Origin of the sequence: Streptacidiphilus cavernicola (assembly GCF_042510955.1) — a bacterium.
Taxonomy (GTDB): domain Bacteria; phylum Actinomycetota; class Actinomycetes; order Streptomycetales; family Streptomycetaceae; genus Streptacidiphilus; species Streptacidiphilus cavernicola.
In genome coordinates this window covers 1-57,671 of record NZ_JBHFAB010000016.1, presented here as the reverse complement: position 1 = coordinate 57,671, position 57,671 = coordinate 1, and the positions used below count along the sequence as shown (strand labels likewise).

At 73.2% G+C, this 57,671-nt stretch carries 45 protein-coding genes (1 of these 45 running past the window's edge); 31 read left to right on the top strand and 14 right to left on the bottom strand.

Annotated elements, in window-relative coordinates; all coding sequences use genetic code 11:
* Nucleotides 1–420 carry the 3' portion of a beta-galactosidase gene (locus ACEZDE_RS21280; RefSeq protein WP_380538155.1) on the top strand. Its footprint begins 1,710 nt before the window's first position, so 420 of the gene's 2,130 nt are visible here — the last part of the coding sequence; the start codon falls outside the window, past its left edge; it ends in the stop codon at nt 418–420.
* A 64-nt stretch (nt 421–484) separates the two neighbouring features.
* Nucleotides 485–1,426: an SGNH/GDSL hydrolase family protein gene (locus ACEZDE_RS21275; RefSeq protein ID WP_380538153.1), complete on the top strand. Its 942-nt coding sequence runs from the start codon at nt 485–487 to the stop codon at nt 1,424–1,426.
* 35 nt (nt 1,427–1,461) lie between these two features.
* Here ACEZDE_RS21275 and ACEZDE_RS21270 read toward each other — a convergent pair whose 3' ends face one another.
* The gene (locus tag ACEZDE_RS21270; RefSeq protein ID WP_380538151.1) at nt 1,462–2,013 is read right to left on the bottom strand and encodes a hypothetical protein; all 552 of its coding nucleotides are present in this window, start codon (nt 2,011–2,013) and stop codon (nt 1,462–1,464) included.
* A 173-nt stretch (nt 2,014–2,186) separates the two neighbouring features.
* Between ACEZDE_RS21270 and ACEZDE_RS21265 the strand changes: the two genes are divergently transcribed.
* On the top strand, nt 2,187–2,927 hold the full coding sequence (locus tag ACEZDE_RS21265; RefSeq protein WP_380538150.1) for a Crp/Fnr family transcriptional regulator: 741 nt from the start codon (nt 2,187–2,189) through the stop codon (nt 2,925–2,927).
* Here ACEZDE_RS21265 and ACEZDE_RS21260 read toward each other — a convergent pair.
* Genes ACEZDE_RS21260 through ACEZDE_RS21250 form a run of 3 tightly spaced genes read right to left on the bottom strand, consistent with a single transcriptional unit; the run spans nt 2,912 to nt 9,646 of the window.
* Complete coding sequence (locus ACEZDE_RS21260) at nt 2,912–3,673, bottom strand: hypothetical protein (RefSeq protein ID WP_380538149.1); 762 nt, start codon at nt 3,671–3,673, stop codon at nt 2,912–2,914. The genes ACEZDE_RS21265 and ACEZDE_RS21260 overlap by 16 nt on opposite strands.
* Nucleotides 3,670–8,163, bottom strand: a complete 4,494-nt coding sequence (locus ACEZDE_RS21255) for a tetratricopeptide repeat protein (protein WP_380538147.1) — start codon at nt 8,161–8,163, stop codon at nt 3,670–3,672. Before ACEZDE_RS21255 ends, ACEZDE_RS21260 begins: the two co-directional genes overlap by 4 nt.
* Nucleotides 8,156–9,646: a hypothetical protein gene (locus ACEZDE_RS21250; RefSeq protein WP_380538145.1), complete on the bottom strand. Its 1,491-nt coding sequence runs from the start codon at nt 9,644–9,646 to the stop codon at nt 8,156–8,158. The genes ACEZDE_RS21255 and ACEZDE_RS21250 overlap by 8 nt, the downstream gene beginning before the upstream one ends.
* A 368-nt stretch (nt 9,647–10,014) precedes the next feature.
* Here ACEZDE_RS21250 and ACEZDE_RS21245 point away from each other — a divergent pair, with 368 nt between their 5' ends.
* From ACEZDE_RS21245 to ACEZDE_RS21230, 4 genes are all read left to right on the top strand, one after another.
* Entirely contained in the window at nt 10,015–12,357 is a 2,343-nt protein-coding gene (locus tag ACEZDE_RS21245; RefSeq protein ID WP_380538143.1) for an outer membrane protein assembly factor BamB family protein, read from the top strand.
* Nucleotides 12,350–14,359: a dynamin family protein gene (locus tag ACEZDE_RS21240; protein ID WP_380538141.1), complete on the top strand. Its 2,010-nt coding sequence runs from the start codon at nt 12,350–12,352 to the stop codon at nt 14,357–14,359. Before ACEZDE_RS21245 ends, ACEZDE_RS21240 begins: the two co-directional genes overlap by 8 nt.
* 47 nt (nt 14,360–14,406) lie before the next feature.
* Nucleotides 14,407–15,963: a dynamin family protein gene (locus ACEZDE_RS21235; protein ID WP_380538139.1), complete on the top strand. Its 1,557-nt coding sequence runs from the start codon at nt 14,407–14,409 to the stop codon at nt 15,961–15,963.
* A gap of 201 nt (nt 15,964–16,164) precedes the next feature.
* Nucleotides 16,165–16,602: an SPW repeat protein gene (locus ACEZDE_RS21230; RefSeq protein WP_380538354.1), complete on the top strand. Its 438-nt coding sequence runs from the start codon at nt 16,165–16,167 to the stop codon at nt 16,600–16,602.
* A gap of 108 nt (nt 16,603–16,710) precedes the next feature.
* On the opposite strand, the gene ACEZDE_RS21225 is transcribed toward ACEZDE_RS21230, so the two are convergent.
* Nucleotides 16,711–17,940: a saccharopine dehydrogenase family protein gene (locus ACEZDE_RS21225; protein ID WP_380538137.1), complete on the bottom strand. Its 1,230-nt coding sequence runs from the start codon at nt 17,938–17,940 to the stop codon at nt 16,711–16,713.
* A 112-nt stretch (nt 17,941–18,052) separates the two neighbouring features.
* On the opposite strand from ACEZDE_RS21225, the gene ACEZDE_RS21220 reads away from it, so the two are divergent.
* Nucleotides 18,053–18,784, top strand: a complete 732-nt coding sequence (locus ACEZDE_RS21220) for a TetR/AcrR family transcriptional regulator (protein WP_380538135.1) — start codon at nt 18,053–18,055, stop codon at nt 18,782–18,784.
* Here the strand turns inward: ACEZDE_RS21220 and ACEZDE_RS21215 are convergent.
* The gene (locus tag ACEZDE_RS21215) at nt 18,748–19,731 is read right to left on the bottom strand and encodes an FkbM family methyltransferase (protein WP_380538133.1); all 984 of its coding nucleotides are present in this window, start codon (nt 19,729–19,731) and stop codon (nt 18,748–18,750) included. The genes ACEZDE_RS21220 and ACEZDE_RS21215 overlap by 37 nt on opposite strands.
* Before the next feature lie 282 nt (nt 19,732–20,013).
* Here ACEZDE_RS21215 and ACEZDE_RS21210 point away from each other — a divergent pair, with 282 nt between their 5' ends.
* The 7 genes from ACEZDE_RS21210 to ACEZDE_RS21180 all read left to right on the top strand — a co-directional run bounded on the left by ACEZDE_RS21210 (nt 20,014) and on the right by ACEZDE_RS21180 (nt 30,010).
* Nucleotides 20,014–20,559, top strand: coding sequence for a hypothetical protein (locus tag ACEZDE_RS21210; RefSeq protein ID WP_380538131.1), 546 nt, complete (start codon nt 20,014–20,016; stop codon nt 20,557–20,559).
* Nucleotides 20,560–20,569: 10 nt separating this feature from the next.
* Complete coding sequence (locus ACEZDE_RS21205) at nt 20,570–22,849, top strand: glycosyltransferase (RefSeq protein ID WP_380538128.1); 2,280 nt, start codon at nt 20,570–20,572, stop codon at nt 22,847–22,849.
* Nucleotides 22,850–22,856: 7 nt separating this feature from the next.
* Nucleotides 22,857–23,963 (top strand): glycosyltransferase family 4 protein, encoded by a 1,107-nt coding sequence (locus ACEZDE_RS21200; protein WP_380538126.1) that lies wholly within the window; start codon nt 22,857–22,859, stop codon nt 23,961–23,963.
* A gap of 17 nt (nt 23,964–23,980) precedes the next feature.
* On the top strand, nt 23,981–27,835 hold the full coding sequence (locus ACEZDE_RS21195) for a hypothetical protein (RefSeq protein ID WP_380538124.1): 3,855 nt from the start codon (nt 23,981–23,983) through the stop codon (nt 27,833–27,835).
* Nucleotides 27,832–28,701: a glycosyltransferase family 2 protein gene (locus ACEZDE_RS21190; protein WP_380538122.1), complete on the top strand. Its 870-nt coding sequence runs from the start codon at nt 27,832–27,834 to the stop codon at nt 28,699–28,701. The genes ACEZDE_RS21195 and ACEZDE_RS21190 overlap by 4 nt, the downstream gene beginning before the upstream one ends.
* Nucleotides 28,702–28,805: 104 nt before the next feature.
* Nucleotides 28,806–29,471 (top strand): class E sortase, encoded by a 666-nt coding sequence (locus ACEZDE_RS21185; RefSeq protein ID WP_380538120.1) that lies wholly within the window; start codon nt 28,806–28,808, stop codon nt 29,469–29,471.
* A gap of 35 nt (nt 29,472–29,506) precedes the next feature.
* On the top strand, nt 29,507–30,010 hold the full coding sequence (locus tag ACEZDE_RS21180) for a GNAT family N-acetyltransferase (protein WP_380538352.1): 504 nt from the start codon (nt 29,507–29,509) through the stop codon (nt 30,008–30,010).
* On the opposite strand, the gene ACEZDE_RS21175 is transcribed toward ACEZDE_RS21180, so the two are convergent.
* The 5 genes from ACEZDE_RS21175 to ACEZDE_RS21155 are packed head-to-tail and all read right to left on the bottom strand — an operon-like array spanning nt 29,994 to nt 35,224.
* Nucleotides 29,994–30,872: an STM4011 family radical SAM protein gene (locus ACEZDE_RS21175; protein ID WP_380538117.1), complete on the bottom strand. Its 879-nt coding sequence runs from the start codon at nt 30,870–30,872 to the stop codon at nt 29,994–29,996. The two genes, ACEZDE_RS21180 and ACEZDE_RS21175, sit on opposite strands and share 17 nt — an antisense overlap.
* Before the next feature lie 11 nt (nt 30,873–30,883).
* Nucleotides 30,884–32,257, bottom strand: coding sequence for an STM4012 family radical SAM protein (locus tag ACEZDE_RS21170; protein WP_380538115.1), 1,374 nt, complete (start codon nt 32,255–32,257; stop codon nt 30,884–30,886).
* Nucleotides 32,254–33,072: an STM4013/SEN3800 family hydrolase gene (locus ACEZDE_RS21165; protein ID WP_380538350.1), complete on the bottom strand. Its 819-nt coding sequence runs from the start codon at nt 33,070–33,072 to the stop codon at nt 32,254–32,256. Before ACEZDE_RS21165 ends, ACEZDE_RS21170 begins: the two co-directional genes overlap by 4 nt.
* A gap of 23 nt (nt 33,073–33,095) precedes the next feature.
* On the bottom strand, nt 33,096–34,274 hold the full coding sequence (locus ACEZDE_RS21160) for an STM4014 family protein (protein ID WP_380538113.1): 1,179 nt from the start codon (nt 34,272–34,274) through the stop codon (nt 33,096–33,098).
* 5 nt (nt 34,275–34,279) lie between these two features.
* On the bottom strand, nt 34,280–35,224 hold the full coding sequence (locus ACEZDE_RS21155; protein WP_380538111.1) for an STM4015 family protein: 945 nt from the start codon (nt 35,222–35,224) through the stop codon (nt 34,280–34,282).
* A 173-nt stretch (nt 35,225–35,397) separates the two neighbouring features.
* Here ACEZDE_RS21155 and ACEZDE_RS21150 point away from each other — a divergent pair, with 173 nt between their 5' ends.
* The 4 genes from ACEZDE_RS21150 (at nt 35,398) to ACEZDE_RS21135 (ending at nt 38,567) form a co-directional block, all read left to right on the top strand.
* Nucleotides 35,398–35,724 carry a hypothetical protein gene (locus ACEZDE_RS21150; protein WP_380538109.1) on the top strand — a complete coding sequence of 109 codons (327 nt, stop codon included), beginning with the start codon at nt 35,398–35,400 and terminating at the stop codon, nt 35,722–35,724.
* Between the two features lie 49 nt (nt 35,725–35,773).
* Nucleotides 35,774–36,925: a DUF6745 domain-containing protein gene (locus ACEZDE_RS21145; protein ID WP_449341711.1), complete on the top strand. Its 1,152-nt coding sequence runs from the start codon at nt 35,774–35,776 to the stop codon at nt 36,923–36,925.
* A 164-nt stretch (nt 36,926–37,089) separates the two neighbouring features.
* Nucleotides 37,090–37,917, top strand: coding sequence for a beta-glucanase (locus ACEZDE_RS21140; RefSeq protein ID WP_380538105.1), 828 nt, complete (start codon nt 37,090–37,092; stop codon nt 37,915–37,917).
* Between the two features lie 230 nt (nt 37,918–38,147).
* Nucleotides 38,148–38,567, top strand: a complete 420-nt coding sequence (locus tag ACEZDE_RS21135; protein ID WP_380538104.1) for a hypothetical protein — start codon at nt 38,148–38,150, stop codon at nt 38,565–38,567.
* A gap of 46 nt (nt 38,568–38,613) precedes the next feature.
* On the opposite strand, the gene ACEZDE_RS21130 is transcribed toward ACEZDE_RS21135, so the two are convergent.
* Nucleotides 38,614–39,018, bottom strand: a complete 405-nt coding sequence (locus tag ACEZDE_RS21130) for a hypothetical protein (protein ID WP_380538103.1) — start codon at nt 39,016–39,018, stop codon at nt 38,614–38,616.
* Here ACEZDE_RS21130 and ACEZDE_RS21125 point away from each other — a divergent pair.
* The 7 genes from ACEZDE_RS21125 to ACEZDE_RS21095 all read left to right on the top strand — a co-directional run bounded on the left by ACEZDE_RS21125 (nt 39,002) and on the right by ACEZDE_RS21095 (nt 47,480).
* Nucleotides 39,002–39,328, top strand: coding sequence for a hypothetical protein (locus ACEZDE_RS21125; protein ID WP_380538101.1), 327 nt, complete (start codon nt 39,002–39,004; stop codon nt 39,326–39,328). The two genes, ACEZDE_RS21130 and ACEZDE_RS21125, sit on opposite strands and share 17 nt — an antisense overlap.
* Nucleotides 39,325–39,414, top strand: coding sequence for a K(+)-transporting ATPase subunit F (gene kdpF, locus ACEZDE_RS21120; protein ID WP_380538099.1), 90 nt, complete (start codon nt 39,325–39,327; stop codon nt 39,412–39,414). Before ACEZDE_RS21125 ends, kdpF begins: the two co-directional genes overlap by 4 nt.
* A gap of 2 nt (nt 39,415–39,416) precedes the next feature.
* Complete coding sequence (gene kdpA / locus ACEZDE_RS21115; RefSeq protein ID WP_380538097.1) at nt 39,417–41,081, top strand: potassium-transporting ATPase subunit KdpA; 1,665 nt, start codon at nt 39,417–39,419, stop codon at nt 41,079–41,081.
* Nucleotides 41,081–43,213, top strand: a complete 2,133-nt coding sequence (kdpB, locus tag ACEZDE_RS21110) for a potassium-transporting ATPase subunit KdpB (protein WP_380538095.1) — start codon at nt 41,081–41,083, stop codon at nt 43,211–43,213. Before kdpA ends, kdpB begins: the two co-directional genes overlap by 1 nt.
* A gap of 32 nt (nt 43,214–43,245) precedes the next feature.
* Nucleotides 43,246–43,875: a potassium-transporting ATPase subunit KdpC gene (gene kdpC, locus ACEZDE_RS21105; RefSeq protein ID WP_380538093.1), complete on the top strand. Its 630-nt coding sequence runs from the start codon at nt 43,246–43,248 to the stop codon at nt 43,873–43,875.
* A 231-nt stretch (nt 43,876–44,106) separates the two neighbouring features.
* A complete protein-coding gene (locus ACEZDE_RS21100) occupies nt 44,107–46,725 on the top strand; it encodes a sensor histidine kinase (RefSeq protein WP_380538348.1) in 2,619 nt (872 codons plus the stop codon).
* Nucleotides 46,722–47,480, top strand: coding sequence for a response regulator (locus ACEZDE_RS21095; protein WP_380538091.1), 759 nt, complete (start codon nt 46,722–46,724; stop codon nt 47,478–47,480). The genes ACEZDE_RS21100 and ACEZDE_RS21095 overlap by 4 nt, the downstream gene beginning before the upstream one ends.
* A gap of 30 nt (nt 47,481–47,510) precedes the next feature.
* On the opposite strand, the gene ACEZDE_RS21090 is transcribed toward ACEZDE_RS21095, so the two are convergent.
* On the bottom strand, nt 47,511–48,557 hold the full coding sequence (locus ACEZDE_RS21090) for a LacI family DNA-binding transcriptional regulator (protein WP_380538089.1): 1,047 nt from the start codon (nt 48,555–48,557) through the stop codon (nt 47,511–47,513).
* A gap of 363 nt (nt 48,558–48,920) precedes the next feature.
* Between ACEZDE_RS21090 and ACEZDE_RS21085 the strand changes: the two genes are divergently transcribed.
* The 4 genes from ACEZDE_RS21085 (at nt 48,921) to ACEZDE_RS21070 (ending at nt 54,052) form a co-directional block, all read left to right on the top strand.
* Nucleotides 48,921–50,276 (top strand): ABC transporter substrate-binding protein, encoded by a 1,356-nt coding sequence (locus tag ACEZDE_RS21085; protein ID WP_380538087.1) that lies wholly within the window; start codon nt 48,921–48,923, stop codon nt 50,274–50,276.
* 111 nt (nt 50,277–50,387) lie between these two features.
* The gene (locus ACEZDE_RS21080; RefSeq protein ID WP_380538085.1) at nt 50,388–51,395 is read left to right on the top strand and encodes a carbohydrate ABC transporter permease; all 1,008 of its coding nucleotides are present in this window, start codon (nt 50,388–50,390) and stop codon (nt 51,393–51,395) included.
* A gap of 17 nt (nt 51,396–51,412) precedes the next feature.
* Complete coding sequence (locus ACEZDE_RS21075) at nt 51,413–52,366, top strand: carbohydrate ABC transporter permease (protein WP_380538082.1); 954 nt, start codon at nt 51,413–51,415, stop codon at nt 52,364–52,366.
* Between the two features lie 192 nt (nt 52,367–52,558).
* Entirely contained in the window at nt 52,559–54,052 is a 1,494-nt protein-coding gene (locus ACEZDE_RS21070; protein ID WP_380538080.1) for a GH1 family beta-glucosidase, read from the top strand.
* A 90-nt stretch (nt 54,053–54,142) separates the two neighbouring features.
* Here ACEZDE_RS21070 and ACEZDE_RS21065 read toward each other — a convergent pair whose 3' ends face one another.
* Entirely contained in the window at nt 54,143–55,891 is a 1,749-nt protein-coding gene (locus ACEZDE_RS21065) for a class I adenylate-forming enzyme family protein (RefSeq protein WP_380538078.1), read from the bottom strand.
* A 267-nt stretch (nt 55,892–56,158) separates the two neighbouring features.
* On the opposite strand from ACEZDE_RS21065, the gene ACEZDE_RS21060 reads away from it, so the two are divergent.
* Nucleotides 56,159–57,583, top strand: a complete 1,425-nt coding sequence (locus ACEZDE_RS21060; RefSeq protein WP_380538076.1) for an alkaline phosphatase family protein — start codon at nt 56,159–56,161, stop codon at nt 57,581–57,583.
* Nucleotides 57,584–57,671: the final 88 nt, after the last annotated feature.

The following is a 57,671-nucleotide window of genomic DNA, read 5'->3' as shown; positions in this document are numbered from 1 at the left end:
GGCGAGCAGTCCGGCCATCCCGCCGTGACCCGGCGGCCGGTGCCGGGCGGCGGGTCGGCCGCCTATGTGTCCACCCGGCTCGGCCCGAAGGGCCTGGGCCCGCTCCTGGGACGGCTGTTGGCCGAGGGCGGGGTGTCCTCGGAACTCCCTGGCGACGCTCGCGGCCGGGTCGAGTTGACGGTGCGTCGGGCTGGGGGCGAGACCTTCTGGTTCCTGGTCAACCGCACCGACGAAGGGGTCGAACTGCCCTGGATCGCCGCCCCGGAGCGGGTGGAGTCGCAGGTGGCGGGGCGGCCGGAGGTACTGGCCCGGGTGCCCGTCGCGGCCGAGGGCGATCCGGCGCTGCCGCCGCGCGGCGTGCTGGTGCTGCGGCTGCGGGAATCCGAGGGTTTCTCCGCCGCGCCGCCGGGGGCAGACTGATGTAGTTGGGCAATACAAGCATGCTGGGGGTCGGTCATGGGGGTCGGTCATGTTGCGTGAACGGGTGGCACGGCGAACGGCGGCGGCGCTGGCCTACGGCGGGGCCGGGGTCGGACTGCTGGGAGTCGGCCTGGTCGGACTGCTGCTGGCCGAGGCGAAGCTCGCCGAGATCCAACTCGACGCGCTGAAGGGCGAGCCGCCACGCGCCGACGGCCTCTACGGACAGGACTTCGCCGGGCAGGACCTCGCCGGTCGGGACGCGCCCCCGCTGGCGATGGCGGTGCTGGGCGACTCCACCGCCGCCGGGTTCGGCGTGGACCGGGGCCGGGACACCCCCGGCGCGCTGCTGGCCGGGGGGATCGCCTCGATCGCCGAGCGCCCGGTGCGACTGCTCGTGGTCGCGGCGAACGGGGCCGCCTCCGACGACCTGGAACGGCAGACCCGGATCGTACTGGACGGGCGTCCGGCCCCGGACGTCGCGCTGATCATGGTCGGCGCCAATGACATCGCCCAGCGGATCACCACCGCCCAGTCGGTGCGGATGCTCGGTGACACGGTGCGGCAGCTCCGGGCGGCCGGGACCCAGGTGGTCGTCGGCACCTGCCCCGACCTGGGCGTGGTCCAGCCGATCCGCCCGCCGCTGCGAACCCTGGCCCGCCTGGCCAGCCACCGGCTCGCGGCGGCGCAGTCCCGCGTGGTGACCGCGAACGGCGGCCACAGCGTCGAGTTGGGCTCACTGCTCGGCCCGGAGTTCGCCCACAAGCCGCAGATGTTCGCCTCGGACCGCTACCACCCTTCGGTCCAGGGCTACTTGACCGCGGTGATGGCCCTGCTCCCGGCCATCTGCACCGCCCTGGCGATCTGGCCGAACGAGACGCCGCCGGTGGAGCGTCAGGCTGTTCCTCCTGTGCTGCTGCCCGACCGGGCCGGGGTCGGGGCCGGTACCAGAGTTGGTCGCATGGCCGCCCCGCGCCGAAGGGCCCGGCTGCAGCCGCACCGGGGGTGATCCCGTCGGCGCGGGTTCGGTCTCTGCTTTTCTGTTCAGAAGTCCCCGTCGCGGTCGGTCCGGGAGTCCGACGCCGGGCCGAAGGAGCGGATCCACGCGCCCGCGGAGGCGATCAGCTGCCAGCCGAGGCCGGACAGGCCCTCGGCGCGGAGGTCGGCGTAGAGGGCCTCGGAGACGATCAGGGTGAGTCCGCCGGGGCCCCCGGCCCCGTCCGCGGCTGCCCGGATCTCGCGGTCGCGGGCCAGCTCCCGGCTCCGGCCGGTGCCCGCGCCGCCGAGGCCGCCGTCCACCGCGCGGATGATGCCGACGTGCAGCACCAGCAGCACCGGACGCGACAGGTCGTGCCGCCGCCGGGAGACCTCCCGGCGCAGCACCCCGACCAGGTCCCGCATCAGCCCCAACTCGTCCACGCCCGGCGGTGCGACGCCGACCTCGATCCCGCCGCGTCCGTCCGTCGACACATACAGCCGGTCGAGCCGGCCGGACCGGCGGGCCGTGGCGAGCAGGCCGGGTGCGTCGGCGGCCAGCGCGACGCACAGCCGCCGCACCCCGGGCTCGGGCTCCGGCTCGGGCCTTGGCTCTGTCACGGAAGTCTCCCCCTCCGAGCTGCCGACGGATGTCGGCGTACTTCACTGTCGCCCGGATCCGGAACGCCCATCCAGTCCCAGTACGGGTTCGGCCCCACTGGCGACTCCCGTGTCGGACAATCGTTCTGACAGCTACTCAGACGGTGGACGACGTCGAAGGCGGGTCTGACAGCATGGACGGCAGAGAGCAGCCGAGGCCCGGAAGCACGCCCGGCCGCCGGGTCCGCGGTGACTGGGGCTGGCCGCCCGCGAGCATGCTGGGCAGCCTCGACGAGTCGGCCCGGAACCGGCTGCTGGCGCTCGGCGCGCTGACCCAGTACCCGGAGCCGGGACGGGTGTTGATGCGCGAGTCCGACCCGACCAGCTTTGTGCTGATCCTGCTGGACGGGGTGGTCAAGGTGACCGGGCAGACCCAGTCCGGGCGGGACGCGCTGCTGGCCGTCAGGATGGGCGGCGACCTGGTCGGCGAACTCACCGCGGTGGACGGCCAGGCCCGTTCGGCCACCGTCACCACCTGCGGAACGGTGGTGGCACGGGCAGTCGGCCAGGCCGACTTCCTGGACTGTCTGCGGCGCGAGCCGCGGATCGCACACGCGGTGAACCAGTCGGTGGTCACCAAGCTCAGGGAGGCCAACTCCCGGCAGATCGACTTCACCGGGAGCGACGCCCCGACCCGGCTGGCCCGGGTGCTGTACCAGATAGCCGAGAGCTACGGCGTGCGCAACGGTAACCGGGTGGAGATCCACTGGCCGCTCACCCAGCCGGAGTTGGCCGAGTTGGCCGGGGCGGCCGAGCCCACCGTGCACAAGGCGCTGCGGCAGCTGCGGGCCGCGGGGGTGGTCTCCACCGGGTACCGGACGGTGACGGTCAACGACCTGGAGCGGCTGAAGCGGATCGCCTATCCGGCGTCGTGAGCGGTGGTCGTGGGCGCGGTCGGCAGCGCGGTCGTGGGCGCGGTCGCGAGTTGCTGCCAGGAGGTGCGGACCGGCTCGTCGGCGAGGGCTCCGCGGAGCGCGGGCCAGGCGTCGCCGTCCGGAGCCAGGAGGAGTAGCCGGGCTCTGCGCCCGGCCTGGTGGAATGCGGCGTCGGAGAGCAGCCAGCCGAGGTGGTCGAGGCCTCGGGTGTCGGCGCGCTCGACCAGGACCAGCAGGTCGCTGTGGGCGGGCGGGACGCTGGCGGGCCGCGGGGCTGGGTGCGGGGCGGCGCGCTGGGCGGGGTGCCGGGCGGGGTGTCGGGTGGCGCGCTGGGCGGGGTGCGTCGGCACTGCGGCCAGGACGAGCCAGTCGGCTGTGGCCGAGTCGCGGGCGAAGTGGTTCGCGAGCGCGGTCGCGTGCGCCGGGTCCGGGCAGCTGAGCCAGCGTACGGACAGCAGCGGGACGGGGTCGTCGCGCCAGCGGATCAGGTCGGCGAGGGCTTCGGCGCTGCGCGTACTGGCGTTCCGCGCTTCGGTGTCTCGCGGGTTGGTGTCCGGCGTCCCGGCGTCCTGCGCTTCGGGGTCGCGCGTCTCGGCGCCGTCGGCTTCTGTCGGCGGCCAGGGGGTGAACAGGTGCCCCGGGGTGGGCTCGTCGAGCGTCTTGAGGTGCGCGCCGACCACGCCCACGGCGGTTCCGCCGTCCGCGGTGACATGCTGCTCGATCGTCGGTTCCACCGGCTCGCTCATCGGCCGCCGCTCCCGGCCTCGTTGTCGTCCGTCGGGGGGAGGGTTCTGCTGCGCAGCAGTGCGGTCAGGTCGGCGTGGATGGCCAGCACCGACCGGTGGCTCTCGGCGTAGCGTTCGGGATCGGCCTCGGCCAGGGCCTGGAACAGCTTCGCCGCCTCGGCGAACTCGTCCCGGGAGCGTGCGAGGTCGTCGCCCCGGAGCAGTCGCGACCACGCCGAGGCCACCAGCGAGGTGGCCACGCCGAGCCGGTCCGCGTCCGGGTGGCGGCGCTCCAGCCCGCGGAACGTTCCAGCTGCCCGCTCGAACACGGCGATGGCGTCCTGGTGCCGCCCGGCGGCGTGCAGCAGTCGGCCCAGGTGGTACTGCGCCTCGGCCAGTTCCGGTGCGTACAGGGCCGGTTCGGCGGCGGCCATGGCCTCACGCCAGTGCAGCGCTTCCTGGGCGAGGTGCAGCGCCTTGTCGGGCTCGCCGATCCAGGACAGTTCCTTGCTTGCCTTGAGCATCCGTCGGGCCAGTGCCGGAGCCTCGGCCGGAAACGACGCCGGCCGTGGCGCGCGGGCCTGTGCGCCCAGTCTGCTCAGCCTGATCTCCCAGCGGATCCGCTCGGCCTCCCGCGCAGCGGCGAACGCCTCCCGGCGGCGCTTGGCCTTGCGCAGCACCCCGCAGAGCCGCACCAGCGCGTTCGCCAACTCCGGGGCCGCGCCGTCCGGATCCTCCTCGGCGAGTCGGCGCAGCACCGCGACCGACTCCTGACTAATCGTCACAGCATCGTCATATCTGCTCAGTTGGACCAGAGCGAAGCTGACCAGCCACAGATCGTCGGCGAGATCGGACTCATACCTGCCCGGCTCGCGCTCGACCACGCGGCGCCTGACCGACAGCGCCTCCTCGGCGGCGGTCAGCGCGTCCCACTGGAGGCCCTGATCGGTCAGCATGGAGCCGAGGTTGGCCAGGGTGCGGGCCAACTGCGGCTCTTGGGCGCCGGGTTCGGCCGCCGCGAGAGCGCGGAACAGCCGAACGGACTCACGCAGCGTACTGAGGGCCTGTTCCGGCCGGCCCAGCTCGGCGAGGACCGGGGCGAGGTCGTTCAGGCCGTCGGCGAGATGGGACTCGAACGCGGCCGGGGTGTCCGCGGCCAGCTCCCGGTAGGCGGCCACGGCCCGCTCCAGGTGGGGCAGCGCCTCCCCGGGCCGCCGTAGAGCGGACAGCCGGTTGCCCAGGCTGAGATCGGCCTCGGCGGTCTTCCGCAGGGCGCTCCCGGGCCGGGCCGGGGCCAACCGGCGCCGGATCGAGGCGGCTTCCTCTGCTGGTGCGAGCGCCCGGTCCGGGTCGGTGCGGCCGAGCAGCACGCCCAGGTTGTGCAGGGCGTCGGCCAGGTGGGATGCGAACAATGCCGGGTGCCGGTCGGCCAGACCACGCAGCAGTCGCACGGCCTCCTCGGTGGCGGCGACTGCCTGCTGCCGTCGGCCCGCGTGAGTCAGTTGGCCGCCGAGCCCGGTCAGCGCCCAGGCCAGCGCCGGTTCGTACTCGTCCGGGCTGGTGGCGGCGCAGAGCCGGTAGTGTTCGACGCTCTCCTCCGCTGCCGCGAAGGCCTCGTCGTTCCGGCCGAGTCGGCCCAGCCAGGGCGCGAGGTTCCCCAGGCTGTGTGCAAGGCCGGCCTGAAACGCGGACCTGGAACGGGCGTTCAGCCGACGGGTGATCCGTACGGCCTCCTCTCCGGCCGCGACGGCGGGCTCGTACCGGCCGCGGTCGGCCAGTCGGACAGCGAGGGCGTTCAGCGCGGCGGCGAGGGCGGGCTCGTGTGCGGCCGGGTGGACCGCGGCGTATTCGCGGGCCGTCGCCACCGCCTCCTCGGCGCAGGCCAGGGCCTCTTCGTGGGCGCCGGTCCGCCCCAGCACACCGGCCAGGTTGGTGAGCGCCCCGGCGAGGCTCGGCTCGAACAGGGCCGGGTTGATCCGGACGAGCCGACGGAGGATCTCCACGGCCTCCCGGGCGATGGCGGAGGCCTCCTGCCACTGCCCGGCGTCGCTCAGCACCACGGCACGGTTCATCAGCGACCGGGCGAGATCCGGCTCGTAGCGGGCAGGGGCCGATTCGGCGAGTCGACGCAGCAGCGCAAGCGCCTCCTCCTCGGCGGCCAGCGCGTCGCCGACCTCGCCCAGCCGGGACAGCACGGCGGAGAGGTTGTGCAGCGACCGGGCCAGCCCGGCCCGGTCGTACGGGTCGTCCGACCGGGCGGCTGTCCGCCAGACGTCGACGGCCCGGCGGGTGACCCTCGCCGCCGCCTCGGCGCCGCCCGCTTGGGCCAGTTGGGCGCCGAACAGCTGCAACGCCTGGCCGTGGTCGGCTTGGTGGCGCTCCGTGTCGGCCTCGGCGAGGCGGCGCCAGAGTTCCTCGGCCTCCTTGGCGGGTTGCAGCGCCTCGTCCTGTGCTCCGAGCGCGGAGAGGTTGGTGCTGAGCAGGCCGAGGCACCCGGCGAGGTCGGCGTCGAAGCGGCCTGGGTCTGCATCCGCCAGCGGGCGCAGTAGGTCCAGCGCCCGAAGGGTGTTGGCGTGGGAGTCGTCGTAGCGGGCGGCGAAGTGCTGGCGCATCGCGAGCCGTTGATACAGTCCGGCGCGGGTCTCGGGGTCCTCGGTGAGCGTGAGTTGATGCTTCGTCAGGCGAAGGGTGACCGCTTCGATGCCGATGTCCAGGTCGAGTTGACGACTGAGCGGGCAGCGGGCGTCGACTGCCTCCAGTACCGCCGGATCGACGTCGGGGACGGCGGCCAGCGCGCTGAGCGCGGCGCTGCCCGCGTCCAGGGCGAGCTGCGGATCGTCGGCCAGCAGCGGATACAGGCAAGCGGGCCCGAGGTGCGGCCAGCGCTCGGCCGCTGCTGCCAGCAGCAGGACGGTCCGGCCGGTCCAGGGCGCGGCGGCGCGGTCGTCGCCCCGGCGGGCCAGCACGGCCGTCGCGGTCGGCGCGGCCCAGGGCTGGGCCGGGTAGGCCGCCGAGTGCTCCGGGACGGTCAGGGCGACGAAGTCCTCGGCCAGCCGGTCGGGGTAGAGGGGCTCCAGGACGCTGCCGGTGGTCCGGTCGGCCGGTGGGTAGCAGAAGGCATGGTCGTCGAGGACCGGGTTCGGATCCGAACTCGGATCCGGGTTCGGGTTCGAGTCCGGGCCGGGTGTCGCTCCGGTCAGCAGCGCGGCGCCGGTGGCGCGCGGAACCGCGCCGGTGAGCGTGGCGACGAAGACGGCACGGTTCATCACGGGGGAGGGGGTGGAGTAGGCGCGGGGGGTGGGGGCGGCGCTGGGGCCGGTGGTGTTGGCGCTGGTGGCCGGGTTTGTGGTGCGGGTGGCGCGGGTGTGCAGCAGTTCCCAGTGCTTGCGTTCGCGGTCGAGCAGATAGAGCGTCAGATCGGCTGTGCCGCTGGGCGGGCGGCGGCCGGAGGCGTGGGCGTCGACGGCGACCAGGGCGGTCATCTGGATCGCCAGGGTGAGGCCCAGGTCCGGGTGGTCGAGGGGTCCCGGCGGTTGGACCGCGGTCGGGTCCACCGTGCCGTAGCAGTCGGCGAAGGCGTCGCGGGCGGCCCGGAACATCGCGTCCCGGTAGCCGGGCCGGTCGGGCAGCGGGGTGAGTAAGTGCTCACTCACGCTGATGCCGTACTCGGCGAGGGCCGCGTCCAGGCCGGGGAGGGCGTCGGCGGTGCGTGCCAGCAGCAGGATCCGGGTCGGGATCGCGCCGCGCCGGATGAGCGTGTTGGTCAGCAGCGCCAGCAGATGCGTCCGTGGCCAGCGGTCGGCGTAGTCGACGATCACCAGCAGGCCGGTGGTCCCGGCGGTCCGCAGGTCATGGCTGCCGGGCCGACCGAGCACGGTACCGAGGGCGTGTGTCGCGGTGACCACGGTCCAGCCGGCCGCCGCGGACTGGGCGGCGAACTCGGCCGCCAGCCGGGTCTTGCCCTGACCACCGGGGGCATGCAGCCAGCGCGCGGAGGTTGCTTCGGCGGGAGTGGGAGTGGGAGTGGGAGTGGGGGTGGGGGCGGCCGTCCCGGCAGCCGTTGCGGTGTCCGCCGAGGCGTCCGTCGCTCCGGCCATCCCGACGTCCGCCGAGGCAGCAGCCGGGCCGCCCGCCCTCGCGTCCGCCGCAGCGCCCGCGCTTGCTGCTCCGTCGGACCCGGGGCCTGCGTCCGCCGCTCCGTCGGTCCTGATCCCGGCGCCCGCCTCCACGTCCGCCTCGGGGCCCTGGTCGCCGTCGCGCCAGGCGCGTAGCGTGGCCAACTCCCGCTCGCGGCCGGTGAAACGGACCACGGCGAAGCGGCTGTTGAGCATCCGGCTGGGCAGTTCGCGCAGCCAGCCCGGGTCGGCGGACGGGCTCGGCCGCCAGGCCTCCAGCAGATACAGCGGCATGCCGTCCCGGGTGAGGAGGATGTCGGCGCCGATCGTCGCGTAGGCGTAGCCCGCGGTTGCGGTGACGTCCTGGCTGACCTGCGGAGGGAGCCGCTCAGTCATCGGCGGAGCCGTCGTGCGGCCGAGCCCGCTCGGGTGGGCCGGCGGCCTCGGCGCAGGGGGTCCAGCGGTTGTAGATGCTGCCGTTGACCACGCCCTGCGAGCTGGAGCCCGGCGCGGACGCGGTGATGTGCTGGACGATCCGCTCCGGCTGCGACCGCTGCTGCTCCCGGTTCAGGTGCACGGCGAGTTCCTCCAGCGGGCCGCGGCACTCGGGGTAGTCGCGCAGCAGCGCGGAGAGCTCCAGCGCCCACAGCCCGAGCAACGCCAGCCGTGCGGCGTCGGGCTGCGCGGCGGTCCGCACCAGGGCGGCGTTGCCGTCCAGTTGGTCGGCGAGGGCGGCGCGGCGGGGATGGTTCGCACGGTCGAGCAGGGCGACCAGGCCGAGCCTGGCCGCGGCCCAGGCGTCGGTGCCCATCGCGCCGAGGAGCGCCTGTCCGGCGGACCGCGCCCGCTGGTCGATCTCGGCGTCACTCAGCGGGTACGGCTGGGACCGCGCCAAGGCTCCCTCGGCCGCGACCTTGCCAGCCGCGACCTTGCCAGCCGCGACCTCGCCGGTTGTGGCCTCGCCAGCCGCGGCCTCGCCAGCCGCGACCTTGCCGGTCGTGGCACCGCTGATTGCCGCCTCGGCGCCCGTCACGCCACCCGCCGTCACCGCATCGCCCGTCACTCCACCCGCCGCCGCGCCAGTCACTCCCCCCGCCACCTCCACCTCCCGCGGCTTCGCTTCCGCCGGGAAGACCTGGTGGTCCGGGAAGTACAGCCATGCCTCCGTCGTGGTCTCCTTGACGCTGACGGTGACCCGGTGGAACGCCTCGGGCTCGATCCCCGGATAGCCGTGCGGCACCGCGTCGTCGTACACCGGTCGGGACAGGATCACCGCGACCGTCGCGTCCGGTACCGCCGCCAGCGCCCCGCGCAGCGGCCCGCAGTCCAGCAGCCGGGCCACCACCTCCAGCGGTCTGCCGGTCATCCCGCCCGGCCCGTGGTGGAGTTCGCCCGCGTGCAGCGCCATCCGGACCCGGATGCGGGTGGCCGGGCCCGCCAGCCGGTTGTGTGCGCGCAGCCTCGCCGCCAGTTGGTGGGCCAGCGGATGGACCAGCCGGGCCTTGGGGACCTCGGCCGGGACGATCAGCCGCAGGCCGTCGCCCAGATCCTTGAGGCGGCAGGCGTGCCAGGCGATTCCGCTCTCGCCGACGGCCTGCTCCACCGCGCCGAACAGCGCCTCGCGCAGCAGCAGCGAGGGCGTGTTGCCGCGCCCGCCGGACTGTTCGACGTCGATGTCCATGACCGTGCTGTATTCCAGGCCGGGGTACATGATCCACTCCTCGGTGCGGGAGCGCGGTCGTCGGCCGCCGGGAACCGCGACGCTCTGGACGAAACGGTCGCCCGCCCCACCCGTCCCGGTCAAGCCCGCCGCCCGCCCGAGCCCGGCGGCGGGGTCGACGCCGGGGTCGACGCCGGTGCATTCGGATCTCCCCCTCACCCGAACGAACCGTCACCCCGCCCCCGCCGACCGCCGCAGCCCACCCGCCGCCGGGCCCGGTGCGCACCCTCCACACTGCCCGCGACACGGAACGGCCAACTCGTCGAAATACGGGAACCCGGCAATTTTCCGAGCGAGTTTCCGCTACTCCCGGAGAATCCCCAAGAACATCCCAACTCCCTTGCAAAAAAGCAGAACTGACGGGGTGCAGTATTCTGGGAAATCTTCCCCGGGGTGCTCGCGCGCGCCTATCCTGAGGCCAACGACGGCTGGGGGGAACACCAGTGAACGATGCGGTTCTGGCAATCGATTTCGGCACCTCGACGTCATCCGCAGCAATCGTCGCGGGCGGCGAGACGATCCATGTCATGGAGCCGTCCAGCCTCTCCTGGTCCTGGCCGACGGCGGTCTACCTCGACGGCGACACCCTGCTCGTCGGCACCCCGGCCGATCGGCACAAGCGGGTCCAACCCGCCAACTACCGGACCGAGTTCAAGCGGAATCTGGGCCAGGAGACACCGATCCGGCTGGGCGACCGGGAATTCAGCCCGGTCCTGCTGGTGACCGAGGTGCTCCGGGCGCTGCGGGTGGAGGCCGAGCGGGTGTACGGGCGGGGCCCGATCAGCCGGGTCGTGCTGACCATTCCGACCAGCTACGACGGCGACCACAGCCGGCGCTGGGGTCTGATGATCGAGGCAGGCGAGGCGGCCGGGTTCAGCGCGGTGGAGCTGATCTTCGAACCGGTCGCGGCGGCGCTGGAACCGCCCGCGGGCGACCCGTTCGCCGCCGGCGACCTGGTGCTGGTCTACGACTTCGGCGGCGGCACCTTCGACGCCGCCCTGGTCCGCTACGGAGCGGGTGGCGGTAGTCAACGAGTGCTCGGCCACCGCACCCTGGACGACTGCGGAGGGATGGACATTGACGCCGCGGTCTGGGAGTGGCTGCACGACCACGGCCCGGACCGGCTGGCCGCCCTGCTCACCGCCGATCCGGCGGCCGGTTCCGACGCGGCGCTCGCCGCCTTCCGGGCCCGGGTCCAACTGGCCACGCTCGGCGCGCAGATGAAGATCCAGCTGACCGACCGGCCGACCGCGGTCGAGCTGTTCGACCAGATGCTCGAACTCAGGCTCGACCTGGAGACGTTCACCAAGTTCACCGAGCCCATCGTGGCCAGGACCATCCGCTGCTGCGTCGACCTGCTGGCCGCGGCGGACGTCCAGCGGGAGGAGTTGGCCGCCGTCCTGCTGGTGGGCGGGAGCAGCCGGATCCCGATGGTCGCCGCCGCCCTTGAGCGGGAGTTCGCGCGACCGGTCCGCCAGTCCGGCGCGCCCCAGTACGCGGTGCTGCACGGCGCCGCACGGTTCGCCGCGACCGCGCGGCAGCGCTTCGTCCGGCAGTCGGCCGAGGACCCCGGGCTGCGGGCGGTGCGCTGGAGCCTCCCCGGGGACACCGCGACCCTGCTGCGCTGGCAGGTCGGGCCGGGGGAGGCCTACGCCGCGGGCGCGGACGTCGCCGAGGTGCGGCTGACCTCCGGCGCGATCCTCGGCCTGCGCGCCGAGGAGAGCGGCACGGTCCGGGGGCTGCACGCCCGACCGGGCGAGACGGTGGAGTCCGGTGACTGGCTGCTCACGGCCGAACGCGGGTTCCGGCCCTGGCGCACCGGCATCCACGGCGTCTTCGGGACCCCCGCGATCCTCGGGCGGACGGTCGTCACCGCCAGCGGTCCGGGCCGGGTGGACGCGCGGGTGGCCGCGACCGGCGAGCCGCGCTGGCGCTACGACGCCGGCTCCGAGCTGACCACCGCGCCGGTCGCGGCCGACGGCTGCGTCTACCTGGGCGGCAGGGACGGCCGGCTGCACGCGCTGGACGCGGCGACCGGCGCGCCGCGTTGGTCCGTCCGCTACCAGGCGGGCGACGCGGTCTGCACCGTCCCTTCGCTCGCGCAGGGTCTGCTCTGCTTCGGCGCGGAGGACCGCCACCTCCACCTCCTGGACGCCGGGACCGGGGCGGTGCGGCTGAGGATTCCGGTGCAGGCCCGGGTCCGCGGCGCGGTGCTGCGCGACGGGACGGTGCACGCGGTGCTCGGCGACGGCAGGCTGGTCGCCCTGGACGCCGCCACCGGGAAGCAGAAGTGGAGCGTGGCGGGCGCGGTGTCGCGGACCCCGCTGGTCGCCGAGGGATCGGTGTTCGCCTGCTTCGCGGACGGCACGCTGCGCCGGTTGGACGCCGACCTGGGGCACGACCTGTGGCAGCCCCCGCCCACCACCGAGTCGTCGGACGGCGGGTTCCGCGGCAGGCTGGCCCGGGTGCTGCCGACGTCCCCGCCGCTGCTGGCGGCAGAGCCGGAAGCGACCGGGGGAGTCCGGACGGTGCTGCTGGCCACCGGCGACGGCCAGGTGTCCGCCTTCGCGGTCGACAGCGGCGCGTTGGCGTGGCGGCGCAGGGTGGGCGGCCCCGGGGCACGGAGCCTGGCGGTCAGCGACGGGGTGGTCTACCTGGGCTCGTCCGACCACCGGCTCTACGCGACCGAGGCGGTCGGCGCGACCGGCGTGCGCAGCTTCGCCACCGGCGGCGGCATCGAGTCCGCGGCGGCGGTGGCCGACGGCGCGGTCCACGTCGTCTCGGAGGACGGCTACCTCTACGCCCTCGCCGCGGTGACGCTGGCCGGGCCGGAGCCCCGTGCCCACCAGGGCGGGGTCCGGCATGCCTGACTACGACGTACTCCGCGAGCAGACCCTCGCGCTGGTGCCCGAGCTGACCGCCGTCGCCGAGGCCGCCGGGGCGGTGGAGGCGGTGCGCCGACTGGACCTCGCCCGGCAGCGGCTGGAGGACGGACGGCTGACGGTCGTCGTCTGCGGGGAGTTCAAGCGCGGCAAGTCCAGCCTGCTGAACGCACTGTTGGAGGAGCCGGGGCTGTTCCCGGTCGACGACTACTACGCCACCAGCCTGGTCACCACGGTGACGTACGGGTCCGAGGAGCGCGTCACGGTGACGCTCGACGGGGTCGACGGCACCGCCGAGGAGCAACGGCGGGTCGAGCGTGCCGAGTTGGGCGACTACGTCACCGAGGCGGGGAATCCGGGCAACGGCAAGGGCGTCAGGTCGGTCCTGGTCGAGACCCCCAACCCGCGGCTGGCCTCCGGGCTGACCCTGGTGGACACGCCGGGCGTGGGCGGCGTCCATACCGCGCACACCGCGGCCACCACGGCGATGCTGCCGAACGCGGACGTGGTGCTGTTCGTGACCGACGTGGAACCGCTGACGGACAGTGAACTCCGGTTCCTGCGAAGGGCGGCGGTCACCGTGCGGGTGGTCGACGACGAGGACGCCCTGCTGTTCGTGCTCACCAAGATCGACCAAGTCGCCGACTACGGACCGGTACTGGCCGACACCCGGGGCAAGATCGCGGCGGCCACCGGGCGGGCGGAGGACCGGGTCCCGCTGGTCCCGGTCTCCACCCAGGCCAAGCTGAACCACCTGGCCGAACCCGACCAGGGCGACCTGGCCATGAGCAACTTCGCCGAGTTGGAGCGGCTGATCTGGGGCGCGCTGGCCCGGCGCCGGGCCAGGCTGCTGCTCGGCGGCGCGCTGACCGACCTGGACCGCTCGGCGGTGGCGCTGCTGCAGCCGGTCGAGGCCGAGGCCGAGTCGCTGCGCGCCCGGGAGGCCGACGCGATCGAGGCGCTGCAACAGGCGCTGGCCGCGCGGCAGCGGCGGCTGGCCGCGCTGGAGGCGGGGGACGCGGAGTGGCGGCGCACGTTGTCGCGGCGGGTGCGCGACCTCTGCCGCGAGGTCGAGGCCCGGACCCTGGCCGGCCTCGAAGAGGTCTGGCAGCGGCTCGGGGAGGACTACCTGAGCAGCGACGAACTACTGGACGACACCGACCAGTTGCTCAAGACGCTGGCCGAGGACGTCACCGCGGTCCTGGCCGCGGCCGGGAAGCTGCTGGAGGACGGTGCGGCCTCGTTGCAGGGGGAGTTCGAGAAGCAGAACGAACTGGTGCTCGGACGGCCGGAGGTCAGCAGGCTGCCGGAGGCCCCCGCGCCGAGGCTGCCACCCAGGACCCCGCCTGAGCCCAGGCAGCTGAGGGAGCAGCCCAAGGCGGTCATCGGGATGTGGTGGGACGGGTCCAAGAACGGGGTCAGGATCGGCGCGACCCTGGGGACGACCGTGGGGAGGCTGGTCATCCCGTTCATCGTCCCGATTCCCGGGGCGAGTACGGTCATCGGCACCGGCCTCGGGGTCGCGATCGGCGGGCTGGTCGGCAGCGCGGTCGACTTCCACCAGGCGATCAGGGCCGCGCAGCAGCAGGCCAGGGAGGTTCGTCGGACAGACCTGCTGACCGACCTCCAGCCGTGGTACGCGGCGCAGCAGCAGCATGTCCGCCGGGCGGTGGACGCGGCGGCCGACGACCTGGCCGACACGATCGTGGTCGAGCTGGAGAGCAGGATCCTGCAGGAACGGGACAGCGCGGAGGGCGCCGTGCTCCGGGCCCACCAGGCCCGGCACCGCAGCGCGGCCGAAGTCCGAGCACGCGAGCCGGAACTCGCCAACGAACGCGCCCGACTCGACGCCCTGCGCGAGCGGGTGGCGACGCTGTCCCGGTACGTCGCCCGCCTCGCCGCCCCGGAACCACCGCAGCTGGCGGAGAACGCACAAATGGAGGCCGGCGTCACCGGGGCCGTCGTTCCCGGCGAAGGCGGGGAGGGGTGAGCGGGCAGCAGGCCTTTCCGGACGGGGAGGGTGGGCTTCGGGGGCGGGTGGATGCCGCGTTGGGGCGGGCGCTGAGCCAACTGCCCACGGCGGAGCCGTCTCTCGCCGAGGCGCGCCGACTGCTGGCGCAGCGGCGGGAGGAGTTTCCTGAGCCGATGCGGGTGGCGCTGGTCGGCCGAGTCAGCGCGGGCAAGTCGACGCTGGTCAACGCCCTCCTCGGGGAGCCGGTGATGGCCACGGGACAGACCGAGCTGACCCTCAACGTGTGCCGGCTGCGCCACACCCCGACCCCGGAACTGACGATCCATTACCAGGACGGCCGGATCGCTCGCGCCGCCGCCGCGACCGTCGAGGAACTGGCCAACCTCACCGCCCACCACCGGACCGCCGATCCCGCCTTCCTCGCCGCCGTCGACCACGCTGTCTTCGGCTACCCCAGCCCCCGCCTCGCCGACTTCGACCTCATCGACACCCCCGGCCTGGACTCGGTGTTCGCCTCCGACACGGCCAGCACCCTGAGCTACCTCAGACTCCGCGGGCCCGAGCTTGACCCCGATGCCGGTTCCGAGCCCGCGGTCGCCGCCGCTGCCCGGGAACGTGCCAGAAAGGCCGACGCCCTGGTCCATGTCTTCTCCTCGCGCGGCCGGTCGGCCGGTGAGGACGAGCTGCTGCGTGACTTCAAACGTGCCGCGACCGAGCTGACCAGCCCGATCACCGCCATCGGCGCGCTCACCAAGGTCGAGCGCTACTGGCGCCACGACCGCCAGGACGTGCTCGCGGTCGGCCGCACCGTCGCCGACCGGCTGATGCGGGAGGGCGGGGCGAACCGCCAGCTGTATGAGCTGCGCCCGCTGGCCAGCCTGGTCGGCGCCGCCGCAGGCAGCTTCACCGGGCAGGACTTCGCCGACCTCACCGCGCTGGCCACGGACATCACACCGGCGCTGCTGACCAGAAAGGTGGGCTTCGGTCCCGGCTTCGCCGGCGATGCCCTGGACGGGTTCCCGGTGCCCGCGCCCCGTCGGGCGTCACTGCTCGACCGGTTCAGCGCCCACGGCATCACCCTCGCCTGCGACCTGATCCGCCAGGGCATCGACGATCCCGCCGAACTGCGCCGGGAACTGCACGGCCGCAGCGGGATGACCGGCTTCTGGCAGCTGCTGCGGGACCACTTCGTGCTGCGTGCCGACCTGATCAAGCTGCAGAGCCTGATCAGCGAGGCCGACGAACTCGCCGCCAGGTCCGGCGGCGCGGTCGATCCGCGGCTGCGCCGCGCGACCGTCGAGATCACCGAAATGGCTTACCAGGAGCATGCGTTCGACGAACTCACGGTGGTCCGCAACCACTACGCCGGAATGCTCCGGTTCAGCCTGGCCGACGCCGCGGACGCGCTGCGCATCGTCGGCGAGCGCGGCTACTCGGCCGCCCTGCGGCTGGGGCTGCCGTCCACCGCGCCGTCCGAGCAGCTCTCCGTCCGGGCCCGCGAACGCAGTGGCCACTGGGCCGCGTTGGCGATCGACCCGGCGTGCAGTGGCCCGACCCGACGCGCTTGCCGAGTAGTCCAACGAAGCCTGGACGCCCTGATCGCCGCTACCGCGACCGGCTGAACAGGGGGTTCGCGGTGTTCGAGGGCCCGACCGGCGTCGTCGGCATGCGCTCAAGGTCGCCGACATATCGGTGTGTAAAGCCTATATAAGGAGGGAATGGGGCATAGCGGAAGTATCGATGATTGTCGGAAGAAGGCGATCGGTATGGCCCATATCTCGCATCAAGGCCCCGATATCGCGGGACACCCCGACGTGGCGGAAATGCGGGCCCGGTACGCCCGCGTGGACGGCACCCCCAGCGCCGGCGGCCTGGGCGCCGCAGGCAGCCTGACCCTGCTCGTCGGCCTGTGGGCGGCGATCTCCCCGTGGGTCGTCCACTTCGCGCGGACGAACCCCAACCTCCAGACCAACAACCTGATCATCGGCATCGCCCTGGCCGGGCTCGGCCTCGTGTTCACGCTGGCGCCGGAGCGGGTGGCCCAGCTGGCCCCGGTGGTCGCGGCGATCGGCGTGTGGATGATCATCTCGCCCTGGGTGGTCACCCTGGGGCATCGTCCCACTACCGGGATGATCTGGAACAACGTGCTGATCGGCGCCGTCTGCTGCGCCCTCGGGCTGGCAGCCATGGGGATGGGGATGACCGGCCGCCGCGGCCGTGCCGCACCCAGCTCCCCCGTCACTCCCACCACCACGCAGTAACCGCGACAGGAGCCCGCACAGCGGGAACGGCGGTCGGCGGGGCCTGGACACAGGACCCCGCCGACCGCCGCGCTGCGTCGGCCGCCGCCCACCACGGCACCGTGCCCGTCACTGCTCGCGCAGGCCCCAGGGGGAGTCGTAGGCGTTGAGCAGGTCCAGGAAGGGCCGGGCCGGGAAGGCCTCCGGGCCGAGCACACCCGCGCCGGTCCAGGCGCCGGTGGCGACCAGCTCCAGGGCGATCACCGGGTTGATCGCGGTCTGCCAGACCACCGCCTGCGAGCCGTACTCGCGCATCGACCACTGGTTGTCGACCACGTGGTAGAGGTACACCTCGCGCGGCTTGCCGTCCTTGGTGCCCTTGACCCAGGTCCCGGCGCAGGTCTTGCCGTGCATCTTGTCGCCGAGCGTGGCCGGGTCGGGCAGCGCGGCGGCCACCACGTCCCGCGGGGAGACCTGGGCCGGGCCGAGGTCCGTCTTCACGGTCAGCGGCGCGGTGCGGTCCAGGCCCAGCTCGTGCAGGGTCTTCAGCTTGGCGATGAAGTCGTCGCCGAGGCCGTACTTGAAGGTGACCCGCTCGGCGTCCACCCAGCGCGGCACCAGCAGCACCTCCTCGTGCTCGACGTTGACGCACTCGACCGGTCCGATGCCCTCGGGGAAGTCGAACACCTCGGGCTCGCTGAACGGGGCGGTGGTGAACCAGCCGCGGTCCTTCTCGTAGACCACGGGCGGGTTGAGGCACTCCTCGATGGTGGTCCAGATGCTGAAGGACGGCGCGAAGTCGTAGCCCTCGACGGTCAGGTTGGCGCCGTCGCGGATGCCGACCTCCTCGATCTCGTCGAAGAGCTCGTCGGCGGCGTGCCGGGCGAAGACGTCGGACAGGCCCGGCTCCACGCCCATGCCGACCAGGGCCAGCAACCCGGCCTTCTGGTACTCCTCGGCGCGGGCGAACTGGTCGTCGCCGAGCTTGACGCCGCACAGCTCGTGCGGGCGCTCGGGGTGCGGGTAGGACAGCGACATCGCCATGTCCAGGTAGCTCGCCCCGGCCTCCAGCGCCGCGCCGAACAGCGGCAGGACGAAGCGCGGGTCGGTGGCGTTGAGCAGCACGTCGCAGTCGTGCTCCCGCAGCAGTGCGGTGACCGCGGCCTGGTCGGAGGCGTCGACCCGGGCCGCGCTGAAGCGGGAGCCGTCCCGGTCGGAGGCCGTGATCGCGGCCACCGCGGCCTCGGCCCGGCCGAGGTCGTAGTCGGAGACCACCATCTGTGCGAAGAAGTCCCGGCGCGCGGCGATCCGGGTGATCGCGGTTCCCACGCCGCCCGCGCCGACCAGCAGAATCCGCATGGCGTTACATCCTTTTCGTCCGCTCTGAGGGAGATGGGGTAGTCATCACCCTTGATGTCATTCAAGAACGGGGGCAAGCAAAGGTCAACCCTGTTGGCGTAAGCTTGCGGCCATGGCGAAGACCGTGGTCAGGGACGAGCAGCGGAAGCGGCGGCGGCAGACGAAGAGCGGCGAGGTGCTCAGCCATGGGCTGATCATCGAGACCGCGCTGCGGCTGCTGCGCGAGCACGGCGCGCAGGGCCTTTCCGCCCGGCGGCTCGGGCTGGCCCTGGGCGCGGACGCCAGCAGCGTATACCGCTACTTCAGCGGCATGGACGATCTCACCCTGGCCCTGGCGGACGAGCTGATGGGCCGGGCCGTGGCAGGCTGGGAGACGGTCGGCGACTGGCAGGCCGACCTGCGCGACCTGGGGCTGCGGATCCACGCGGCCTACCTCGCGCATCCGCAGGCGGCGGTGCTCACCGCCAGCCGGGTCAGCGGACGCCCGCAGGAGATCGCCGCCGACGAGGCGGTCCTGGGGCTGCTGCGCGGGGCCGGCTTCGCCGACGCGGCGGCGGTGCGGATCTACCACGTCTTCATCGACCAGACCCTGGCCTTCGCCGCGCTGGACGCCGCCTCCCTGGCCCTGCCGGAGGCCGCCCGCCGCGCGGACCAGGAGATCTGGCAGGCCACCTACGCCCGGCTGCCGGAGTTGACGCATCCTCATATCGCGGCCACCGCACAGCTGCTGACGGAGCGGATGAACCTCAGCGCCTATCCGCCCGCCCTGGACATGATGCTCGCCAGCGCCGCCGCCGAACTCGCCGCCTACCGCCTCGCGGCGACCGCGCCCGCCGCCGGCTGACGGCGGGCGCCGCCGCGGGCGGCCCAGGCGGCGGCCACCGCGCGGTGCTCGGGACGGCTGACGGCGACCACGTTGAGCAGCTTGCTGCGGTACTCGGGGCGCAGCAGCGCGTCCGGCGGGCAGACGGTGATCCGGTTCCGCGACTCCTCGATGATGTGGATCTCGTCGTAGCACTCCTCGATCAGCGCGACGAACTCCTCCCCGGTGAAGCCACAGCGGGCCAGTTGCGGGCGGCTGAACTCGATCATCAGGGCGGGCCGGTGGCGGGCCAGCACGCCGCGGGCCCCGCGCAGCGCGTGGCCGTCGTAGCCCTCGACGTCGATCTTGAGGATGTCGAGCGTGGCGAGGTGCGGGCGGGCGGCCAGCAGGGCCGGTACGGCGTCGTCCAGCGCGACCTGCGGCACGGTGTGGTCGCCTGATCCGTCCAGGGTGACCGCGTGCAGCCCGATGTCGCTGCTCAGGCCCAGCCGCACCGTCCCGGCCGTCGGCCCCACCGCGCACTCCTGGAGCAGGACCTCGGCGCGGTGCCGGTCGTCGGTGTTGCCGCGCAGGTTGCGGCGCAGCAGGGCGAGGTTGCCGGGGGCGGGCTCGTACGCGGCCAGCAGGGCTCCGGCCGGGAGCAGCCGGGCGGCGGCGCAGCTGTAGACGCCGAGGTTGGCGCCGACGTCGACCACGCAGCCGCTCCGCGCGCACAGCTCCTCGAACAGATCCAGTTCGAGCCGCTCGTAGAAGCCGCCGTGCAGTCCGGCGGCGATGCTGCTGCTGGCGGTCGGGACCTCCAGCCGCATCCCGCGGAACGCCGCGGTGCCGGTCCCGCTGCCGAGGAGCGGCCGGATCAGCGCCCGCAGCACCGACGCCGCGGTCTCCGAGCGGCTCAGGGCGGTGCCGCCCAGGTAGCGGCGGGCGAGGCCGAGGAGGGCGAAGGCGGCGCGGTCGGGCGTGTCCATGCCGTACTCCAGGGTCGATTTGTCGCTTTCGCCTCATGGTGACCCGGCCGGTCCTGCTTGCCCTGCCCGACACGCGCCCGTCGATGGCTTGTTTGTTCGGCCCATCGGATGATCTTGGACTGCGTACGGGTGACTTGTCCGCAACCTTCTCTTCGCGTCGTCGTCGGCGGGTGAACCACTTCAGGCCTGAGGGCCCGGGGCGTCCGTCCCGGGCCGCCGTGCTGGTCCAGATCACCGGGAAGGTTTCTGATGAAACGTCATGTCCGCAAGCGATGGGCGCGTTTGAGCGTCTCTGCCGTCGTCGCCGCCACCGCGCTGCTCGGCCTCGCCGCCACCCCGGCGATGGCCGGCGCCGTCAGTGCCGGAGGCAGCGGCACCTACCCGCTGCACACCGGCTCGCTCCAGCCCGACAGCAGCACCAACGACCTGCGCCCCGGGTCGTCGCTGGAGGTCACCGGAAGCGGCTTCGTCCCCGGCTCCACGGTCCAGCTCTCGATCCGCAGCCAGGCGATCTCGCTCGGCTCGGTCAAGACCGACGCCTCCGGCTCCTTCACCTGGACGGTAGTGCTCCCAGCCGGACTGGCACCGGGGACGCACGTCCTCTACGCGGTGGGCCCCGACCCCCGCGGCGGAACGCTGGAGGAGACCCTGACCATCGTGGTGGGCAGCGGCGGCCGGGTGCTCGCGCACACCGGCGCCGACGCGGCCCCGGTCGCGGCGACGACCGGCACCGACCCGGCGTCATGGGCGGCCATCGGACTGGGGGCGTGCGCCCTCACCGGCACCGCGGTGCTCGCGACCAAGGCCCGCCGCAGGAAGCACGGTTGAGCCCGAATCGATGAGTAACTCTCAGGTGCGCAGTACCTGCCTGCCCGAGGCCGAGCCCGCTGTCCGACCGTCGCACCCCAGCGGTCGGACGGGGGGCTCCACGGTGATGCCGGCGCTGCTGCTGGCGGCCTCCGGCTGCACGAGCGTGCTGCTGCACGTGCTGGCGGGACGGCTGCTGGGGCCCGCGGACTACGGTGCGCTCGGGGTCGTCCTGGGTCTGGTGGCCACCGTCGGCGTGCCGATGGCCGCCCTGCAGACCCTGTTCGGCGGCCTTGTGGTCCGCTCGGTCGAGCGCGGCGGCGACTGCGACGTCCGACCGCTGCTGCGCCGCGCGCTGGCGACCGCCGCCGCGGTCTGTGCGGTGCTGGCCCCCGGCTGCCGGCCGGCCGCCGCGGCGCTGCACCTCTCCGGCCCGCTGCCGCTGCTGCTGGCGCTGGCCTTCGTGCTGCCCAACACCGCGTGCGTGGTGCTGTGGTCGCGGGTCTACGGCGTCGGCGGCTGGAGCGCGGTGGTGGCCCCCGCGGCGGTGGGCAACGGCGTGCGGCTGCTGGTGGCGGCAGCGGCCCTGCTCTGCGGCGGCGCGGTGAACGCGGTGCTGGCCGCCACCGTCCTGGGCGAGGTGGTGACCGCGCTCCTGCTGCACCGGACGCTGCTGCACCGGACGCTGCGCCGGGACGGGCGGGACGGCGGACGGGACGAACGACGGAACCGTGGGCAGGACGGCGTGCGGGCCGCGGTGCCTGCGCCCGCGGCGGAGTTGGGCGGCGACCTGGATCCTGGCCCCGACGAGGTGCTGGCGCCCGGATGGCGGGCTTCGGGGCGGGCTGTGCTCACCATCGCCGGGCTGGGCGCGCTGACCAGCGTCGACCTGGTCTGCGCCCGGCGCTGGCTGCCCGACGCCGAGGTCGGCAGCTATGTCGCCGGGGCGTTCCTGGCCAAGGCGGTGCTCGGCGCGGCGCAGACCCTGGTGGTGCTGCTGCTGGGACGGCTGGCCTCGGCCGACGCCCGCACCTCGGCTCGGGCGCAGCGGCAGGGGCTGCTCGCCTGCGCGGTGACCGGCACCGCCGTCACCGCCGGGTTCGCGCTGTGCGGCCGGAACCTGATCCCGCTGCTGCTGGGGCCCGGCTATCTGGTCCCGCCGGTGCTGGGGCTGTGGCTCGGCGCCGCCGCGACCCTGCTGCTGATGCTGACCCTGCTGCTGCACAGCCATGTCAGCGCGGGCACCTCGGCCCCCTGGGCCTGGGTCGCGGTGGCGGCGTTCCCGGTGCTGGCGCTGCTGCTGCCGCGGACCGCGGACGGCATCGCCGCGGCGCTGGCACTGTCGGCGGCGGCTGCGGTCGGCATCGCCTACCGGCGGCTGCCGACGGCCGCCGTCCGCGGCGATGCCGCCCGGACGCCCCAGGGGGGAGGTTCCCTGCCCGGGGGCCGTCCGCTCGGGGGCCTGGGCCAGGCGGCCGAGTTGGAGCTGACCATGGTCGTCCCCTACTACAACCCCGGGCCCGCCGTGGTCCGGCACGTCCGTGAACTGCTGCGGGTGCTGGACCAGCACGGCTGCGACTTCGAGGTGCTGGCGGTGTCCGACGGCTGCACCGACTCCAGCGAACTGCTGCTGGCCGAGCTGGTCCACCCCCGGCTGCGCCGGATCGGCTACCCCGTCAACGCGGGCAAGGGCGCGGCGGTGCGGACCGGCTTCGCTCAGGGTCGGGGCCGCTGGCTGGGCTTCATCGACGCCGACGGCGACCTCCCGGCCCACCTGGTGCCGCGGGTCCTGGACGTCGCGCGCGGCGGTGACCTGGACGCCGCGGTCGGCAGCAAGGAACTGGGGCCCGGCGGGACCGGGCCCGACTACGGCGCCGTCAGAAGCCTGTGCTCGCACGGCTACCGGGCGGTGACCCGGGCGCTGTTCCGGCTGCCGGTCGGCGACACCCAGACCGGGCTGAAGGTGTTCCGCCGCGAGGCGCTGGCCGAGGTGCTGCCGCTGTGCCGGGAGAACCGATTCGTCTTCGACCTGGAACTGCTGGCCCTGCTGCACCGGCGCCACTACCGCCGGGTGGCCAGGGTCCCGGTGGAGTTCCACTTCCGCACCAGCAGCACCGTCGGCCCCGCCGCGGTGCTGACCATGCTGCTGGACACGGTGCGGGTCCGCTGGCGGCTGCTCAACTCCGGCGCGGCGGCGCCCCGCCGGTCCGCCGCCCGGTCCGGACGCGGCCTGCCCGCGCCCGCCGCCCATCCGCGGATCTCCGCCGGCCGACTGCTGGAACTGCAGACCGTCCCCGACACCCGGAACTGACGAGGCCATGCGCATCTGCCTGTTCAACTGGAAGGACAGCGCCCACCCGGCCGCTGGCGGAGCCGAGACCTACACCCGGGAGGTGCTCACCCGCTGGGCCGCCGCCGGGCACCAGGTCACCTGGTTCGCCGCCGCCGTCCCCGGCCGCCCGGAGCACGAGCGGACGGACGGGGTGGAGACGGTCCGCCGCGGCAGTCGGCTCGGGGTCTACCGGCAGGCCAGGCACTGGTACGCCGCGTACGGCCGGGGCCGCTTCGACCTGCTGGTCGACGAGGTCAACACCCGCCCCTTCGGCTGCTACCGCTGGAGCGGCGGGACCCCGACGGTGGCGCTGGTGCACCAGGTCGCCCGGGAGATCTGGTCCGCCGAGTTCCCGCCGCCGCTGTCCTGGGCCGGACGCCACCTGGCCGAACCCGCCTGGCTGCGCTCGCTGCGCGGCACCCCGGTGCTGACCGTCTCGCCGTCCAGCCGGGACTCGCTCCGCGACTACGGGCTGACCGACGTCCGGTTGGTGCCCGAGGGGATCACCCGTCGGCCGCGCCCGGCCGTCGGCAGGGAGACCGCGCCGACCATCGCGGTGCTGGGGCGGCTGGCCGAGGTCAAGCAGGTCGACCACGCCGTCGCCGCCTTCGCCCGGCTGCGCCGGGAGCTGCCGGACGCCCAGCTGTGGATCATCGGAGACGGCCCGCTGCGCCGGAGCCTGGAGCGCTCGGCGCCGCCCGGGGTCACCTTCTACGGCCGGGTGGACACCGCCGCCAGGGACGAACTGCTGGCCCGCGCCCATGTGCTGGTGGCCACCTCGCTGCGCGAGGGCTGGGCGCTGGTGGTGGACGAAGCCGCGGCCATGGGCACCCCGACCATCGGCTACGACCGCCCCGGACTGTGCGACTCGGTGCCGGCCGCCCGCGGCGTCCTGGTGCCGCCGGACCCCGCGGCGCTGGCCGCGGCGCTGCTCCGGCACCTGCCCCGGCTGACCGCCGCCTCGGCCGCCGACGGCTGGGAGGGCGGGGCACTGCCCTGGGACGACGTCGCCGAACAGGTACTCAGAACGGCGGTCGAGGCCGCGGCGGTCGGCTCTTTGACGCGCCGTCCGATCCGGGCGGCAGTCCGATGAGCGCGCTGCGGGGATGGTTGACGAAGCGTCAGGATCTATTGCTGCGCTACCTGCTGCCCGCGCTGCTGGGCGCGGTGATGCCGCTGTTCTGGTACCGGCCCGGCCGGTTCTTCGCCACTGGGGACGTCGGGCCGTTCCTGCGCGACTCGCTCGGCGCGGAGCTGGGCAGCGTCTGGGGTCACCAGACCTCCGGGGCGGGCGGGCCCTCCTATGAGATCACCCGGCTGCCCGACCTGGTCCTGATCCGGCTGTGCGCGGTGGTGGGGCTCGGTCCGGCCGCCGCGCAGGCCCTGCTCTACGCGCTGATCCTGGGCGGCTGCGCCGCCGCGACCGCCTATCTGGCCTCGGTCTGGCTGCGCCGCCCGGCCGCCGCGGCTGCGGCCGGGGTGCTTTCGGTCGCCAACGTCTACGTCCTGGTCAGCCTGCTCAACCCGCTGCCGGTGCTCGCCGCGGCGGTGACGGCGGCGCTGGCCGGACAACTGCTGCGGGCCGCGCAGGGCCGGACGATGCGGGCCTCGGTGCTGGGGCTCAGCTCGCTGCCGCTGTGCTACCTGGGGATGAACCCGCCGCTGCTGGCCGTGGTCGCCCTCGGCGCCACCGCCGTCACCTTGGCCGCGGGCCGACTCACCGGCGGGCGGCTGCGTCCGGCCCTGGTGCTGGCACTGCGAGCACTGCCACTGCTGATGCTGCTTCAACTGTGGTGGCTGGTACCTGAGTTGATCACACTTCAGGGAGGCGGCGGAGCTTCCTCGTTCAGCGCGCAGACCAATGTCGCGGCCTGGGCCTGGACCCAGACCCGCAACTCACTGGGCAACATCGTGGCGCTGAACGCCAACTGGGGCTGGAAGTTCTCCGAGTACTACCCCTTCGCACCGGCCATGGACCGGCCCTGGTGGGCCGCGCTGCGCTGGGCCCTGCCGCTGCTGGCCGGGGCCGGGGCGCTGTTCCCGCCCGGCCCGCGCGGATCGCGGCGCGGGCTGCGGCTGCTGGCGGCGGGCGCGCTGGCCCTGGTCCTGCTCTGCAAGGGCCTGCACCCGCCGCTGGTCGGGGTCAACGCCTGGCTGTATGCACACATCCCCGGCATGTGGCTGTTCCGCGAGCCGATGAGCAAGTTCGGCGTGCTGCTGATGCTGCTGATCTGCGTCCTGGCGGGCGCGGCGGTGGAACGGACCCTGGAGGGGCCGCGGTTCGGCCGTGCGGCGGGTGGCTGGCTCGCGTCGGCCTGGCTGCCGTCCGCTCGGGTGCCGTTCGCCCGGCAGCCGTTCGCCCAGCGCCCGTTCGCCCGGCTGCCATTCGCTCGGCTGTCGTCCGCTCAGCGCCGGTTCGCCCGGCTGCCGTTCGGGCCGCGGCGGGTTGCCGGACTGGTGTGCTGTGCCGGGGTGGTGGCGGCTGCGGTCTACCCGTGGCCGCTGTGGACCGGCGCGGTGGTGACCGAGTCCCGCTCGCCGCTGCCGTCCGCCTCGGTGGCGGTGCCCGCCGCCTGGCAGCGCCTCGCGGACCAGGCCAACGCCTCGCCCGCCCCCGGGAAGGTCCTGGAACTCCCCTTGCAGAGCTACTACCAGGTGCTGACCACCTGGGGCTACCACGGTGCCGACACCGTGCCGCAGCAACTCCTGCGCCGCCCACTGCTGCAGCGCCTCCCCGGCGGCTACTTCGACGCCTCGCCGCAACTGGCGGGTCTGATGTCGCTGGCCGAGCACAGCCTGCTGACCGGTGACCCGCGGACCGCACTGGGCGCGCTCCGCGCCCTGGACGTCGACCAGGTCATCGTGCGGCGCGACCTGGTGTCCGCCGCCGGCGACCAGGCTACCGCCGACCCGGTCCGGCTCTCCGCCGGGCTCCGTGCGCTGCCCGGCGCCCGACTCGAACAGGCGGCCGGGGTGGCCGACCTGTACCGGCTCCCGGCGGCCGGGCCGCCGCCCGCCGCGCTGAGCTTCGACGACCCGCCCGACCCGGGTGCCGTCGCCGCCGCTGTGGCGGGCCGCGGTGCCACCACCGACGACCCCACCGTTCCGGTCAGTTCGGCGACGATCGCGCTGGCCGACACCACCGCGCACCCGTTCACGCTCGACCGGACCGGCGGCTACCGCGTGGCCGTCGACGGCACGGCCGGCACCGGCTATGTGATGACCGCCCCGTCCCCGGCCACTGGCAACCGGGCCGCTCTGGTCCCGGGACCGCGGCTGGAGTTGGACGGCACGCCGCTGACTGCGGACCGGGCCGCGCCGCTGCCGGTCGGCCCGGCCGGGTCCTCACCCGCGGCGCTGCTGGTCGGCGGAACCCCGCTGCCCTGGCGCGACGGCGCGCCGCTGACGCTGCGTCCGGGGGCGGCGGTCGGCGTCGTCGTCGCCGGGCGGGACCTGACCGCCCCGCCGAGCGGCCAGTCCACCGGCGGCTGCGGCGCGGCCCCGGACGACCGGGCCACCCGGGACCGGACCGGCGCCTGGACCGTGCGGGCGACCAGCGGCACCGCCTGCGTCCGGATGCCGCTGCGGGCCGCTCCCGGCGTCCGGCTGGTGTCGCTGACGCTGCGTTACCGCACCGTCTCCGGTGTCGGGCTGCGGCTCTGCCTGTGGCAGCAGGGCCCGAACCGCTGCGCGCTGGCGACCCAGCTCGCCGCCGCGCCCGGCTGGCGGACCTGGACCGGGGTGGCCCGGATCGGCGCCGGGGTGACCGCGCTGTACGGATACGCCGATGCGTCCCCGGGCGGGGGAGACCCCGGCGAGGTCGCGTTCGCCGACCTCCGGGCCCAGGCGCTGGTCCCGGACCGCACCGTCACCGTGCCCGCGACCCCCGCCGCGGCGCTGACCTGGCAGGCGACCGCCGGTCCGCACCGGTTGCAGGCGCTGCCGGCCGTCACCGCCGCACCGTTCGGCGGCTTCACCGGACTGCAGGACTGCGCCCGGCGTGACTCCCGCACTCCGCGCCAGGTCGGCCTGGTCGCCGCGCTGTTGCCGGACCAGGGGGTGCACCTGGAGGCTCGCGACCACGCGGCCTGCGTCACCACCTCGGCGGATACCCCCGCCCCCGGCACCGACTACCGGCTCCACCTGCGCTACCGCACCGTGCGGGGCAGCCCGGCCCGGATCTGCCTGTGGGAGGCGGGCCCTGACCGCTGCGCTGATGAGCTGCCCGCGCTGAGCGACAGTTCCGCCTGGAACACCCTGGACACCACGCTGGCACTGCCCGCCGGGACCCGCGGGCTGACCCTCTACCTCTACGCGGACGGGCAGGACGCCGGGACCACCGCGGTCGAGTACGACCAGGTCGGGCTGGCGCCGACCCTCCCGTCCGCGGCGGTCCGGATCACGCCGACCGCTCCGGGCAGCCCGACCGCTCCGGGAAGCCTGACGACTCCGGGCAGCCTGACCGCTTCCGGTGGCTCGACCGCCGTCGCGCACCCCGCCGTGGTCCGTGCGAGCGGACCGCGTGCCCTGCGGGTGACCGGGCTGGACGGGACCGCGCTGGTCGCCTTCCCCGACGCCTTCGACTCCCGCTGGACCCTGGCCGGACTGCCCTCCGGCTGGACCGCGCGTCCGCTGGAGATCGACGGCTTCCGGCAGGCGTGGCTGGTCACCGGCCACGGCTCGGCGGACCTGACCGCGGAGTTCGGCCCCGACCGGTGGTGGCACCCGGCGCTGGCGCTGTCCGGCGCGGCCCTGCTGCTCGCGCTGGCGCTCATCCTGCCGTGGAGGCTGCGGCGGCACCTGCGGCGGCCGTGGCCGCGTCTGCCGCGGGGGCCGCTGTCGCTGCCGCCGCGGCTGTTCCCGCGCCTCCCGCGTCGCGGCCATCCGCCCGTCGCCGTTCCCCGGCCGCCGCAGCCCGCCGACGGCCCGACCGTACCCGCCCTCTCTCCCGGAGCAGACCGATGACCACCGCCGCCGTGCCTCCCCGAATCTCCGTGGTCGTGCCCACCCGCGACCGCAGGGACCAGGTGCGGCGCCTGCTCGACTCGCTGACCGCCGGGCCCGACCGGGCCGGGGTGGAGATCGTCGTCAACGACGACGTCCGCTCGGCCGAACCGCTGGAGCCGCTGATCGAGGACTACCGCCGACAGGGTGTCACCGTGACGCTGCTGCACGACAACCCGACCAGGGCCGCGGGCCGACGCCGCGGCACGGCGCGGGCAGGCGGCGGCATCGTGCTGCACCTGGACTCGGACATGACGGCGCAGCCGGGGCTGCTGGAGGAGTGCGGCGCCCTGCTCGCCGACCCCCGCTACGACGCCCTGGTGATCCCTGAGATCTCGGTGGGCGAGGGCTTCTGGGCCCGCTGCAAGGTGCTGGAGAAGCGCTGCCAGGACGGCGATCCGCTGCTGCAGTCGCTGCGCTGCCTGCGCCGCTCCCTCTACGACCAGGTCGGCGGCCATGACGAGGCACTGGTCTGGGCCGAGGACAAGGACCTCGACCTGCGGGTCCGCGCCACCGGCGCGCGGGTCGCCGGCACCACCCGCGCGCTGCTGCACCACGAGGGCGACATCACCCTGCGCGGGACCATGCGCACCAAGGCCCACTACGCCCATACGGCGGGGCTGTTCGCGGCCAAGCACCCGGCGGCGTTCGCCGCGCAGGCCAGTCCAGGGCGTCTGCTCGGTCTGGCCCGGCAGGGCTGGCGGCTGAGCCGGGACCCGGTGCTGGTGGCCGGGTTGGTGCTGCTCAAGAGCTGCGAGTACCTGGCGGCCGGCAGCGTCCTGCTGGCGCAGCGGCTGCGGACGGCGGGACGGGGGCGGCGGGGGTGAGCGCTCACTCGCTGGGGTCGTGGGTGAGTGCCTTGTGGCGGCGGTGGTTGGTGAATGCTCACTCACTGCGATCCTGGCTGAAAGCCCCCCGGCGGAGGTCGTGGGTGAATGTTCACTCACTGCGGCGGCTGGCCTGGCCCTCGGTGGTGCTGACCGGGATCGGCGCGGTGGTCTGCGGGCTGATCTCGGCCGCGGGCCCCGGCACCCCGGCCGGTGACGGCGGCGGCACCCCCGCGCTGTCACCGACCGGCCCGCCGCCGGTCGCCGCACCGGCCCCGCCGCCCGGCGCGCCGCCGGTGCCGCCCGCAGGGCAGATCCTCGGCACCATCACCATTCCGCACCTGCGTGCGCTGGGACACCCCTACCACTTCACCATCAGGCAGGGCGTGGACAAGGCCACGGTCCTCGACAGCGGCGCGGTGGGCCACTACGACGACACCCAACTGCCGGGAACACCAGGGAACTTCGGCCTGGCCGCGCACCGCAACACCCACGGCGAGCCGTTCCGCTGGATCAACCGGCTGGCCGTGGGCGACACCGTCCTGGTGGACACGCCGCACGACGACTACCGCTACGTACTGGACCGGGAACTGCCGCAGACCACCGAGCAGGACTACGCGGTGCTCGACCCGATCCCGGCCCAGGGCGGCTACCGCAGCGTCGGCCAGTACCTCACCCTGACCACCTGCACCCCCGAGTTCACCTCGGAGTACCGTCTCATCTGGTGGGGGCACCTGGTCTCCCGCACCCCGACCGCTCCTCTGAGATGATCGGGAAACGGGAGGCACAGATGGCGACGGTTCCGATGGAAGTAAGGCTGCGGCCGGTGGAGGACGCCGACCTGCCGGTCTTCTTCGCCCAGATGAACGACCCCGAGGCGCTCCGGATGGCGGCGTTCACCGCTGAGGACCCGTCCGACCGCACCAGGTTCGAGGAGCACTGGGCCCGGATCCGCCAGGATCCGGCGATCGTCATGCGCGCCGTCGTCAGTGGCGGCGGCGCTGTCGACGGCAGCGACGGAAACGGCGAGATCCTCGGGCACGTCGCGGTATACGGTCCGCCGGAGGAGCGCGAGGTCACCTACTGGATCGAGCGGCAGTACTGGGGCCGGGGAGCGGCGACCTCCGCCCTGCGGCAACTGCTCGGCATCGTGCCGGAGCGCCCCCTGCACGCCCGCGCGGTCGCGGACAACCTTGGCTCGCTCCAGGTCCTGCGCAACTGCGGCTTCACGGTCACCGGCACCGACCGCGGCTACGCGAACGCCCGCGGCGAGGAGGTCGAGGAACTGCTCCTCACCTTGCTGCGCTGAGACCCCGGCCAGGAGTCTCCTGCCGGCGCGGGATCCGCTCCAGCACGCCGCCGGCGAAGACGTCGTAGAGCGGGAGCGACTCCAGGTGGACGTAGCCGATGTGGCAGTCGCACACGGCGAGCGGGCAGCCGCGGGGGCGCAGCGCCGCGCGGTAGCTGCCGTCGTAGAGGTTGCCCAGCGGCTCCTTGACGAAGTGGCAGCGGCGGACCGTGCCCTCGCCGTCGACCGAGACCACGGACTCGCCGGTGCGGCAGGGCCGCCCCGCGCTGGCGTGCGGGTGGCGGCTGAAGTGGAACAGCGGGTCCAGGGCGGTCCACTCGGCGGCCTCGGCGTCGGTGTAGTGGTGGCCCTCCTTGGCGTTGACCCACAGATAGACCTGGTCGGCCAGGTCCGCCCGCATCCGCCGGGCCGGGTCCAGGTGGGCCGGGTCGCCGACCACGCCGACGCTGTAGCGGACCGCGCGGGCGTCCAGTTCGCGGCACTTGGCCAGGAACCGCTCATGGCTCACCTGCCCCGGGTGGTACGTGGTCCACAGTGCGAGGACGGCCGGGTCGGCCTGCTCGGTCCAGGAGGTGCGGTGGCTCAGATTGGTCTGCACGGCGACCCGTGCGACCTGCGGCAGTCTGCTGAGTTCGGCCAGCGTCCGCCGGTACCAGGAACGGGTCAGGCACTCGCCCCAGGGGGTGAACAGCAGCGAGAGCCGGTCCTCCCGCTGCCCGCGGACCCAGTCGGCGAAGCGGTCGAGGGCGGCGCGGTCGGCGGTGAGCTGCTCCCGGCTGTCACGGCGCTTGGCGAAGGGGCAGTACGGGCAGTCGTAGTCGCAGGAGGCCAGCGGGCCGCGGTAGAGAAGCGTCAGATCCATCGCGGCGCCGCCTACTTGGCCGCGTAGGCGGTCATCGCGGTGGCCACCTGGGCGGAGAAGAAGCCGGGGCCGACGGCGTCGGAGTGCGCCAGGCCCTCGGCGGTCAGCCGCAGGCCGGTCGACCCGCCGTCAGACGTGCCGCCGCCGCCGGACCCCGACCCGCCGTCGGCCAACCAGCCGCGGTCGTGCAGTCGTTCCAGGCCCTCGGCGAAGTCGTCCTCGACCCTGGTTCCGAACCGGTCCCGGTAGGCGCCGGTGTCCAGCCCCTCGGCTTGCAGCAGCGACTGGATCAGGTGCCGCCGCCGTGCCTCCGCGCCGTCCATCGCCCAGCCGACCTCGGCGCGGTCGAAGTCCTCGGCCGGGCGCGCGACATAGTCGTCGATGATGCCGCGGATCTCGGACATCGACACCGCGTAGTCGAAGGAGTAGTGCAGCGCCCCGGTGTAGGAGCGGGCGCCGCAGCCCAGGCCGATCATGCCGTCGGTCTGGCAGCAGTACTCGGTGCCGCCGGCCTGCGCGGCCGAGGCACGCCGGAACATCCGCATCGACACCTGCTGGTAGCCGTTGGCCAGCAGGTGGTCCCGGCCGCTGCGGTAGAGCGCGAGCCGCTGCGCGTCCCAGGCATCGTCCGCACCGGCTGCATCCCGTTCGCGGCGGGCCAGGCCGGTCAGCGGGCGGACGTAGAGCGGGTAGAGGTACAGCTCCTCGGGCTCCCAGGCCAGGGCGGCGTCCAGGGAGCGCCGCCAACTGGCCTCGGTCTGGCCGTCGATGCCGTAGATCAGGTCGAGGTTGAGCACCGGTATCCCGGCCGTCCGGACGTGGCCGATGGCCGCCTCGACGTCCTGGCGCCGCTGCGGCCGGACCGCGGCGCGGGCCTCCTCCTCGACGAAGCTCTGCACACCGAGGCTCAGCCGGGTGGCGCCGCGCGCGGCCAGCACCGCCATCCGGTCCGCGGTGGCCGTGGACGGGGAGGCCTCCACCGACAGCGGGATCGCGGTCAGGTCCGCGCCGGTCCGCGACTCGACGATGTCGCAGAGACGTTCCAGCTCCGCCGCGGTGAGGAAGGTGGGGGTGCCGCCGCCGAACGCGGCCTGGGCGAACCGCGCCTCGGGGCCGAGCGCGGCGGAGACCCGGGCGGCCTGCCGGTCCAGCGCGTCCAGGTAGGCGGTGGTCAGTCCTTCGGGGGCGCCGATCCTGGTGAACAGGTTGCAGAAGCCGCAGCGGACCTCGCAGAACGGGATGTGGGCGTAGAGCGACAGCGCGTGCTTGGGCTCCACCGCCCAGAGGTCCGTGAGCAGCGGACGCGGTTCGAGCGGCCGGTAGGCGGTCTTGTGCGGGTAGGCGTAGACATAGCTCTGGTAGGGGCTGTCCGACGGGCTGTTCATCGGCTGCTTTCCTCGGCGGGGATGGTGAAGTGGGCGTAGGGGACGGTCCAGACGACCTCGTGGCCGATGCGGTGGCCGGTGTAGCCGTCCTCGCCGTAGGCGGTGCCGTGGTCGGCGCAGACGATCGCGAAGCAGGGGCGGCGGCGCCGCATCGCCGTGAACAGCCGCGGCAGGTGCCGGTCGACGTACTCCAGCGCGGCGGCGTGCGAGTCGCGGTCGTCCCCGTGTTCGCGGGTGGCCCCGGACAGGTGGAACCAGTTGGGCTGGTGCAGCGCCGAGGCGTTGACGAACAGCAGCAGCGGCTGCCCGGCCGGCTGCTCGGCGCAGACCCGCTCGGCGACCGCGACCTGGGACTCGAACGAGGTGGGCGACGCCACGCCCAGCTCCGGCGACCAGTGGCTCTCCTGGAACAGGCCGGGCAGCACCGAGCCGAGCGGGCCCTGCTTGTTGAAGAAGCCGACGCCGCCGACGCAGACGGTGCGGTAGCCGACCGCGGCCAGCCCGGAGACCAGGTCGGGGGTGTCGTAGACGAAGGTGGTGCCCGCGGTGCTCTCGCTGCCGGCGAAGCTCGCCGCGAACAGCCGCGGATGCGGACCGCCCGGGTCGGCCGGGGTCGGCAGGAAGCCGGCCAGGATGGCCTGGTGCGAGGCGTAGGTGAAGCTGCCCGGGGCGTGCCGCCGTTCCCAACCACCGCTTGGTAGAACCGAGTTGAGATTCGGCGTGCGTCCGGCGGCGGCGAGCTCGACAGCCACGTCGTAGCGCAGTGTGTCGAGGGTGAGCAGCAGGATGTCATGGCTGCCGACGATCGCCCGCATGTCGACCTCGGGGGAGGCGGCCATCAGTTCCCTCCTTCGGCCGAGGCCGCGGCCACGGACGCCGCCCGGACGGTTCCGGCGTCGAGCACGGCGGCCACGAAGGCGGCGTAGGTGTCCTGACCCTCGGCGCCGCCGCCGGGCAGGCCGGTGAGCCGGGGCAGCAGATCGCCGAAGGCGTTCACCTCGCCGACGGCGTGCCGGCGCCAGACGACGGAGGGCAGCACGTCCACGGCCACGTTCGGGCTGTGCGGGAAGCAGTGGGCCGCCTGCTCGCAGGTGTCCAGGATCCGCTGCCACTCGGGCCCTGCGGCCCGGCGGGACCGGTCCAGGTCGCCGCGGGCGCCGCCGAGGTGGAGGTTGGTGATCGGGTGCCGGCTGGTGCGCAGCAGGGCGTGTGTCGCCCGGCCCGCCGTCACCACCACCCGCAGGTCGGCGGGACGGCCGTGCTGGGCAGCCTTCGGCAGCCAGCGCTCGATCTGCAGCGGCTCGCCCGCCAGCGCGTCGAACAGCGCCCGCAGGTCTGCCTCCTCGGTGTAGCGGCGGACCCGTAGCGAGTTGTAGAGGTGCACCGCGCCGTCCCGGTGCACGAGTTCGGCGGAGGTGGTGGCCATCGCCCGCCCGCGCGGGCCGAGTTCCAGCGCGACCACCCCGGAGCCGGAGGAGCCGTGCGCGGGCTTGACGAAGACCCGCGGCATCGCCGCTCGGACCAGCCGGGCCCGCAGGTCCTCCCAGCCCGCCACCGCTTCCGCGCCCTGGTCCAGTACCGGCGGCACCGGGACGCCGGCCGCGCCGAGCAGGGCGTGGGTGCGGCGTTTGTCGAACATGGCGGCGATCTCGTCCGGGTGCCCGAGCAGGGTGCAGCCCGGGGTGGCCGCCGCCGCGGCGTCCAGCGAGCGCAGCGCGGCGGTGAACCGCCGGTGCCACGCCGCCCCGCCCTCCACCCGGGCCGGATCCCAGCCAGGACCGAGTGCGTCTCCGCGCAGCAGCCGGTCGACCCGGTCGTCCTCGCCCGGTGAGTCGATCCGCAGCAGCACTCCCTCGGGCAGGGTGTACTCCCCGCGCAGCACGTCCAGCCAGGGGAGCACCGCGGGCGCGGGACAGCCCGCGGCGCGCACCGCCGCGTCGAACATGGCGACCCGTCGGCTCCCCGGATTGCCGACCACCGCGAAGCGGGTGCCGGTCGCCGGGTCGGCTGACCGCACGGCCGCTATTCCGCGACGGCGACGTAGTGCCACAGTCGGCCGTGGGACTCGTCCGGCTTCTCCTGTTCGCTGAGGTCCAGGTCGACCCCGGCCGGTTCCAGGGTGTCGCGCAGCCGCTGGGCCAACTCGTCGGTGAGGAAGTGGTGGTGCAGGTCGAGCCGGTGCAGGTGGGTCAGCGGCTGGCCGGAGAGCAGGGCCTCGGCGCCGACGTCGGTGAGCACGCCCAGGGACAGGGCGAGCGTCTCCAGCACCGGGACCACCGGAGCGTGCGCGACCGCCTCGGCGATGGCGTCCTGGATCTCGCTGTCCTGCAGGCCGAGGTGGCGCAGCGCGGGGAAGCGGGTCCCGGAGAGGATCGGGGCCAGGTCGGCGACGGTGGTGTCGCCGCCGTAGTTCTCGGAGCCGAGCCACAGCTCCAGGTGCTCCAGGGCGGGCAGTTCGCTCGCTGATATCCCCCGGACCACATCCGCCGCCATTCCGCCGGACTCCAGCCGGAGCTTGCGCAGCGCGGTGTGCCGGACCGGGGTGAACACCCGGTGCGCGCCTCGGGCGCCCAACTCCTCCAGCGCAGGGTAGGCCAGCAGCAGCGGCGCCAGGTCGACCTGCTCGATCCAGGAGATCTCGTTCTCCTCCGACTCGACGTCGGCCAGGAAGAAGGCCCTCAGCGCGGGGAAGCGGTCCTTGGCGTCGATCACCCGTTGCAGCACAGGGTCGAGGCCGTCCTCGTACATCTCCTCGCTCCAGGCGCCGATGACCAGGGCGGTGACCGCGGCGCAGTCGACCCGGTCGAGGAACCGCTGCCAGATCTGCTCGAAGTCGTCGGTCCCGTCCCAGTCGTAGCGGACCCGCCAGGCGACGGCGCCGGGCGCGGGCTGCTCACCGGACGCGTCGGCCGACGGCAGGTCGAACACCGGGAGGCCGTGGAACTCGGTCAGGTGCTGCGCGGTCATGGCGGTGACTCCTCGCGTGGCTCGGACAACAGGCCCTGATTCCTATCAGGTGGCGCCGACATCGCGGTGCCGGGGCCACCGCGGTGACGGAGAGTCATTGTCAGTGGCTGCTCCTAGGGTCGGAGACAGGGAAGCGGCGGGCTGTCGAGAGCGCGCCGCGGAAGGGGAGTCCCATGTTCCGACAGGGTGACGTACTGCTGGTGCCGGTGGGCGAGGAGGCGGTGCCGCCGACGATCCGCGCGCTGCCGGCGCAGCCGCGGGACGGCCGGGGGCGGCTGGTGCTCGCTCTCGGTGAGGTCACCGGGCACGCGCACGCGGTGGTGGGTCCGGGGGAGCTGCTGCGCGAGTCCGACGAGTTCGGGCCGGCCTGGCTGCGGCTGGCCGAGGGCGGCCGGGTGGTGCACGAGGAGCACGCGGCGATAGCGCTGGCCAAGGGCTGGTACCGGGTGGTCCGGCAGCGCGAGTACACCCCGGGCAGCGTGCGCGTCGTGGCGGACTGAAGCAGTCTCAGAAGCAGGTGGAGGGGTGGGGCGAATGAGCGGTTCCCTGATGATGGCGAACGGTCGGAAGGACACTGAGTGGCGGACGGTGGCGCTGCGCACCGGGGCCGCGGATCGTGCCGCCGCGGAGGCGGGGGTTCGCGCCGCCTACCGTGCGGCCGGGCTGGCCGGGCCGCGCACGGTGGTGTGGTTCGACTCGCCGCTGCGGGCCACGGCGGCGGCGCTGCTGCTCACCGGCCGGGCCGCGGCGGTCCGGGCGGCCGTGGCCGACGGGAGTGCCGCCGAGGGTGCAGGGGAGTGCCTCGACGCGGCGGCGCTGGTCCTGGCCGAGCACGGAGTCGCGGCTGAGCCGTCCGGTGCGGGCCGGTCGGTCCGCGAGGCGCTGCGGACCGCGCCGTGGGCGGCGGCTCGCAGCCGACGGCTGGCCGAGCTGGGGCCCAGCGCCTGGTCGGAGTACTGGGCCAGGACCGGAGGGGAGCTCTGGCCCCGGATCAACGACCTGGTGCTGCGGATACGCGGCGCGGTCGCGGACCGCCTGGCCGGGCCGGACGATCCGGCGCGCCCGGTCGGCGCGGCGCGCTCCGCCGTCCGGGTGGCGATGCTGGACGCGCTGCTCGGGCAGCACGACGCCGCCTGGCTGGCGGCGCTCGCGGACGCGCCGGAGCTGGCCGGGCTCGCCGGGACGGCCGCGGCGGCGGGCTGGTGGTGGCCCTACGCGGAGGTGGCGCTGCTGACGGAGCGTCCGGTCGAGCTGCACCAGGACGAGCCCGGCAGACTGCACCGGGCCGAGGGTCCGGCGCTGGCTTTCCCGGACGGCTTCGCCCTGCACGCCTGGCGCGGGATGCCGGTGCCGGCGGACTTCCTGGACGGTCTCGCCGACCTGGCCCCGGAGCGGATCCGCGTCGAGGACAACGCCGAGCTGCGCCGGGTCATGCTGGAGCACTACGGCTACGACCGCTATCTCGCGGACTCCGGCGCCACGCCGGTGCACCGGGACGAGACTGGGGTGCTCTGGCGGATCGACCTGGACGGGGACGAGCCGGTGGTGACCGTCGAGGTGGTCAACGCGACACCGGAGCCGGACGGGACGCACCGCGTCTACTGGCTCCGGGTCCCGCCGCGGACCAGGACCGCGCGCGAGGGCGTCGCCTGGACCTTCGGGCTGAGCGCGGATGCCTACCGGCCGGTGCGGCAGACCTGACTTCGAGAGGATCGTATACATACGGATGATGAGGGGTGGAGCGTCCGCTAGGCCGATCGGCGGGCGGTGGGCGGGTGGGGCCGCGGCGGGGGGAATTCGCTGTCAGGATCGGAGGGGTGGTTCGTCACCTCTTGTGACGTCTTGTCAGTGAGTGAAGGAGCGGTATGGCCCTGCCCGGTGCGTTCCTGCTGCGCGGCCTCACCGTCGCGCTGCTGCTGGTTCCCGCCCTGTCGGCGGCCTCGGCCGGGCCCGCGGTGGCCGCTGCTCCCGCCGGTGCGCCGTCGAAGGGGCGGCTGGTGTTCAGCGAGCAGTTCCGGGCGCGGGACTGGGGGCGGAGCGGCGCCGTGTGGGCGGACCGTACGTCGGCCTACCCGGACGGGGTGAGCGACCGCGGCGACGCCAAGCTGGACCGGCTGCAACCGGCCGCGATGACGGTCAGCGGCGGGATGCTGCACGTCACCGCCAGTGCCCGGTCCGCCCACGGGGCCTGGCAGACCGGCCTGCTGACCACCGAGCCGTGGGGGGCCGCGGGCGGCGACGGCTTCCAGGTCAGGACCGGCGACTACGCCCTGGTCCGGCTGCGGCTGCCGGACCGGGCCGGCGGCGGCGGGCACGGGGCCTGGCCGGGGGTGTGGACCTGGCGCGGCGGGAACGAGGTGGACGTCCTGGAGTGGCACAGCGAGACCCCGGACATCCTGGAGTTCTCCAACCACACCCGCAAGGTCCCCGGCTACGACTACGCGCGCTCCCCGCTGGTCGGCTTCGGCAAGTGGGTCGAGGTCGGGGTGCGCTTCGGCGCCACCGACGTCAGCTGGTACCTCGGTGACGGCACCCATCCGCTGCGGCTCGCCTTCCAGGACCACAAGGGTGTCGGCGCGGGGTGGCACGCCTATCTGGTCGCCAACCTGAGCGTCTCCGACCAGCCGGGGCGGGTGCCCAGCTCCACCCACCCGATCACGCTGGCGATCGACCGGATCCAGGTCTACCGCTGACGCGCGGCCCCTGCATCCCTGGAGTCGGGCGAAATTGCCGATAGCGGCGCAGAAGTGACTGACCGTCGGTGCCGGAACGGTTCTACGGGTGGTCGGCGGTGGTCGGCGGTGGTCGGCGGGCAGGCCGACATGAGGAAATCTTGCCTGGTGAAGGGCTGTACAAGCCATCCTCGAGGTCGTTGGATGTAGCCGCACCGCACTCCCTGCCACCGGATTGCAGAAGGACCGACGTGACCGCCGACGAAGCCGTGACCAGAGCCTCCCTCTCCCGCTGCGAGCCGATCGCCGCCCCGCTGCCGCTGACCGCACTGCCCGAGCGGGTGTGGACCGACGCCGAGTGGGAGCGGATCCGGCAGGGCCACCGGTCCGCCGCCGCGGCGGACAAGTGGGACGTCTTCGTGGAGGGCACCCGGCTGTACGCGCAGCGGAGCTGGGCCGGGCGCGGGGTCTACGAGGCGGAGTTCGGCCGGGCCCCCGGGGGCGGCTGGCGGATCACCGAGGCGGTGGTCGAGTCCGACCAGGAGGCGCACGACCGCACCACCGAGGCCAGGGACTGCGCGATGCTGCAGATCATCGTCAGCGGTGTGGTCCTCGGCGTCCGCGACCCGGGCCTGTGGGCCCGCTGGCGCGAGGCCGTCCCGGTGTACTGAGCCACGTCGGAGTGCGGGCCCCGGGAGCCCGCGGGTGTCTCCTGCGTCAGACGGATCCGGCCATGCCGCCCTCGCGCACCTTGTACTTCCTGCCGACCCAGGTGCGCAGTTGCTGTGCGAGGGCGGCCCGCTCGCTCTCGGGCACGGCGGATCCGGGGATGATCGCGGCCCCGTGCGCGACGTCCTGCGTGCTCCACACCCCCGGACGCTCGACCACGTAGTGCACGTCCGACCAGCGGAGTTCGCGCACACCGCGGGCATCGGTCAGTCGCAGCCCGGTCCCGGAGAGGACCACCGTCGTCGGTCCGGTGCTCCGATCGGCGATCCTGGCCGCTCCGGCTGCCGACATCTTCCGCTTCAGCCCCCCGAAGAAGCCGGTGGACTCGACCGGGACGGCCAGCAACCCCTCGACCTCTTCACGCGACAGGTCGTAGGTGTACACGTACTCCACGGCGGGGAGCCCCCTTCGGTGCGAACGCCTGTTCATCCGCAGGCTGGGGGAGGCTATCAGCTCGCGTCAAAGGGGTGTCAAGATTCCCCTGTCGGCCGCATGGGAGGCGTTAACAGCGCTGCTCCCACCGGCTGACGTGCGGTTTTCTTGCGGTGCCGGTATCTGCGGCACCGCCCGGGAACCCCCGGAGCGGTTCGGAACCACTCGACTCCTGGGGTGCAACCTCATGCTCGACGTTCTCTTCGTCGGGGTGACGATCCTCGTGTTCGCCGTCCTCGCCCTGATCGTCAGGGGAGTGGAGAAACTGTGACCACTGACAACATCGTCGGTCTGATCGTCTCCGTCGCCTTGGTGGGCTACCTGATCGTGGCCCTGATCCTCCCGGAGAAGTTCTGACCATGAACTCCACTCTTGCGGGCTTTCTGCAGGCCCTGGCCCTGGTCGGCGCGCTCGCGCTGTCCTACCGGCCGCTCGGCGACTACATCGCGCACACCCTCACCTCGCGCAGGCACTTCCGGGTGGAGCGCGGCATCTTCAAGCTGATCGGCGTCGACGGCGACGCCGATCAGACCTGGGGCGCCTATCTGCGCAGCGTCCTGGCCTTCTCCTTCGTCTCGGTGCTGTTCCTCTACGGCTTCCAACGGCTGCAGGAGCACCTCTGGCTGTCCCTGGGCTTTCCCGCGGTCTCCCCGGCGATGGCCTGGAACACCGCGGCCTCCTTCGTCACCAACACCAACTGGCAGTCGTACTCCGGTGAGTCGACCATGGGCCACCTGGTGCAGATGGGCGGCCTGGCGGTGCAGAACTTCCTGTCCGCCGCCGTCGGTATCGCGGTGCTGGCCGCGCTGATCCGAGGCTTCACCCGGAACAGGACCGACCACCTGGGCAACTTCTGGGTGGACCTGACCCGGATCGTGCTCCGGGTGCTGCTGCCGATCTCGATCGTCTTCGCGCTGGTGCTGGTGGCCGGCGGCGTGGTGCAGAACCTGCACGTCGCGCACCTCTACCCGACCCTCTCCGGCGGGACGCAGTCCGTCCCCGGCGGCCCGGTGGCCTCGCAGGAGGTCATCAAGGAACTGGGGACCAACGGCGGCGGCTTCTACAACGCCAACTCCGCGCACCCGTTCGAGAACCCCAACCCCTTCACCAACCTGCTGGAGATCTACCTGCTCCTGGTGATCTCGTTCGCGCTCTGCCGGACCTTCGGCAAGATGGTCGGCAGCCACAGGCAGGGCTACACCGTCCTCTCGGTGATGGGCCTGTACTGGGTCGCCTCGGCCGCGCTGATCACCTTCTTCGAGCACCAGCACTCCGGTGTCGCCTCGCAGATCGCGGGCGCCGCGATGGAGGGCAAGGAGGTCCGCTTCGGCATCCCCGGATCGTCCCTGTTCGCCGCCTCGACCACGCTGACCTCCACCGGCGCGGTGAACTCGATGCACGACTCGTTCACCCCGCTCGGCGGCGGTATGACGATCCTGAACATGATGTTCGGTGAGATCGCCCCCGGCGGCACCGGATCCGGCCTCTACGGGATCCTGATCCTGGCCGTGGTCACCGTCTTCGTGGCCGGTCTGATGGTCGGCCGCACCCCCGAGTACCTGGGCAAGAAGCTCGGCGCGCGGGAGATGAAGTTCGCCTCCCTCTACATCCTGACCACCCCGGCGATCGTGCTCTGCGGCACCGGCCTGGCGATGTCGCTGAAGGCGGGCCACGGCGGCGGGATGAACAACACCGGGCCGCACGGCTTCTCCGAGGTGCTGTACGCCTTCACCTCGGCGGCCAACAACAACGGCTCGGCGTTCGCCGGGATCACCGTCACCTCCCCGCACTGGCAGACCGCGCTCGGCCTGGCCATGCTGTTCGGCCGCTTCCTGCCGATGGTGTTCGTCCTCGCCCTGGCCGGATCGCTGGCCAGGCAGCAGCCCGTCCCCGAGAGCGCGGGCACGCTCAGGACGACCAGTCCGCTGTTCGTCGGCATGCTCTCCGGCGTGATCCTGATCGTCGTCGGACTCACCTACTTCCCGGCCCTGGCACTCGGGCCGCTCGCGGAAGGCCTCCACTGATGTCCACCCCCACTCTCAAGACTCCCGAAGCACTACCGGAGTCCGTCGAGCCCGAGGCCGGACACCGCTTGTCCGCGGGCCTGCTGGACCCGAAGCAGCTGCTCACCTCCTTCCCCGACGCGGTCAGGAAGCTCGACCCCCGGGTCATGGTCAAGAGCCCGGTCATGTTCGTGGTCGAGATCGGCTCGGTGCTGACCACGGTCTCCGCGATCGAGAAGCCCAGCGTCTTCGCCTGGGTGATCACCGTCTGGCTCTGGCTGACCGTGGTCTTCGCCAACCTGGCCGAGGCGGTCGCCGAGGGCCGCGGCAAGGCGCAGGCCGACACCCTGCGCAAGACCAAGACCGACACCGTGGCCCGCAGGGTCCAGGGCCCCTGGAGCCCCGGCGCGGTGAACGTCGCCGAGGCCGAGGTGGCCGCGGCGGACCTGCGGCTCGGCGACCTCGTGGTCGTCGAGGCCGGACAGGTCGTCCCCGGCGACGGCGACGTGGTCGAAGGCGTCGCCTCGGTGGACGAGTCCGCCATCACCGGCGAGTCCGCGCCGGTGATCCGGGAGTCCGGCGGCGACCGCTCGGCGGTCACCGGCGGCACCAAGGTGCTGTCCGACCGGATCGTGGTGAAGATCACCTCCGAGCCCGGCAAGACCTTCATCGACCGCATGATCGCCCTGGTCGAGGGCGCCTCCCGGCAGAAGACGCCGAACGAGATCGCGCTGAACATCCTGCTCGCGTCGCTGACCGTGGTGTTCCTGCTCGCGGTGGTCACCCTGCAGCCGATGGCCACCTACGCCGGGGCCGAGCAGACCATCATCGTGCTGGTCGCGCTGCTGGTGGCGCTGATCCCGACCACCATCGGGGCGCTGCTCTCGGCGATCGGCATCGCCGGGATGGACCGGCTGGTGCAGCGCAATGTGCTGGCGATGTCCGGCCGCGCGGTCGAGGCCGCGGGCGACGTCTCCACCCTGCTGCTGGACAAGACCGGCACCATCACCTTCGGCAACCGCCAGGCCGCCGAGTTCCTGCCGGTCGGCACCGTGACGGACCGTCAACTGGCGGATGCTGCCCAGCTCTCGTCCCTCGCCGACGAGACCCCCGAGGGCCGCTCCATCGTCGTCCTGGCGAAGGAGGGGTACGGGCTGCGCGAGCGGGCGCAGGGCGAGCTGGGGCATGCCGCCTGGATCGAGTTCACCGCGCAGACCCGGATGTCCGGGGTCGATCTTGACGAGCCGTCAGGAATCCACGCGATCCGCAAGGGCGCGGCCGGATCGGTGGCCGGCTGGGTCCGCGACAACGGCGGCAGCACCGGCAACGAGCTGGACGTCGCGGTCGAGCGGATCTCCCACCGCGGCGGAACCCCGCTGGTGGTGGCCGAGAAGCGGGGTTCGGAACCGGCCCGGGTGCTCGGCGTGATCTACCTCAAGGACGTGGTCAAGCCCGGCATCAAGCAGCGCTTCGAGGACCTGCGGGCAATGGGCATCAAGACGGTCATGATCACCGGCGACAACCCGCTGACGGCCGCTGCCATCGCCGAGGAGGCCGGCGTCGACGACTTCCTCGCCGAGGCCACCCCCGAGGACAAGATGGCCCTGATCAAGAAGGAGCAGTCCGGCGGCAAGCTGGTCGCGATGACCGGGGACGGCACCAACGACGCCCCGGCGCTGGCCCAGGCCGACGTGGGCGTGGCCATGAACACCGGGACCTCGGCCGCCAAGGAGGCCGGGAACATGGTGGACCTGGACTCCAACCCCACCAAGCTGATCGAGATCGTGGAGATCGGCAAGCAGTTGCTGATCACCCGCGGCGCGCTGACCACGTTCTCCATCGCCAACGACGTGGCCAAGTACTTCGCGATCATCCCGGCCATGTTCGCCAGCGTCTATCCCGGCCTGCGCCACCTCAACATCATGGCGCTGGACAGCCCCAAGTCCGCGATCACCTCGGCGATCGTCTTCAACGCGCTGATCATCATCGGGCTTATCCCGCTGGCCCTGCGCGGCGTCCGCTACAAGCCCTCCTCGGCCCAGTCGCTGCTGCGCCGCAACCTCGGGCTGTACGGGGTCGGCGGGCTGATCCTGCCCTTCGTGGGGATCAAGGCGATCGACCTGGTCGTCCAGTTCATCCCCGGTCTGCACTGAGAAGCACTGAGAGAGAAGTGGTGTGACACATCATGGCTAAACCCCTTCCCACCCCGGTGCGGAACCATCTGACCGGACTGCGGCTGCTGCTGCTGTTCACCGTGCTCTGCGGTCTGGCCTACCCGCTGGTGATCACCGGCGTCTCCCAGGTCGCGTTCTCCACGCAGGCCAACGGCTCGCTGGTGAAGGACAGCAGCGGCAAGGTGGTCGGGTCCTCGCTGATCGGCCAGAACTTCACGGTCGTCGGCAAGGACGGCAAGACCGTCAGCCCCGACCCCAAGCTGTTCCAGTCCCGGCCCTCGGCCGCGGGCGCGGACGGGTACGACCCGGCCGCCTCGGCCGGCAGCAACAAGGGCACCGATGACGCCGACCTGGCGACCACCTACACCCAGCTCAAAGCCGCCATCGCGACGTTCGACGGGGTGAGCGAGAGCCGGGTACCGGCCGACGCGATCACCGAGTCGGGCTCCGGGCTCGACCCGGACATCAGCCCGGCCTACGCCGCGATCCAGGTCGACCGGGTCGCCCGGGCCCGCGGCCTGACCGACGATCAGGTCCGGTCGCTGGTGCGGAAGTACACGCAGAGCCGCACCCTCGGCTTCCTCGGCGAGCCCCGGGTCGACGTGCTGCGGCTCAACCTCGCCCTCACCGAGCTGGGCTGACGCGGCCCGTACCGAGGTGGTCCGACCGCACCGGGAAGCCGTCCCGGTGCGGTCGGACCGGCAATACGTCCGGTGGATCCGAGCGACCGTTCTCCAAGGAAGGACCCCACGGTGGCACCGCAGCAGGAGCAGCCCTCGTCCCCGCCGCCCCCGTTCCCTCCGTCCCCGTCCGCGGCGCCGCCCGTACCTCCGCCCTCGACCTACCCGCGCGGGAGCGGCAGGCAGGGGCGGTTGAAGGTCTTCCTCGGCGCCGCCCCCGGCGTCGGCAAGACCTACCGGATGCTGGACGAGGCCCGCCGCCGCCGGGAGCGCGGCACCGACGTGGTGGTCGCCTTCGTGGAGTGCCACGGCCGCCGCAGCACCGTGGAGATGCTGGAAGGGCTGGAGGTGCTGCCCCGGCTGCCCCGCCGCTACCGCGGCGCCGAGTTCCCGGAGCTGGACCTGGACGCCGCGCTGGCCCGCCGTCCCGAGGTCGCCCTGGTCGACGAGCTGCCGCACACCAACACCCCCGGCGGGCGGCACGCCAAGCGCTGGCAGGACGTCCAGGAGCTGCTGGACGCCGGGATCGACGTGCTCACCACCGTCAACATCCAGCACCTGGAGTCGCTCAACGACGTGGTGCAGAAGATCACCGGGGTGCCGCAGCGGGAGACCGTCCCGGACGAAGTGGTCCGCCGTGCCGACCAGATCGAGCTGGTGGACGTCGCCCCCGAGGGCCTGCGCCGGCGGATGGCCCACGGCAGCATCTACGCCCCGGAGAAGGTCGACGCGGCGCTCTCGCACTACTTCCGGGTCGGCAACCTCACCGCGCTGCGCGAACTGGCGCTGTTCTGGCTGGCCGGACGGGTGGACGAGGGGCTGCAGAACTACCGTGCCGAGCACGGCATCGCGAGCGTCTGGGAGACCCGCGAGCGGGTCGTGGTCGCGCTCACCGGCGGCCCCGAGGGGGAGACCCTGATCCGCCGCGCCTCCCGGATCGCCCGCCCGTCCTCCGCCGCCGCCCCGGCCCGGGACGATCTGCGCCGCACCTCCCTCCGGCCCGGCGGCGACCTGCTCGCCGTGCACGTCGCCCGCAGCGACGGCCTGGCCGACGCCAACCCGGCCGCGCTGGCGGCCCAGCGGCGGCTGGTGGAGAGCCTCGGCGGCAGCTACCACTCGGTGGTCGGCGACTCGGTCCCGGCCGCGCTGATCGACTTCGCCCGCGCCGAGAACGCCACCCAGCTGGTACTGGGCACCAGCCGCCGCGGCACCCTGGTCCGCGCGCTGACCGGCCGCGGCATCGGCGAGACCATCACCGCACTGTCCGGTGACATCGACGTGCACATGGTCACCCATGAGCAGTCCGGCCGCGGACGGCGGCTGCCGGTCCCCGGACGGCTGCACTCACCGGTCCGGCGGATCACCGGACCGCTGGCCGGTCTGGTGGCTCCGGTGCTGCTGACCCTGCTGCTCAGCCAGACCCGGGGCGCGGTCAACCTCACCAGCGACATACTCGTCTTCCTGGTAGCCGTGGTCGGCGTGGCGCTGCTCGGCGGCGTCACCTCGGCGCTGCTGGCCTCGCTGACCGCCTCACTGCTGCTCAACTACTACTTCATCCCGCCGATCCACCGGTTCACCATCTACGACGGCAACAACGTGCTGGCGCTGCTGGTCTTCGCCGCGGTCGCGGTCGTCGTCGCCGTGGTGGTCGACCGGGCCGCCCGGCTGGCCCGGCGTGCGGCGCGGGCCACCGCCGAGGCGGAGACCCTGTCCGCGCTGGCCGGAAGCGTGCTGGGCGGGCAGAGCGCGATCGAGGCGCTGCTCACCCGGCTCCGCGAGACCTTCGGCATGGACTCGGTCGCCCTGCTGCGCCGCACCCCGGAGGACGACGGCACCTACCTGGACGAGCCGGCCCGGCGCGAGGAGATCGCCCAGGTGGGGCCGCGCCGGACAGCCGTCGGCGAACGGCCCGCCGACCCGGTGTCGGCCCAGGCCGTGGAGGAGGTGCCGGTCGGCGACGACGCGGTGCTGCTGCTCTGCGGACGCCCGCTGCCGGCCGCCGACCGGCGGGTGCTCGCCGCCTTCGCCGCGCATGTCGCGGTCGCCCTGGACCGGGCCCACCTGGCCGAGGTCGCCGCGGAGATCGCCGCCGAGATCGAGCCGGTGAAGGCCGCCGACCGGATGCGCACCGCGCTGCTCGCCGCGGTCAGCCACGACCTGCGCACCCCGCTGGCGGTGGCGATGGCCTCGGTCAGCTCGCTGCGCAGCAAGGACGTCGAGTTCTCGGCCGAGGACCAGCAGGAGCTGCTGGCCGGGGCGGAGGAGTCGCTGGGCCGGCTGAACCGCCTGGTCGACAACCTGCTCGACATGAGCCGCCTGCAGGCCGGGGCGCTGCCGCTGGACCTGCGGGCCACCGCACTCGAGGACGTGCTGTCCGCCGCCGTCCACTCGCTGGCCGAGGGGCCGCGCCCGGACGCCGAGGGGCCGCGCCCGGACGTTCGGTCGCACGGCCTGGACCGGGCCCCCGCGGTGCTCGCGGACGGCCCGCTGCTGGAACGGGTGGTCGCCAACCTGGTCGCCAACGCGCTGCGGCACAGCGGCGGGGTCCCGGTGCTGGTCATCGCGAGCGCACTGGCCGGCCAGGTCGAGGTGCGGGTGGTGGACCACGGCCCCGGGCTCCCCGCGGACGACCGGGAGCGGGTGTTCCTGCCGTTCCAGCGGCTCGGCGACACCGACAACGGCTCCGGCGTCGGCCTAGGCCTTGCTCTCTCCCGCGGGCTCGCCGAGGCCATGGGCGGCACGCTGGCCCCGGAGGACACCCCCGGCGGCGGCCTGACCATGGTGCTCACCCTGCCGGCCGACCCGTCGTGACCCGGGTGCTGATCGTCGACGACGAACCGCAGCTGCTGCGCGCGTTGCAGATCAACCTGCAGGCCCGCCAGTACACCGTGGCCACCGCCCCGGACGGCCCGCGCGCCCTGGACGCGGCGGTCCGGACGCCCCCGGACGCGATCATCCTCGACCTGGGCCTGCCCGACCTGGACGGCATCGAGGTGATCAGCGCGCTGCGGGTGTGGAGTGCGGTGCCGGTCATCGTGCTCTCCGGGCGGAGCGGCGCGGCCGACAAGATAGCCGCGCTGGACGCCGGGGCCGACGACTACGTCACCAAGCCGTTCTCGATGAACGAGCTGCTGGCCCGGCTGCGCGTGGTACTGCGCCGCCCCGCGGCGGGGGAGCGCGCCGGCGCGGGCGTGGTGATCGGCGACTGGACCGTCGACCTGGCCGGCTGCACGGTCCGGCCGACGCCCCGTGCCGCGGGCGGTGCCGGGGACGCGGGCAGCGCAGGGCATCCGGGCGGCGCGGGAGGCGCCGGGGACGGGCGGCGCGGGGAGGCACTGCGGCTCACCCCGACCGAGTGGCGCATCCTGACCGTGCTGCTGCAGCACCCGGGACGGCTGGTGACCGGCCCCCACCTGCTGCTCCAGGTCTGGGGCCCCGGCTACGAGTCCAGGACGAACTACCTCCGGGTCTACCTCTCCGGCCTGCGCCGCAAGCTGGAACGCGACCCGGCCCACCCGCGGCACCTGCTGACCGAACCCGGCCTGGGCTACCGGTTCGAGCCGTGATCCTTTCCTGGCAGTAGGATTGACGCAACGTCAGGCCGAGGTGCGCACCACCAGGTCGGTGGCCAGGGCGATCTGCTGGTGGGTGCGCTCCGGTGCGGCGATCTGGTCCAGCAGCAGCCGGGCCATCACCCGTCCCATCTCCTCGGTCGGCTGGCGCACGCTGGTCATCGGCGGGTCGGTGTGCCGGGCGATGGCCGAGTCGTCGAAGCCGACCACCGCGACGTCCTCCGGGACCCGGCGGCCGGCCTGCCGCAGCACCCGCATCGCGGCGGCGGCCATCAGGTCGGAGGCGGCGAAGACCGCGTCCAGGTCCGGGCAGCGCTCCAGCAGCTCGCCCATCACCCGGTGGCCCGCGGTCTCGGTGAAGTCGCCGAGGCCGACCAGCTCCTCCCGGTAGGGGAGTCCGGCCTCCTCCAGGGCCCGCCGGTAGCCGTCGAGCCGGGCTCGGGCGACCTCCATGTCCAGCGGGCCGGTGATGGTGGCCACCTTGGCGCAGCCCCGGCTGAGCAGGTGCCGCACCGCGGTCCTGGCGCCGCCCAGGTTGTCCGAGTGCACATAGCTGAGCGGCTCCAGGTCGGAGCGCCGACCGCCGAGCACCGCCGGGATGCCCAGGCGTTCCAGCAGGTCGGGCAGCGGGTCGTCGGAGTGCACCGAGACCATGAGCACCCCGTCCACCCGGTGCGCGCCGAGGTAGTCGGCGAGCCGGTCCCGCTCCTGGTCGGTGCGCACCAGGATCAGCAGCAGCTGCATGTTGGTGTCGGACAGCTCGGCCGCCACGCCCCGGATGATCTCGGAGAAGTACGGCTCGGAGAACAGCCGGGTCTCGGCCTCGGGGACCACCAGCGCGACCGAGTCGGTGCGCCGGGTGACCAGGGTGCGGGCGGCCCGGTTGGGCACGTAGCCGAGCTCGGAGATGGCCTGCTGCACCGCGGCCTTGGCCCGCTCGCTGACCCGGGGGGAGTCGTTGATGACCCGGGAGACGGTGCCGCGGCCGACACCGGCGCGTTCGGCCACGGCCTCCAGGGTCGGGAGGCGGGCGGGCCCCCTCGGCGCGGGTCCGTCTGCGGCTCGGCTCATGGCTCACCTTCCGGGTGCGGGGTTCCGTGCCGGCGTCTGCTGGGCCGGCCCTGCCGTGCTGGCGTGCTGTGGGGACCCATTGTGGCCGTACCCCGGCCGTTTGCGTCCGACCAGGCTGGGGGCAACCCGCTGAGCTGGGGATTCTCCGGAGATGGCGGCCGGGTTCGTGAAACATTCATGGCCCTTAGGACACACTCCGGCAACAGAACGGCAGTCCAGTCTTGACACCCGGTCCCTGGAAGCAGCAGGCTGCACGCACCGAGTGGGAGCGCTCCCACTGGTCTAGCAGCAAAGTGGGAGCGCTCCCATACAGCAAGCGCGTACGACCCGACAACGACGTTGACCCCTTCCGAGGAGAGTGGAATGCGCACTTCCCACACTGGCCGTTCCGGCGCCAGAATCCGCCGCGCGGCCGTCGCCACCACGGCGCTCGCGGCGAGCACCCTGCTTCTGGCCGCCTGCGGCAGCAGCGGCAGTGGCTCGGCCACCGGCGGTGGTTCCTCCGCCGCGGGCGGCACCATCACTCTCAAGGTCGGGGACTTCGGAACCTTCGGCTACAACGAGAAGGGTGCCGACCTCTACGCCGCCTACATGAAGCTGCACCCGAACATCAAGATCGTCGAGGACAACAACAGCAACGAGCAGAACTACTGGAACGCCACCCAGCAGCACATCGCCGCCGGTTCCGGCGCCGACGACATCCAGGCGTTCGACGTCTCCCGGATGGGCCAGGTCACCACCACGCTGGCCGGCGACTTCGAGGACCTGTCCAAGGTCTCCGGCGTCTCCTCCGCCAACTGGGCCCCGTTCAAGTGGGCCCAGGGCACCACCGCGGACAAGAAGACGGTGGGCCTCGGCACCGACATCGGCCCGGAGGCGGTCTGCTACAACACCAAGCTGTTCAAGGCGGCCGGCCTGCCCACCGACCCGACCGCGGTCGCGGCGCTGTGGACCGGCAGCTGGGACAACTTCGTCAACGTGGTCGGCAAGAAGTACCAGCAGAACGCGCCCAAGGGCACCCACTTCCTGGACAGCGGCGAGGGCCTGTTCAACAGCATCGTCGGCAGCGGCGCGCAGCAGTACTACGACGCCTCGGGCAAGCCGGTCTACGACAGCAACCCGGCGGTCAAGTCCGCCTGGAACCTGGCCGGCAGCGCCGTGGCGCTGAAGGAGACCGGGGGCATCGCCCAGTTCTCCCCGCAGTGGAACGCGGGCTTCGCCAACAACACCTTCGCCACCACCATCTGCCCGGCCTGGCAGATGGCCAACATCGTCAACAACTCCGGCCCGAAGAACAGCGGGGTGTGGAACATCGCCACCGCCCCGATGCCCTCGGACTGGGGCGGCTCGTACCTGACCGTCCCGTCGCAGGGCAAGCACAAGGCCGAGGCCGAGGCGCTGGTGCAGTGGCTGACCGACGGCCCGCAGGAGGCGAAGATCTTCACCACCCCGAGCGTCGGCGCCTTCCCGTCCAACGTCACCGCGTACAGCGACCCGGCGGTGGCCAGCGCGACCAACGCGTTCCTGTCGAACGCGCCGATCGGCAAGATCTTCGCCGATGCCGCCAAGGCCATCCCGCAGTCGCCGATCGGCCAGTACGACGGTGTGATCCGCAATGACATGGGCAACGGCATCCTGCTGATGGAGCAGAAGGGCAAGAGCCCGTCCGACGCCTGGAACGCGACCATGACCCAGATCAAGACCGACACCACGGGCTGACGCCTTCCGGGGCCGCCCCCAGCCGGGGCGGCCCCGACCCGTGTCGGATGCCCGATCCGGCCCCGACCGACCAGACCCCTCAACCGACCTCACCCGGGAAGGACGCCGATCGTGGCCAGCTCCATCAGCACAGCGGGCAGCAGCGCTCCCGCACCACCGTCCCCGCCGCTCGCCGACCAGGACGGCAGGGAGGCGCGGCGGCAGGCCCGGCGCAGCCGCCGCTACCGGCTCGACGTGAAGCTCGCGCCGTACGCCTTCATCTCGCCGTTCTTCCTGCTGTTCCTGGTGTTCGGGCTGTTTCCGCTGGTCTACACCGGCTGGGTGTCGCTGCACGCGGTCAGCACGCTGACGCCGAACCAGATGACCTGGAGCGGCACCGACAACTACACGATGCTGTTCCACGACCCGGTGTTCCTGAAGTCGCTGCGGAACACGCTGACCATCGGCCTGCTCTCGGCGGTGCCGCAGCTGCTGATCGCGATGGGCCTGGCCCACCTGCTCAACTACAAGCTGCGCGGCCGGGCCTTCTTCCGGGTCGCGCTGCTCGCCCCCTACGCCACCTCGGTCGCCGCGGCGGCGCTGATCTTCCAGTTCATCTTCGGCCAGAACGACGCCGGCTTCGTCAACTACCTGCTGCACTTCGTCGGCATCCACCCGATCGCCTGGGAACCGGGCACCTGGACCTCGCAGTTCGCGGTGGCCTCGATCGTGATGTGGCGCTGGACCGGCTACAACACGCTGATCTACCTGGCCGCGATGCAGGCCGTCCCCGGCGAGCTGTACGAGGCCGCCGCGCTGGACGGGGCGGGCCGCTGGGCGCAGTTCCGCAACGTCACCGTCCCGGCGCTGCGGCCGACGATCCTGTTCACGGCGGTGGTCTCGGCCATCGGCTCGCTGCAGCTCTTCGGCGAGCCGCTGCTGTTCGGCAACGGCGGGGTCGGCATCAACGGCGGCTCGGACAACCAGTACTCGACGCTCGCGCTCTACATGTACCGGATCGCGTTCAACGCCGAGCACCTGGGCCGCGCCGCCGCCATCGGCTGGGTCATCTTCTTCATCGCCGTGGTCCTGGGCGGACTCAACGCCCTGATCGCCCGGCGCCTCCGCAAGTCCGCCTGACGGGGAGACGGGACACCATGACTACTACCTCGACTGCCTCGCCCGCCTCGCCCGCCTCGAACGCGGGACGGGCCGACCGGGCCGGCGCCGCCGGCCGGACCCGCGGGTCGCGCCGGAACGTGTTCAAGCAGGGCGCCGGACGGCAGCAGCACGGCGGGCCGCTCACCTATCTGATCCTCTCGGTGGTCGCGCTGCTGTCGCTGTTCCCGCTGTACTTCGCCATCGTGGCGGCCTCCACCTCGCAGACCCGGATCGCGCAGACCCCGCCGCCGCTGGTGCCGGGCGGGAACCTGTTCACCAACCTGCGTGCAGTGTGGGACCTCCAGGGCGGGACCACGCTGGGCACCGCGATGATCAACTCGGTGATCGTGGCCAGTGCGGTCACCGCGTCCACGGTGCTGTTCGCGACCTTCGCCGGATTCGCCTTCGCCAAGCTGAAGTTCACCGGGCGGAACGCGCTGCTGGTCTTCGTCATCGCCACCATCGCGGTGCCGCCGCAGATCAGCGTCATCCCGCTGTTCCAGATCATCGCCAAGCTGCACTGGACCAACCAGCTGCAGTCGGTGATCCTGCCCAGCCTGGTCACCGCCTTCGGCGTGTTCTTCATGCGGCAGTACCTGGTCGAGGCGCTGCCCGACGAGCTGTTGGAAGCGGCCCGGATGGACGGCGCCAGCTCGCTGCGGATCGTCTGGCACGTGGTCTTCCCGGCGGCCCGGCCGGCCATGGCGGTGCTGGCGATGCTGACCTTCGTGCAGTCCTGGAACGACTTCCTCTGGCCGATCATCGCGCTGTCCACCAACGGCAGTCCGACCCTGCAGGTGGCGCTGGCCAGCATCGGCGGCGGCTACACGGTCAACGAGGCGGTGGTGATGGCGGGCGCGGTGATCGCGACCGTGCCGCTGCTGGTCGCCTTCGCGATCTTCGGCAAGCAGATCGTCGGGGGCGTGATGCAGGGAGCGCTGAAGGGCTGACGCCCCGGGGGCGGGGGGTGGCGGGGGCGCGGCGGGGGCCGTCCTGGGTCGGTCCGTGCCCAGCGCGGCCCGCGTCGGCCGACCGGCCCTGACCCGGATCGGACCCCCGCCCGTCCTCCACGGACCCTTCCGCCCCGGACTCCTTCCCGCCGTACTGTCCATCCACGACCAGACCACTGGGAGCGCTCCCGTATGACACCCCCTCACCTCCGGACCGACCTGGCCACCGGTCCGGCCGGCCGGGCCACCCCGGCCACCGCCGAGCAGGAGCGGCGGCTTCCCTTCCCCACCGGCTTCGTCTGGGGCGCGGCCACCGCCGCCTACCAGATCGAGGGCGGCGCGGCGGAGGACGACCGGACCCCCTCGATCTGGGACACCTTCAGCCACACCCCGGGCCGGGTCCGCAACGGCGACACCGGCGACATCGCGGCCGACCACTACCACCGCTACCGCGACGACGTCGCGCTGATGGCGGAGTTGGGGTTGCAGGCGTACCGCTTCTCGATCTCCTGGTCCCGGGTGCAGCCGACCGGCCGCGGCCCGGCCGTCGAGCGCGGCCTCGACTTCTACCGCCGTCTGGTGGATGAGCTGCTGGAGGCCGGGGTCGCCCCGGTCGCCACCCTCTACCACTGGGACCTGCCGCAGGAGTTGGAGGACGCCGGCGGCTGGCCGGTGCGCGACACCGCCGAGCGCTTCGGCGAGTACGCCGCCATCATGGCCGACGCGCTCGGCGACCGGGTCGCCCTGTGGACCACCCTCAACGAGCCCTGGTGCAGCGCCTATCTGGGCTACGGCTCCGGCGTGCACGCCCCCGGACGCACCCATGGCCCGGACGCGCTGCGTTCGGCGCACCACCTCAACCTGGCGCACGGTCGCGCGATCGCGGCGATCCGGGCCCGGCTCGGCTCCTCGGCACAGACCTCGATCACCCTCAACCTGCACCAGGTGCGGCCGTTCAGCCAGAGCCCGGCCGACCTGGACGCCGCCCGGCGGATCGACGCGGTCGGCAACCGGATCTTCACCGGCCCGATCCTGGACGGCAGTTACCCCGCCGACCTGTGCCAGGACACCGCCGCGTTGGTCGACTGGAACGCCCTGGTCCGCCCCGGCGACCTGGCCGCGATCTCGGCCCCGATCGACCGGCTCGGCATCAACTACTACACGCCGACCCTGGTCTCCGCCCCGGACCGGGCCGGCGCGAGCGCGGTGCGCAGTGACGCACATGGGGTGAGTGAGTATTCACCCTGGCCGGGCTCGGAGGACGTGGTGCACCACCAGGCCCCAGGCCCGACCACCGCGATGGGCTGGGCGGTCGACCCGTCCGGGCTCTACGACCTGGTCACCGACGTCAGCCGGCGCTACCCGCGGCTGCCGCTGATGATCACCGAGAACGGCGCGGCCTTCGACGACTACGTCAGCCCCGAGGGCGAGATCCGCGACCCGGAGCGGATCGCCTACCTGCACGGCCACCTGGACGCGGTCCGCCGGGCCATCGCCGACGGCGCCGACGTCCGCGGCTACTTCCTGTGGTCGCTGATGGACAACTTCGAATGGGCCTACGGCTACGGCAAGCGCTTCGGCGCGGTGTACGTCGACTTCCCGACCCAGCGCCGCATCCCCAAGTCCAGCGCCCACTGGTACGCCGACGTGCTGCGGCGCAACTCCCTTCCGCCGCTGGGCGGCTGAGCAGTCGTCGGGCCGGGCGCCGCTCCGGGTCCTGCTTCGGACCCGAGCCCGGCCCGACAGCGGAGCAGCCGCGGGTCAGGCCAGCTCAGGTCAGGTCAGGTCCGGAGCGTTCCGGCGCAGCTCGGTCTTCAGGACCTTGCCCGCCGCCGAGAGCGGCAGCGCCGCGCGGAAGTGCACCGCACGGACCCGCTGGTAGGGGGCGACCTGGGCGGCGACGTGGGCGATCAGGTCGTCGGCGAGTTCCGGCGACGGGGCGTACCCGGCCCTGGGCACCACGTAGGCGACCGGGTTCTCCCCGGCCACCGGGTCGGGCGCGCCGACCACCGCGGCCACGGCGACCGCGGGGTGACGGTGCAACAGCTCCTCCAGGGGCCCCGGGTAGACGTTGTAGCCGTTGTGGATCAGCATGTCCTTCGCTCGGCCGACCAGGAACAGCCAGCCGTCGGCGTCGGTCCGGCCCAGGTCACCGGTGCGCAGCCAGCCGTCGGCGAACTGCTCGGCGGTCAGCTCGGGGTGGTTGTGGTAGCCCTCGGCGAGCTGCGGTCCGCGGGCCCAGACCTCGCCGATCGCACCGAACGGCAGCGGCTCGCGGGTGACCGGGTCGCGGATCTCGATCTCGGTGTCGTAGACCGGGACGCCCACGCTGCCGATCGGGGCCGGTGCGTCCGGGGTCGGCGGGTGGCCGGTCAGGCCCATGGTCGCCTCGGTGAGCCCGTAGCCCTCGGTGATCGCGGCCTGCGGGAACAGCTCGCGCAGCCGGGACATGGTGGCGGAGTCCAGCGGGGCGGCGCCGGAGCTGACCAGCCGGACCGAGGACAGGTCGGCCTTGCCGATCTCCGGGACGGCGAGCAGCGCGTGGTAGAGCGCGGGCGAACCGCCGAGGCTGGTCACCCGCCAGCGTTGCAGGTCGGCGAGGTAGCGGGCGGGCTCGAACCGTCCGGCGATCACCACCGTGGTCGCGGACTGGGTGCAGATGTTCTGGGTGCCCAGGCCCATCGCGTGGAACATCGGCGCGACCGCCAGCAGCACCGACTGCCCGAGCGGGACGGTGGACGGGTCCATCGCGTCCGGGACCTGTTCCAGGTAGAGGCCGCCCTGCGGGTCCACCCGCGGCAGGGCGGCGGCACGCCAGCAGCCCATCTGCAGCGCGTTGGCGACCACGCTGCGGTGGGTGATCAGGACCGCCTTGGAGCGCCCGGTGGTCCCGCCGGTGAAGGAGAGGTGAGCCGGCGCGGTGTTCGGCACCGGGGTCGCGGGCGCGGCGGGGACGTCGACCAGCTCGGCGAAGGGGACGGTGACAGGGTGGGCTGACGATACGTCAGGATTGATCCCAGATTCGGGAGTTGAGACCCCGGTGCCGTCGGCGCCGCTGGTGGGGCCGGGAGCGGCGTGGGTGGCCGGGATCTCGGCGACCAGGCGCAGGGCCGGGAGCGGGGCCGCCGCCCTCGCCGCCGCGAGCAGGGGGCCGACGGCGGGGTGGGTGATCACGGCGACCGCGTCCACCTCGGCGAGGTGCTCCGCCAGCAGCGCCGCGGGCAGCATCGGGCTGAGCGGTGCGACCGCCGCCCCGGCCAGCAGCACCCCGTAGTAGCAGAGGGTGTAGCGCAGTGAGTTGGGCTGGTGCAGCGCCACCGCCTGGCCGGGACGGACGCCGCGCCGACGCAGGCCCTCGGCCAGGCGCAGCGCCAGCCAGTGCAGTTCCGCGTAGGTCAGTGACTCCTCGCCGTCGCGGACGGCGGTCCGGTCCGGGTAGCGGCGCGCGGTCCCGGCGAGGATGTCGCCCACCGCGCAGTCGGGATAGTCCAGGTGGGCGGGCATTCCCGGCGGAAGCAGCGTCACGTGGATCAACCTCTCTGCTGAGGGTGCGTCACCGCGCCAGTCTTACAAGGCCCCGGCCTGCCGGGAAGGGTCGGGACACGATCGGTCGGCTCAGCTTCGGGACCTGGGCCCCTGTGCCCCGGCCGGGCAGTTTCCGCTCCGTTTCCGTACCTGATAGATCGTGTACCTGACATTTGTCAGCTGTTCATCCCCGGCCTCCCCCGCCCCGGCGGTGGGGTGGGCCAGAGTCGTCACGGTCCGATCGCGAACGGCGAAAGGGAATCGCTCATGTCAGGAATGACTCGACGCAGGCTGCTGGGTTCAGCGGCGGGAGTGGCGGGCGGTGCCGCGGCGATGACGCTGCTGCCGCCGACTGTGCAGCAGGCGGTGGCGGCCGGGGTCCCGGCCCGCGGCTCGCTCCGTGACGTCAAGCACGTGGTCCTGCTGATGCAGGAGAACCGCTCCTTCGACCACTACTTCGGCACCCTGTCCGGGGTGCGCGGCTTCGGCGACCCGCACGCACTGCGGCTCAGCACCGGCCGTGACGTGTTCCACCAGCCCGACAGCGTCAACCCGGACGGCTACCTGCTGCCGTTCCACCTGGACACCACCGAGACCAGCGCCCAGGCCATCCCGTCCACCAGCCACGCCTGGGCGGTCCAGCACCAGGCCTGGAACGGCGGGAAGATGGACCAATGGCTGCCCGCTCACCGCAAGGCCGACGGCGTCAACGGCCCCTATGTGATGGGCTACTACACCCGCGAGGACATACCGTTCCAGTTCGCGCTGGCTGAGAACTTCACCATCTGCGACAACTACTTCTGCTCGGTCCAGGGCCCGACCTGGCCCAACCGGCTGTACTGGATGACCGGTTCGATCGACGCGGACGGCACCCACGGCGGCCCGATCATCCAGAACTCCGCGCCCACCCCGCTGACCTACACCACCTACGCCGAGCAGTTGGAAGCGGCGGGCGTGAGTTGGAAGGTCTACCAGGAGACCGACAACTACGGCACCGACATGCTGTCGCTGTTCGAGACCTTTCAGCAGTCCAAGCCCGGCGACCCGCTCTACGACAAGGGCCTGACCGCGCAGCCGCACGGCACCTTCGAGGACGACGCCCGCAACGACCGGCTCCCGGCCGTCTCCTGGATCCTGCCGACCAGCTACCAGTCCGAGCACCCCGACTACCTGCCCGCCGCGGGCGCGGACTACGTCGCCTCCAAGATCGAGGCCATCGCGGCCAACCCCGAGGTCTGGGCCAAGACCGTGTTCATCCTCAACTACGACGAGAACGACGGTCTGTTCGACCACGTCCCGCCGCCCTTCCCCAAGGCGGGCACGGCGGGTGAGTTCGTCGGCGGGCTGCCGGTCGGCGGCGGCTTCCGGGTCCCCTGCATCGTCATTTCGCCCTGGACGGTGGGCGGTTGGGTGGCTTCCGAGTCCTTCGACCACACCTCGGTGCTGCAGTTCCTGGAGCGCTTCACCGGGGTGCGGGCCGCCAACGTCACCGACTGGCGCCGCCGCACCTTCGGCAATCTGACCTCGGCGTTCCAGTTCGACCGGCACCCGCGCAAGGCACCGCGGCTGCCGGAGACCGCCGCGCAGCTCGCCAAGGCCGAGCAGGAGGTGGCCACCCTGCCCAAGCCCACCCTCCCCGGCGCCGACCAGCACTTCCCCCGCCAGGAGCCGGGCCACCGCCCGCACGTCTAGCCGGGTAGTCGTAGGAGCCGGCGGACCCCCTCAAGGGTCCGCCGGATCCTGTTCCCACCGGCACCGGCGTCGGCGGGGGACCCCCGCC

Excerpts from the sequence above, each read along its gene's own strand:
- ACEZDE_RS21165 (WP_380538350.1), bottom strand. The coding sequence starts at position 33,072 with ATGCGGGCGATCGTCGGCAGCCATGACATCCTGCTGCTCACCCTCGAC.
- ACEZDE_RS21155 (WP_380538111.1), bottom strand. The coding sequence starts at position 35,224 with ATGACCGCGCAGCACCTGACCGAGTTCCACGGCCTCCCGGTGTTCGAC.
- ACEZDE_RS21205 (WP_380538128.1), top strand. The coding sequence starts at position 20,570 with ATGAGTAACTCTCAGGTGCGCAGTACCTGCCTGCCCGAGGCCGAGCCC.
- ACEZDE_RS21245 (WP_380538143.1), top strand. The coding sequence starts at position 10,015 with ATGGAGCCGTCCAGCCTCTCCTGGTCCTGGCCGACGGCGGTCTACCTC.
- ACEZDE_RS21230 (WP_380538354.1), top strand. The coding sequence starts at position 16,165 with ATGCGGGCCCGGTACGCCCGCGTGGACGGCACCCCCAGCGCCGGCGGC.
- kdpC (WP_380538093.1), top strand. The coding sequence starts at position 43,246 with ATGGCTAAACCCCTTCCCACCCCGGTGCGGAACCATCTGACCGGACTG.
- ACEZDE_RS21090 (WP_380538089.1), bottom strand. The coding sequence starts at position 48,557 with ATGAGCCGAGCCGCAGACGGACCCGCGCCGAGGGGGCCCGCCCGCCTC.
- ACEZDE_RS21215 (WP_380538133.1), bottom strand. The coding sequence starts at position 19,731 with ATGGACACGCCCGACCGCGCCGCCTTCGCCCTCCTCGGCCTCGCCCGC.
- ACEZDE_RS21170 (WP_380538115.1), bottom strand. The coding sequence starts at position 32,257 with ATGAACAGCCCGTCGGACAGCCCCTACCAGAGCTATGTCTACGCCTAC.
- ACEZDE_RS21220 (WP_380538135.1), top strand. The coding sequence starts at position 18,053 with ATGGCGAAGACCGTGGTCAGGGACGAGCAGCGGAAGCGGCGGCGGCAG.
- kdpA (WP_380538097.1), top strand. The coding sequence starts at position 39,417 with ATGAACTCCACTCTTGCGGGCTTTCTGCAGGCCCTGGCCCTGGTCGGC.
- ACEZDE_RS21180 (WP_380538352.1), top strand. The coding sequence starts at position 29,507 with ATGGAAGTAAGGCTGCGGCCGGTGGAGGACGCCGACCTGCCGGTCTTC.
- ACEZDE_RS21190 (WP_380538122.1), top strand. The coding sequence starts at position 27,832 with ATGACCACCGCCGCCGTGCCTCCCCGAATCTCCGTGGTCGTGCCCACC.
- ACEZDE_RS21145 (WP_449341711.1), top strand. The coding sequence starts at position 35,774 with ATGATGGCGAACGGTCGGAAGGACACTGAGTGGCGGACGGTGGCGCTG.
- ACEZDE_RS21060 (WP_380538076.1), top strand. The coding sequence starts at position 56,159 with ATGTCAGGAATGACTCGACGCAGGCTGCTGGGTTCAGCGGCGGGAGTG.
- ACEZDE_RS21260 (WP_380538149.1), bottom strand. The coding sequence starts at position 3,673 with ATGAGCGAGCCGGTGGAACCGACGATCGAGCAGCATGTCACCGCGGAC.
- ACEZDE_RS21240 (WP_380538141.1), top strand. The coding sequence starts at position 12,350 with ATGCCTGACTACGACGTACTCCGCGAGCAGACCCTCGCGCTGGTGCCC.
- ACEZDE_RS21265 (WP_380538150.1), top strand. The coding sequence starts at position 2,187 with ATGGACGGCAGAGAGCAGCCGAGGCCCGGAAGCACGCCCGGCCGCCGG.
- ACEZDE_RS21150 (WP_380538109.1), top strand. The coding sequence starts at position 35,398 with ATGTTCCGACAGGGTGACGTACTGCTGGTGCCGGTGGGCGAGGAGGCG.
- kdpB (WP_380538095.1), top strand. The coding sequence starts at position 41,081 with ATGTCCACCCCCACTCTCAAGACTCCCGAAGCACTACCGGAGTCCGTC.
- ACEZDE_RS21255 (WP_380538147.1), bottom strand. The coding sequence starts at position 8,163 with ATGACTGAGCGGCTCCCTCCGCAGGTCAGCCAGGACGTCACCGCAACC.
- ACEZDE_RS21175 (WP_380538117.1), bottom strand. The coding sequence starts at position 30,872 with ATGGATCTGACGCTTCTCTACCGCGGCCCGCTGGCCTCCTGCGACTAC.
- ACEZDE_RS21225 (WP_380538137.1), bottom strand. The coding sequence starts at position 17,940 with ATGCGGATTCTGCTGGTCGGCGCGGGCGGCGTGGGAACCGCGATCACC.
- ACEZDE_RS21075 (WP_380538082.1), top strand. The coding sequence starts at position 51,413 with ATGACTACTACCTCGACTGCCTCGCCCGCCTCGCCCGCCTCGAACGCG.
- ACEZDE_RS21140 (WP_380538105.1), top strand. The coding sequence starts at position 37,090 with ATGGCCCTGCCCGGTGCGTTCCTGCTGCGCGGCCTCACCGTCGCGCTG.
- ACEZDE_RS21070 (WP_380538080.1), top strand. The coding sequence starts at position 52,559 with ATGACACCCCCTCACCTCCGGACCGACCTGGCCACCGGTCCGGCCGGC.
- ACEZDE_RS21200 (WP_380538126.1), top strand. The coding sequence starts at position 22,857 with ATGCGCATCTGCCTGTTCAACTGGAAGGACAGCGCCCACCCGGCCGCT.
- ACEZDE_RS21085 (WP_380538087.1), top strand. The coding sequence starts at position 48,921 with ATGCGCACTTCCCACACTGGCCGTTCCGGCGCCAGAATCCGCCGCGCG.